This window comes from Pseudoalteromonas sp. UBA2102 (assembly GCF_002331165.1).
In the GTDB taxonomy this organism is placed as follows: Bacteria; Pseudomonadota; Gammaproteobacteria; order Enterobacterales; family Alteromonadaceae; genus Pseudoalteromonas; species Pseudoalteromonas atlantica.
Genome location: NZ_DCYU01000091.1, coordinates 1 through 57,671, shown reverse-complemented (window position 1 = coordinate 57,671; position 57,671 = coordinate 1). Strand labels below are relative to the sequence as shown.

Below are 57,671 nucleotides of genomic sequence, written 5' to 3'. Positions count from 1 at the left end.
TTTCGCTTCACTATTTGACATCCTGGTCGTTGCTTAGCGCTTTTAAGCGAGCTTAATACTTTCATTACTCACCTTTTTTGGCAGTAGATAAGTTTTTAAAGCGACGGTTAAACTGCGCGACACGGCCGTCACTAGCCACTGTTTTTTGCTTACCAGTATAAAATGGGTGCGAGTCGCTAGACACATCAATAGGCACATACGGATACGTTTTCCCTTCAAGCTCAATAGTGCGGTCTGTTTTAATGGTTGAGCCAATAATGAAGTAGCTATCGGCAGCTGTATCGTGAAAAGCAACCACGTTGTAATCTGGATGGATATTAGGTTTCATAATACGCCTTAAGTTGTTATGTGATAATATAACTATAGGTTATCGCGTTTACGGCATGTGTGCAAATGATTTTTACTCTCATTTACTGGCATTTTTGCTGGCTAATTGCGCAAACAATTCAAAAAATAACCACTTAAACCAAAAATACTGGCTATTAGTTTTTAGGCTGTTATAACTATATAAAAAGTGTTAACAAGAAAATTTTTACGGTTTAGAGGTAAGCTATGAGCGACGCAGCACAACAAGAACAAATAGACCAAGGGGTGATGGAAACCCTTAGAGAGCGCGATCACACAGTCTTATCTGAGCAAATTAATCCAATAGACTGTACACACAACGATATTATTGAGCTATTAGCACAATATATGGCGTTAAGTGAGCAAGATAACGACGAACTATTTGACGATTGGTTTGATAATCTAAATAAAGAACAGCACACTGTTTTAAAAGTGTTTGAGGTATACCGCGGCCAATACGAGCACCAAAATTAATACTTAGGCGCAGCTGAAACGCTCACTTAGCTGCGCCTTATTAATTAACCACCAACCTGAGCTTTGGATAATAAAATTATCTCAAGCTGCTAATTTGTTTTGTTTTCACTTAAAATTTTTAGCTAGCGAAAGCAAACTTAAATATTTTAACGCCAGCTCAGATTAATGAATGCAATTATAATCAGAGTGTTAAGGCGTTTTCATACAGTTTTTGTCTGCATAGGGAGGGGCTAAACTGACATCAGGGTTCCAAATTCTACCCCACACTTTACTTAGGCTACTTAAATTTGAGCGCTGATTTAGTTTTTCAAAGTTGCTTACCTGCACTCCTTTGTTGGTTTTTTCACCAACTGCAAAATTAAATACGTAATAACACTCCATGCCCATACGTAAGTCAGATAAAACAATTTTATTTTGCTGCTCTTTCACGCTATAAAAACCTTTAGTAAACCACTGCAAACGTTTTATGCCCCATTCATTTTTAATATCGTTTAGCAAAGCGGGGCTTGTGTTATAGCTGTTTATTGTAACCTCTTCAGGGGAGTCAAATACCGAGGCATAACTTATGTAATATTGCCCATCAGACATCGCAACAACTCGCCATAGCAAGGTTGTAAGCGGGGCGGGGGTGCTTACATAGTTATTAATGTGTATGTGTTTATGTGCAAACGCGGCGTCTATTTTATTGTTAATTATTACTTTTAAAATAAGAGAGCTACATAAATAAAGGCTACTGAGCACAAGCATAGCGGCGTTAATTTTATAAATGCGCGGTGTGTGTATTTTAGGTATTAAAGTGCACAGAAAGGCCAAGAATAACGGCAGGGTGTACAGGGGATCGATTATAAATATATTTGAAATAGCAAAAGGGTGCTCGCTAAGCGGCCAGATTAATTGCGTACCATATACTGTAAAGCTATCAAGTAATGCATGGGTCGATAAACATAAAAATACCAGCCAAAACCAGCGTGCTTTATGTATTTGCATACCGGAGTGTATTTTTAAAATAAGCCAAACAATAAGTGGGCTAATTAATAAATGCACTATAAACGAATGGCTGAAACCTCGATGATAAGTAAATGCCTCCACTGGCCCGCCATAAGGAATAAAAACATCTAAGTCGGGTAAAGTACCTAAAGCAGCACCCCATAAAGCGGCTTTTCGGCCAATTTTATTACCTAATACGGCGTAACCTACTGCGCTACCTAAAACTACCTGCGTTAACGAGTCCATTTTATTCCTTCTTATTTAGGGTGTTAGTTATGCTGCCCTTGGGCTTAAAACCAATCCACAATAATACTTAATCATATTGCGGGGCTAAACGTGTCGCTACCTGCGTTAAAAAATTTTAATTTACGACTGCATGGATGCAGAAGGTAGAGCAATGCAGGAGCAATTGCTGAGAACAACGAAATAGCAAATTTTTTGCTTAGCTATCCACACGTTTTTCCAGTCACAATATAGATTACTTAATTAAGCGTTTGGTATAAAAACGTCACTTACAATTTCAGCAGTGGTTTTATAAAATCTAAAAAAGCCATTATACGCGACGATACAGCACTGTTTTTGTAATACACCGCTTGCACAATTTCGCGGTTGTTTGGCGTGCTGATACTCCCTGGCAGTATTTCTATTAGCTTGCCTGATTTTAAATCATCACCAATCATAAAGTGCGAAAGCAGCGCCACCCCTTGGTTTGCTAAGCATAGCTGGCGTACAGTTTCGCCGCTACTGGCAGATAAGCCAAAATTTAAAGCTGTGGGCGATTTTAGCGGCCAGTTATTAAGTTTGGGCGAGTCGGTAAAACCAATGAGTTTATGCTGGGTTAAGTCGCTGGTGTGCGAAATAGTCGGTGTATGTTTAAGGTAACTAGGGCTTGCAACTAAATGCAATTTACTTACGCCGAGCTTTTTTGCATGTAGGTTAGAGTCTTTTAACTCACCTATACGAATTGCTAAGTCGGTTTTATGTTCGAGCAAGTCAATAATGCTGTCGTGGGAGGTTATATCAAGCGTAATGTGAGGATATTGCGCATTAAATTCAGCAATTAAAGGTACCAATTGGTGCAGTACAAAGGGGCTTGCTGCGTCAATACGTAATTTTCCACTAGGGGCTTGTTTTAAAAGCTTTATGGCTTCTTCGCCGGTTTGTAAGGTGTTTAAGCCATCGCGAGCATATTTAATAAAGGTATGGCCCTCTTCGGTTAGTTCTAATCGGCGAGTGGTCCTATTTAGTAATGTACATTGTAACGTGTTTTCAAGGCGAGACACGGCCCGCGACACTTTTGCTACTTGCTGATCAAGCAAATTAGCTGCTGCTGAAAAGCTTCCGCTATCTACTACCGTTAAAAACATTTCTAAGTCTTCGGTTTTTGCATGCTGAGCCATACGTGAGCACCTTACTTTTGCATTAATTACAAAAGTATTTTGTCACTAATGCTATTTTTTGCAAACACATTTTTAGTCAAACTGTAAGTCTTAACTAATAATGAGGATTTAATTATGCCATTGGCTTTGTGGGCGCTCACCTTAAGCGCATTTGCAATAGGAACAACCGAGTTCGTAATAGTGGGATTAGTGCCTACTATTGCAAACGACTTAGGCGTAAGCCTACCTTCAGCGGGTTTGCTAGTTAGTTTATATGCAGTAGGGGTTGCCATTGGTGCACCAGTACTGACCGCACTAACTGGGCGTTGGAACCGTAAAATTGTACTAATAAGCTTAATGGGCTTATTTGTTTTAGGTAACTTACTTGCATGGCAAGCGCCTAGTTACGAAACATTAATACTAGCGCGTATTTTAACAGGCTTGGCTCACGGGGTGTTTTTCTCAATTGGCTCAATGATTGCCACAAGCTTAGTAAGTAAAGATAAAGAAGCCAGTGCTATTGCTATTATGTTTACCGGACTTACTGTAGCGCTAGTGACGGGTGTGCCACTAGGCACTTGGATTGGCCAACACTTTGGCTGGCGAGCAACGTTTTTAGTGGTGTCGGTACTGGGTTTAATCGCTTTAATTGGCAGCGCTATTTTAGTACCAAAAAACTTAAAACAGTCTATTCCGGCAACGTTTAAAGAGCAGCTTCAGGTTATTGTTAAGCCGCGCTTATTACTCGTATATTTAATGACAATTTTAGGTTACGGCGGCACGTTCACTGCGTTTACTTACTTAGCACCTATTTTAGAGCAAGAAACAGGTTTTGCTCCTTCAGCGATTGGTTTAATTATGCTGGTTTACGGTGTATCGGTAGCCATTGGTAATATTTGGGGCGGAAAACTGGCTGATAAACGCGGCCCAATTAGCGCACTGAGTATTATATTTAGCGCGCTGACAATTATTTTATTGGCTTTTACTTTTACGATGGAGTCAAAAGTAGCGGCCGTACTGACTATTTTAGTATGGGGTGCATTTGCGTTTGGTAACGTACCGGGCTTACAGCTTTATGTCGTAAAACAGGCGCAAAAGCATACTCCTAATGCGGTAGATGTCGCATCGGGCTTAAACATAGCAGCGTTTAATATTGGTATCGCACTGGGCTCAATTATTGGTGGCAGTGTAGTAGAGGGCATGTCACTTCAAGATACCGCTTGGATTGGCGCAGCAATTTGTGCTCTAGCATTAGTAGTAACTCGTTACAGTGGCATGCTTGATAAGCGAGAAGTGAAACAAGCATAAAGTATTCTGTTAAGGTTGAAACTTAAATTTATGACCTCATTACCTGTATTGAGGTCATAAATTTTTAGGTGACAACACAAAAGAAGTAAAAGGTGTATTTCGTAAAACTTTAAACAGTTTGTATTTTTAACCGATTATTTTATAAGGATAGAGCCATGACACAACGTGTAATAGAAATGCCAGATTTAGGCATGGGAACATTCCGTTTAGAAGGCGATACCGCCTACAATTCAGTAAAAATGGCGTTAGAAGTGGGGTTTCGTCATATTGATACTGCGCAAATTTATGGTAACGAAGAGCAAGTAGGCCAAGCCATAAAAGATAGTAACATTCCGCGCAGCGAAATATTTTTAACCACCAAAGTGTGGAACAACAAACTTAATAAAACTGACTTTATTGCCAGCGTTGAAAAGTCACTTGAGAAATTACAAGTAGACTCTGTCGATCTACTGCTTATTCATTGGCCTGCGCCTTCAAATGATGAGCCAATGAGTGAGTACTTAACGGAGCTTTTAAAAGCTAAGCAGCTTGGTTTAACAAAACATATTGGCGTATCTAATTTTACTATTGCCAACTTAAACGAAGCAATGCAAACACTTGATTCGCGTGAAATATTTACTAACCAAGTTGAGGTGCATCCGTATTTAACCAATACTAAGCTACGCGCTTTTTGTGCCCAGCACGACATTCACGTTACAGCGTATATGCCATTTGTAGTTGGTAAAGTACTAAAAGATCAAACTATTATCGATATTGCTAATAAGCATGAGGCATCGCCAGCGCAAGTAGTTATTGCATGGGTTAATGCCAACGGCATGACCACTATTCCATCGTCAACTAAGCGTAAAAACTTAGAAGATAACTTTAATGACCATGTTAAATTAGACGCTGAAGACATTGCTCGTATTGACGGACTTGATTGTGGCGACCGCCAAGCAACGCCTGATTTTGCGCCGCAGTGGGATCAGTAATAAAATACGCAAAACAACATTAGGTGTAGCAAAGCTGCACCTTTATTTTTTTAAAAGGACTCCGTATGTTAACGGTAATTGCCACTATAGCGAGCAAAAATATCGACGCAGAGGTTGTTTTAACTGCGCTCGAAAATCTGCAAAAGTATTCACGTCAAGAAGTGGGTTGTTTGCGTTACGAGTTGTCGGTTAAACGAGACTCAGACAATACCGAGTACCTTGTAAGTGAGCAGTGGGCGTCGCAAGAACACTTTGAAGCTCATAAACAAGAGCCTCACTACAAAGCATTTGGTACCCAAGTTACCGGGCTTGTAACAAGCAGTAATATTGATGTGTACAACACCATCGGCTAGTAAAAGCACTCTTAATATTAGTTAATGAGTAAAATACAGTGGCGGCGTAAGCATACATCGCCATTTGCGTTACTTAGTCTTTTAAATACCCACCTCGTATTAAAACCTCAGCCATTTTATTTAATCGATAAATCGTACTTTAAAATAAGTGCATCTATGTAACGGGCACGTAATGTGTGTTGTTTTTCGTGATCGGCGCCGTGGCCTAATGCTTTATTGAGTAATTTCATCGCGGGGTGAAGCTGCGTACGCTCTTGTTGATTTAAACTTCCTTTAGTGCGCAATTCAGTAATATCGTCTACCAGCAAGCGGCCTATATCCACACATACTATTTCGTCAATTAAACCGTTTTGTGTCAGTACGCCGTATTTGCTGCATAAAAACTGTTGCCACACTTGCTGTAAATGCTCGTCTATTTCGCAGCCAAATAATTCTTCATTAAAACTAAAACCTTGCTGGGCAAGTTTACTCAGGCTTGCCGTGTACTGCTGCGCAAAGTAATTAAAGGCATTGCTTGAGGATTCAATTTTTTGTTTTATTAGCCCTTGCCCCCAATTTACACAGCCGCGCGGGTAATAGTCATCGTACTCTTCACATTCATACAAACCAGAGTACGAGCTGCAACTTAATTGGCTTTTTATACAATAACTTGGTTTAGGAAAAATACTTTGCTGCTGCCATGTATCTAGTTGCTCGGCATCAATATTTAAAGCATGGCAAAGCTCATCGGTGTTATAAAAATGAGTGGCTAAGTAGTCAGATAAACGCATAATGGCTCGCTTAAAGTTAAAAATACAAACACTGTTTAAATGTACAGTATTTGTATTTTGTATTATCAAACTAAATAACACAAGCCATTTTACGTTTATTATTCGCTTAGGCCTGCAAAAATGCGTGCAAGTATGTTACAAATAGCGCAAGTTTTATAAATAATGAATTTTTATGCGCACCCTAGAACAAATTAAACAAGCAAGCTTAATTACCGCCATTAAAACCCCATACTTAGCGAATGGTGAAATAGATTTAGCAAAGTACGATGAACTCGTTGAAATACAAATTGCAGCGGGTGTAGATGGCATTGTGGTTGGTGGTACAACCGGCGAAGGCCAGCTAATGAACTGGGAAGAGCATTTAATGCTTATCGCGCACAGTGCAAATAAATATGGCGATAAGCTGGTGATTGTAGGGAATACGGGGAGCAATAATACTCGCGAAGCTATTAAAGCCACTAAGTATGGCTTTGCAAGTGGTATGCATGCCGCGCTGCAAATTAACCCATATTATGGCCGCACCTCTATTGCCGGTGTTAACGAGCACTTTAAACGTGTACTGGATATTGGCCCTGCGTTTATTTACAACGTAGCAGGGCGCACAGGGCAAGATTTAACCCCTGATATTATTGAGCCATTAGCAAAACACCCTAATTTAATTGGTGTAAAAGAATGTGGTGGTAACGAGCGTATTGCCCATTACGAACAGCAAGGCATTGCGTGTTGGTCAGGTAACGATGACGAAGCACACGATGCACGCCACACACACAATGCACACGGTGTTATATCGGTCACATCTAATCTTATACCAGGGTTGTTCCGCCAATTAATGGATACTAAAAATGATGCGTTAAATACCTCATTACAACCTTTAATGAACTGGCTATTCTGCGAGCCAAACCCGATTGCAATAAACACCGCAATGATGATGACAGGCGCGGTAAATCCCGTATTTAGATTACCGTATGTTCCACTGAGCGATGAGCAACAAGCACAAGGCGAGGCCTTAATAAACGCGCTTAACGTTGATGATATTGTGGGCAATAAAGCTAAGTGTATAAAACAAAGTGATATTGCTTTGCTTTCTTAGGTTATATGAGCCAGCGCTGAACAGTTAGTAAGTGCTGGCATTTATTTAATGAATATTTTACTTTTATTGCTAATATCGGTAAAATTCTCGCCCCCTTACTTACTAAATAACGTTTATTTGTGAAATTTGTTGTTGAACAACTCGCTACATGGATTAAGCCTGAACAGCGACAAAGCCCCTCTGAAAATTGGTACGACTCATCACCAATTACATTAAGTTGGGTACCTGCAATGCAGCGCAGAAGAATGACACCATTTGTAAAAATGGTTTTACATACTGCGCACCAGGTTACAAATGATAAAGGGTATGAAAACATGCCTGTTATTTTTTCATCACGCCATGGCGATTTCCATAAAACAGCTAATTTATTAGGAGAGCTTGGTGAGAAACAACCTCTATCTCCGACAGGCTTTGGTTTAAGTGTGCACAACGCTGCGATTGGTATGTATAGCATTATTAGCGGTAACACCCAACCTATGAACGCTATCGCAGCGGGTAAGGATAGCTTTGCTTGCGCTTTGATTGAAGCATATATAAAGTTGGTTGAGTATAAACAACCACATATATTACTTGTGCATACAGATGAGTCACTCCCAGAGCCGTACACAACATTTGTTGATGAGGCACAAATAACACATTCTATTGCGTTAGTTATACGTTTAGCTACAGAAAAAGAAGCTCATTTTAGTTTAACTAAACAAGCCACTAACAATAGCGAACAAACAACTACTCCTTTAAGTTTAGAGCTTGCTAAAGCAATGTTTAACAAACAAAGCGCCAGTGCTAATGGTTGGTTGTTAACACACTATGCTTAATACAATAATAAGAGTAATAGGCCTTGTTTGGCGCATTATAGCCACTGGCCTTTGTTTTAGTGTATTTGGTTTAGGTGGGCTATTTTTAGCCTTACTACTATTCCCCGTGCAACGTTTATTTCAACGCTGTCCTGTAAAGCAAAAAGAAAATGCGCGTACGGTAGTGCATTATAGCTTTAAATTTTTTGTCGCTTTAATGCATTATACTGGCGCTATCCGTTTTCATATTAAAGATAAAGCCCATTTAGCTAATTTGAAAGGCGAGCTTGTTTTGGCTAATCACCCATCACTTATTGATGTTGTGGTACTTATATCGGTTATTAAAAATGTTGATTGCGTTGTAAAAGCACACCTTTTTAAAAACCCTTTTATGCGTGGTGTGATAAAAAGTACAGGTTATATAAGCAATGAAGACCCGCAAGAATTATTAAAAGAATGCGAGCAAACACTAAAAAGAGGGAATAACTTAATTGTTTTTCCTGAGGGAACACGTTCAGTACCTCATAATTCGCTTAAATTTAAAAGAGGGGCTGCAAATATAGCCCTTAGATGTCATGCCCCTATAACCACCGTATTGATTAAAATGAAACCTAATACGTTAACTAAAGGGACGCCTTGGTACAAAGTAGCCCCATACCAAGCGCATTTTTCTATGCAACTAGCACCACATTCTTTCAAAAGCGATATTATTTATACAAGCGACGTACCTGCAATACAGTCCCGCCAGCTTACGAAAGGCTTACAACAATACTTTACAAAAGAGCTTAGCTATATATGAGTGAATTAAAACAACAAATTAAACAATTGATTATTTCGAGCCTAGATCTTGAAGATATGACCACTGCCGATATAAAAGACGACGAGCCTTTATTTGTAGATGGTTTAGGGCTAGATAGCATTGATGCGCTAGAGCTCGGGCTTGCTATCAAAAAAGAATTTGACGTAAAAATTGATGCAAATTCAGAACAAACTAAAGCGCATTTTGCGAGTGTTAACTCTTTAGCGCAATTTATAGAACAATCACGTACTTAATTAACACACACTAGGAATAATAATGAAAACCGCTGCTGAAATTTATGATGTATTACACGGCATTTTAGAAAATGAATTTGAAATAGATGCTGAAGATATCTCTTTAGAAGCTAACCTGTACGAAGATTTAGACTTAGACAGTATTGACGCTGTAGATTTAGTTGTTAAGTTACGTGAAATTACAGGTAAGAAAATTGAGCCTGACGCATTTAAACAAGTTCGCACTGTGCAAGATGTTGTATCTGAAATAGAAAAGCTCGTTAAATAAGCATGTTTAAGGCATTTTTAACAGCGTTAATAATGATTTTTTTAACCTGTTACCCTTTCATTGTTTATATAGGGCTGACACGTTTCAACAGTTATTTACTCACTGTGATTTTATTAACACTGTTAATAATAAGGCTTTGGTTAAGCAAGCCTTTATTAGCTAAAATGCCATGGATAAAGCCAGCCTCATTACTTGGAATTTTAGCTATTGGCTTATCAAAAACGATGGGCAGTGATTTTGGTATTCGGCTTTATCCGGTTATTGTAAATACTGTTATGTTTTTTGTTTTTGCTTACTCGCTTTATAAAGGTCCAAGTATCATAGAAACGTTTGCGCGTATCACTGAGCCAAAGCTTGATAAAAGAGCCATTTCGTACACTAAAAATGTAACTAAAATATGGTGCGTTTTTTTTGTTTTTAACGCCAGTATAGCGTTATACACTAGTGTGTTTACAAGTCTTGATGTGTGGGCATTTTATAACGGTTTTATTGCATACATTATTATGGGTGTTTTATTTGCAATAGAGTGGTTAGTAAGGAAAAAAGTAAAAAGGAATGCAGGTGTTTAATACTTTAGATAACGCAAGCATAAATATTCGATTTAATCATAATGGCTCAGCGTTATCTGAGCGTCAATTTGTTAATGATATTAATCAAGTTTTGGCTAAAATTCCGCAATCGCCTACTAAAGCATCGGCAGTGCTTTTCAACAGTAGTAGCTATGATTTTGCTGTAAACCTTTTTGCATTGGCGCATAAAGGCTGGACTATAATTTTACCGCCTAATGGTCAAAGCGAAACACTCAATGCGCTTTTAGAGCAAACCCCTTACTATTTGGGCGATAGTGATTTAGTCGAACATGCGACTACGCCATTTGAAAATATTGGTAATTTAACAACGACACCTAACTACACACCGTTCAATAAAATTGCTTGGCCGAGTGAAGGTAACCTTGTTTTTTATACTTCTGGCTCTTCAGGTCAAGCTAAGCCTATTTTTAAATCGTGGCGTGTGCTTAATAAAGAGATAAAAACGCTCAACAGTACGTTTGCTTTAAAACGTAACCCTGTATTTATTGCCAGTGTTTCGCATCAGCATATTTACGGTTTGTTATTTAGAGTGTTATGGCCGCTTAGCAATAACCACATAATTGATACAGACTTGCTTAACTACCCCGAGCATATTGCTACTAAACTTAAAACAATTACACAGGCCGTGTTTATATCCAGTCCGGCACAGCTAAAGCGGCTGCATCAAGATAACGTTTTAATAGAAGAAAAGTCACATTTACAGTGGGTTTTCTCATCCGGTGGGCCGCTTCAAAATGAAGACGCTGTCACTTTAAATAAACAGCTAAATAAACCCATTACTCAAGTATTTGGCAGCACCGAAACTGGCGGAATTGCATATCGTCAGGTTGTGTCTTTAGAGAACGTTAGTCATTGGCAGCCATTTTTAGGGATCACATTACACAGTACCTCTGAACAACGATTAGTGTTGAATTCGCCTTTAGTTGAGCAAACAAACTATTTATTAGATGACCGAGGTACATTATTTCAAAATGGCCAATTTGAATTACTAGGTCGTTTTGACCGTATTATAAAGCTTGAAGAAAAACGCTTAAGCCTTGACGAACTAGAGCTACATTTATGCAAAAGTGAGTGGGTACAGGAAGCTAAAGTAATAACACTAAATGGGAAACGTTTAGTATTAGGCGCTGTTATAGTGCTTACACAGAAAGGACAAGCATATTTAAACGCCAATGGAAAGTTAGCGACTAATACGCTTTTAAAAGCACATACATTGAATCGTTTTGAAGGGATCTGTACGCCTAAAAAATGGCGTTTTCTAAATCAATTACCCTACAACACGCAAGCTAAAATAAATTTAAAAGTATTGGAGTCTCTTTTTGTCAAAGCTGATTAACACAAAGCCTGAACTTGTTAACTGTGTATCGTCAACGCAGAGTCATTGCCTAACGCTTTTTATACCGCCAAGTTTAGATTATTTTAAAGGTCACTTTAGTCAAGGGCCTATTTTAGCAGGTGTAGTGCAGCTCGATTGGGCCGTAGATGCCGTGCGAAAATACTTTAATGTTAAACGTGAAGTAAAAGATATTGAAGTGCTTAAGTTTCAGGTTGTTATTACCCCTGGTCTAACAATTAAATTAACTGTTGAAGAAAAGCCTGGCGGTAAGTATGGCTTTTCGTATCAATCAGATAAAGGCCAACACGCCTCAGGGCGTATAGTGTTTAAAAGTGATACAGATGAATAATTTTTGTATTGTTATACCTAATTTTAATCATGTAAGTGTTATAGATGAAGTACTTGCAACGTTATCTGAGTATACGCTGCCAATAATAATGGTTGATGATGCCAGTAGTGTGCAGGCTAAATCTCTTTTTGCTACTCTTGAGAAAAAATATGCCCACCTCACTCTTATATCGCATGAGCAAAATGAAGGCAAAGGCGGTGCGGTACAAACAGGATTGCGCTGCGCGTATGAGCAAGGTTATAGCCATGCAATACAAGTAGATGCAGATGGGCAACATAATTTATCAGATATCAAAAAGTTGATTGAGCTTTCAAACACACACCCACAGGCATTAATTAGTTGTTGCCCAGTGTATGATGAATCGGTTCCCAAGCACCGTTACTTAGCACGTTATTTAACCCATGTGTGGGTATGGATAGAAACGCTCAGCTTTAAAATTGTGGACTCAATGTGTGGTTTTAGAGTCTACCCTTTAAATGTGACTAATAAGCTTATGAGTGAGGTTAATCTCGGTAAGCGTATGGACTTTGATCCAGAAATACTGGTTAGGTTATATTGGCGCAACGTTCCATTTGTTTTTTTACCAAGCCAGGTTATTTACCCAGAAAATGGCTTGTCACACTTCCAGCCACTCCAAGATAATGTGCGTATTTCGTGGTTACATACGCGTTTATTTTTTGGCATGCTGCTTCGTTCACCTGTTTTACTATGGCATAAATATAAGAGACGTTATGGCCGTTAAACATTGGTCTAAAATGCAAGAGCGAGGTAACTTTTTAGGTATACAAATATTACTATTTGCCCATAAAGTACTTGGTCGTAAAGGGCTGTGGGTTATTTTGTTCCCGGTTGTTTGCTATTTGTTTATTACCGGTAAAGTTGCACGCGCGGCTTCTAAGCAGTTTTTAGTCCAAGTTAATAATTACAATAATGTTGAGCGTAAAGTAACTTTTAAACAACAGCTTATGCATTTTTGTAGTTTTGCCGATAGCGCCCTTGATAAAATTGATGGTTGGCTCGGTCGGATTTCAAAAAAGGATATCCAATATACTAATGAACAGCTGTTTATTGATTTAAATGAGCAACAGCAAGGGGCCATTTTTATTGGCTCTCACTTGGGTAACCTTGAGGTATGTAGAGCACTGAGCCAGCATCGCAGCAGTAAAAAAATTAATGTGCTTGTATTTACTCATCACGCTGTTGAATTTAATAAAATGCTTAAAAAAATTAACCCCGCGGTGTCGGTTAACTTAATTCAAGTGAGCGATATGGGGCCTGATCTAGCTATTTTATTAAAAGATAAAGTAGAGCAGGGTGAAATAGTCGTTATTGTTGGTGATAGAACAAGCGCTACAACGGGTGAGCGATCAACACGTGTTGAGTTTTTAGGTAAGCCAGCATCTTTTTCTCAAGGGCCTTTTATATTAGCTGCATTATTAGATTGCCCCGTTTACTTTTTATTTTGCTTAAAAGATAAAAAAACAAAAAAGTATCATGTGATTTTTGAACATTATAGCCAAACATTAAAAATACCCCGCTCACAAAGGCAAGGTCTATTAACCACTGTAATTACAGATTTTTCTGCACGTTTAGGCTTTTATGCCGCGCGGTATCCTTATCAGTGGTTTAATTTTTATGATTTTTGGCAAAACGATCAGCAAGTAGAACGCAGCAATGCAAAGGAGAAGTAGAGTGTCAGCTCAGGAAGTACAGCTTTTTGGAAACCAACAACTTTCTATTGAAGATATTGTTAATATTGCACATCAAAATACTCAGGTGCAATTAAGTGGCTGCGAGCAATTTAGCGCAAAAATTGATAGCGCGCTTAGCTTTTTAGACTCTCTACTCAAAGAAGATGGTGTGATTTATGGGGTAACTACAGGCTATGGTGACTCAGTCACGGTTCCTGTACCACTTAACTTAGTTGATGAGCTACCATTACATTTAACGCGCTTTCATGGTTGTGGACTAGGCGATGTGTTTAATAAAGTACAAGGGCGTGCAATTTTAGCTACTCGCTTAGCATCACTTTCACAAGGCTATTCTGGCGTAAGCTGGGAAATGCTTAATCTTCTCAAAGACTATTTAAACCTTGATATAGTACCTGTTATTCCTCAAGAAGGTTCGGTAGGCGCTAGCGGTGATTTAACCCCACTGTCGTATGTAGCAGGTGCTATGGTTGGTGAACGTGATGTTTTTTACAAAGATAAAATACTTAACAGCGCGCAGGTAATGCAAGCGGCTGGTTTAAAGCCTTTAACGCTTCGCCCAAAAGAGGGGCTTGCAGTTATGAATGGTACAGCTGTGATGACCGCACTGGCTTGTTTAGCGTTTGATAGAGCTAATTATTTAGCAAAACTTGCAAGTAGGATTACTGCATTGTCTAGCCTTGCTCTTAAAGGTAATAGTCATCATTTTGATGAAATTTTATTCTCTGTTAAGCCTCATCCTGGGCAGCAACAAGTTGCTAAATGGATACGAGATGATTTAAACCATCATGACCATCCTCGTAACGCTGATAGACTGCAAGATAGGTACTCTATTCGCTGTGCACCGCATGTTATTGGTGTATTGCAAGATAGTTTGCCATTTTTCAGGCAGATGATAGAAAACGAGCTTAACTCTGCAAACGATAACCCCATTATTGATGGCGAGGGTGAACATGTACTTCATGGTGGCCATTTTTATGGCGGCCACATTGCAATGGCAATGGATAGTATGAAAACGGCGATTGCAAATCTGGCAGATTTAGCCGACAGGCAAATCGCTTCATTGGTCGATACTAAATTTAATAATGGATTACCATCAAATTTATCAGATAGTGAGGCTGAACGTCGTTACATAAATCATGGCTTTAAAGCCGTGCAAATAGGCGCCAGTGCCTATACTGCTGAAGCGCTTAAGTTAACGATGCCTGCAAGTGTATTTTCTCGCTCTACTGAGTGCCATAATCAAGATAAAGTAAGTATGGGGACTATTGCCTCACGTGATTGTTTGCGTATTTTACAGCTTACAGAGCAGGTTATTGCAAGTACGTTACTAGCAAGTATTCAAGGGGTGAGGCTGCGTATTAAACAAGGCGAACTTGAATTTTCAAGTTTAACTGCAGATATGCAAGCGATGTATACTGACATAACTCATTATTTCGAAAACCTAACTGAAGATAGGCCAATGGAAGCGGTACTTAGACAAACCATTAGTTATATTCAAGAAAAACGTTGGGCTTTATATGAATAGTAAAGGCGCTTTGCTAACTCATGAAGTGGAAATTGAAATTCCATTTCATGACTGCGATCCGATGAATGTTGTATGGCATGGTAATTACCCTCGCTACTTAGAGGTGGCTCGCTGTGAGTTACTGCGATTATTTGATTACGACTATCCTCAAATGATGGAGTCGGGTTATGCGTGGCCAATAGTGGATATGCAAATTAAGTACGTGGCATCCGCCATATTTACCCAAAAAATTAAAGTGACCGCGCATTTAAAAGAGTTCGAAAACCGATTAAAAATTGATTATGTAATTACAGATGCCATAACGAATAAGCGTATTACTAAAGCGACTACCACTCAAGTTGCTGTTGAGATATCGACTAAAGAAATGCAGTTTGCCTCACCAGCGGTGATAGTTGATAAGCTTGCAAAAATACTTAGCTAATATTGGATGATGCTATGAATTATTTAAAAAATTGTGTGTTTGTTAGTTGTCTTTATTTTGTTTTTTTTAGTGCCAGCTTATTAGCTGCTACGACAGTTTCGGGTGAATTTAAGCAATTAAAACATTTTGCCGGCTTCTCTAAACCATTCATCTCTAAAGGGGAGTTTACACTTGAAGGGGAAAAGCTGCTTTGGTATGTAAAAACACCAGTGCAAAGTACATTACTAATCGAGAATGGCCAAGTATTTGTGAAAAATAAAGAGGGTGAGCTTACTCCTCAGCCTGGCAGCGAGCAGTTTGTAGGCTTATTAACTGACTTACTCGGATTAGATATGAGAGCCTTATATGCGCGGTTTGATGTAACAAATCAAACAGGCTGTTTATTATTAAAGCCAAAAGATACGCTATTAAAACAGCTGTTTAGCCATTTTATTCTTTGTGAAAATAACCAGCGTGTACAAAGTATAACCTTAAATGAGCACTCGGGTAGCAACACAGTAATAGAGTTTTCTTATGCAAATACACCTAATAATTAATAAGTGTAAGTAACCTTCGGGAAAGTGATGTGATTAAACGTATTAGTGTACTTATTACATGGTTTGGTTTTTTAGCTGTTTTACTTTGTGCTGCTTTGTATATCACTAAGCCTGTATTAAATGCTGATATGTTTAGTTTATTACCAAAATCACATTCTCAATTGGCGTACGGCGAAGAGGTCTTTTTTAAAAAAAATGCAAACCGTATTATGTTTTCATTTACTGGTGATGGTAAAAACTTAGCACATGACGAGCTTAAATCATGGCTGTTAAAACGTGATATAAAAAATAGCTTTGAACTGCCAAGCATTGAGCAGTTATCTTCAGTGTTCTCTGCGTATCAACATGCGCTGCTCAGCGACAATTATAAAAATAGTATGGTTGATAAAGCACAGTTTGAGTCATTTTACCTTACTCAATTAAATCAATTAGGAAACCCTTTTGTAAGTGCCACCCTAAAAGCCGATATTAGTTTAAGTCTTGCTGCATTTATAGGCGATAATTTAAAACAAAGTCAGTTATTCTCTTTAAAAAATGAGCGGTTAACGCGCCGTCTAAATCATACTGATTATGCTGTTATATTGGCTACCATTCCTAACAATAGCCTCCCAATTGATGAGTCTATTAAGCTTGCGAGCAGCATTAAAAATAAGCTTGAAAGTTTAAATGATACGTACCCACAGACCACTATTCGCTATTCAGGTGCTCTTTTTCATACAGCTGAAAACGCTCAGCAAGCTAAGTATGAAATGAGCTTACTTGGTGGCCTTAGTGTAATCGCATTACTTTTAATGGTGTTTTGGGTATTTAGGCAAGTCAGTAGCATTTTGCTTGCAAGCTTAACCGTACTTAGTGCACTGGCTGGTGGTGCTACGGCCATGGTATTTGTGTTTAATTCGATTCATTTATTAACACTAGTTTTTGCTGTAACCCTAATTGGTATAGCTATTGATTATGCATTTCATGCGATGACTGATTTAGCGTATGGCAACAGTTTTTACCAAAGTAGTGGGTTAAGTAAAGGCACAAAAACAGCTTTGCTTTTATCTTTTATTACAACAGGCCTCGGCTATAGCTGTTTATTAGGTGCGCCAATTTCACTTTTATCGCAAGTAGCAGTGTTTGTAATTGCTGGGCTTGCGAGCGCCTGGTTATTCACATTAATTATATTACCTATCTGGCAATCTAAGCTTGTACTCTCTGAGCGAAGTTTGATTAAAAGTCAGCAGTTATTAGGTTTAATGGTGCGCTTTAACCGTTGTAAGCAATCGGTTTTACTCGTATTGGGGCTGGTGTTAATGTTTTTGTTTTACCTTAAACCGGTTTCATTTAACAACGATGTACGTTTACTAAATGCAAGCCCACAGCAACTAATACTTAATGAGCAAAAGCATTTAACTTTATTGGGACAGTTAGATGCCCACATTGTATTTTTATTTGCATCAAATGCTGAACAACTACTGCAAAAGCAAGAGCAACTAATAGATGATTTAAAGCGTATTAACCCACATCTTAAACACAATGCTATTAAGCGTTGGTTACCTAGTAAGCGCACGCAAAAAAATAATTTAGCGCTCTTTAACGGGGCTGTTAAAAGCGATGTGTTAATTATCACTGAAAAATATACAGGGATAAAAGTTGAGTCAGCTAACACAGAACTTTTGAGTTACGACGCTTTAGCAAATAGTCATTTTTCAGCACTTTTAAATGCACAAATGTTTGTTGAGCCTAATAAGGCTGTTACTTGGTTTTCTGTATCGGGAATATCCACGCAAGCGCTAACTTCTAACGTTAATGCTTATGAAGATGCGTTTATATATAACAAGCCTGAGCAAATCAGTAGCCTACTTAAAAACTACAGCCAGTATTTATTGCTTACATTGGGCGTGGCCATTGTTATTTGCTTTGTTTTATTTAGCTATAAATTTGGCCTTCGGATTGGCACTGTGCAGGTGATAACATTAAGTGCCAGCCTATTGACTATGCTTTGGGTATGTAATGCAGCGCAAGGAAGTATCTCAATTTTTAATCTGCTAGGTGGCTTACTCATTATTGGCCTAGCCATAGATTATTTAGTGTTTTACCAAATTAACAACTTAACGGCGGTAAATGTATTGGCCATTAGCTTGTCGGCCGCCTCTTCGATGTGTGTGTTTGGTATGCTCGCCTTTTCAGATACCCCCGCCATTTTTAGTTTTGGCCTTACTGTTATGGTAGGGATTTTAGCCGTATATATTTTATCTCCATTAAGTGTATTAAAGTCTCAAAAGGAATAATAATTTGAACAACCTTGAGCAGTATGATGTTGTGGTTATAGGGGCAGGACCTTCAGGTGCACTTGTAAGTAGCTTATTAGTACAAAAAGGCTGGAAAGTGCTGGTGCTAGAGCAACAAGTATTTCCTCGTTTTTCAATTGGCGAAAGCTTATTACCTCAATGTATGGAGTATTTAGCTGATGCTGGGCTAGTTAACACAATACATGAACATGCAGATGAGCTTGGCTTTCAATTTAAAGATGGTGCTGCGTTTCATCGTAATGGCCAAAATACAGCTATAAATTTTACTGAAAAATTTAGCCTAGGCCCGGGTACTACTTTTCAAGTTAAACGGGCTGATTTTGATAAGCTGATTGCTGATAGAGCGCAGCATCAAGGCGTTGAAATTCGCTATCAGCATAGTGTTATTGGTTTTACTGATGAAGCTGCTAGTGCGACGCTGCAAGTGCAAAATAATAAAAAACAAACGTATGATGTAAGGGCTAAGTTTGTACTTGATGCGAGTGGTTTCGGCCGAGTTTTACCAAAACTTTTAAATTTAGAAAAACCTTCTACTTTTCCTGTGCGTAGTGCTTATTTCAGTCACTTTAATGATGGCATTACTGACGAGCTGTTTGATAGAAATAAAATTTTAATAACCGTTCACCCTAAATTTAATGATGTTTGGTATTGGCTCATCCCCTTTAGTGATGGCACGTCCAGCATTGGGGTTGTTGCAAAGCAAACACGCTTTAATGAGAGTAGTGAAGCTGACACCTTAAAACAGTTTATAGAGCAAGACCCTTACTTAAAAAAACTTTTAGCTAATCGCGTACCTATAACACAGGCGCGTAGCATTAGTGGTTACTCTGCTAATGTATGTACGCTACATGGAAAACATTTTGCTTTACTAGGCAATGCGGGTGAATTTTTAGATCCGGTGTTTTCATCTGGGGTGACTATTGCTTTAAAGTCTGCACACTTAATTGCCCCCCTTATTGATGATTATTTAAATGGAGAAGTGATTGATTTTGAGGAATGTTACGCCGAGCCATTGCAGGCAGGAGTTGATTGTTTTAAAACCTTTGTTAAAGGTTGGTACGATACCCGATTTCAAGACGTTATTTTTTATTCAGAACAAAACTCGCAGGTTCGTGAAATGATCAGTGCTATTTTAGCGGGTTACGCATGGGATAAAAATAATCCATTTGTTGCTCAAAGTGAGCGTCGTTTAAATGTATTAGCGCAGCTATGTCAAAATTAATCCCAGTTATTGAGGCTCATACCAGACACTTTTTAAGATGTACTTTTATAGCTTTAGTGTGTGTTTGCATAACAGCATGTAGTAGCACATATAAAAGCAGTGAGCGTGTTGATATTTCTGCAGCCACTACACTTGATATTTCGCATGTGCCTGTACAAATGTTTGATCAAAATTGGCAGCATGTTTTATATATTCAAAACAATGAGAAAGAGCATACATTATTAGCACAATTAGAAATAAACAAGCAGGGTACTATCAACTTATTGTTAATGACTACACAAGGCTTACCTATTTTAAAGCTTGAGAAACTAAATAACCAACCATCTAATGTTACTAAAATGATACTCGGTGTTGATTTAGACCCAGCTTATATATTGGCAGATATTGCCTTAGTGCATTGGCCTGTATTATTTCTTAATGAGAAAATATCTGGGGCGATTATAAAGCAGATAGCCACACAAAGGCGTGTAGTAAAAAATAACCGCTCGATTATTACAATAAATTATAGCGATAATAAAACAGTACTAAATAATAGTGAGCGACATTATCAAATTACATTTGAGAAGGTAAACTAGTGACTTTTTGGTTAAATGATTTAGGCATTGTAAGTGCAATGGGCAAAGGCGTTGAAGATACAATTATTAGCCTAAATAACTTACAAAATAATGAAGCCCCACAGCTTTTAAAGACAAAAGATTTAAGCACAGAGGGTTTGCCATTTTATGTTGGGCACGTGGACTGCGTTCCTCTAAATCAAAAGCACCGTATTGATACGCTAATTGATATAGCCCTTGAGCAAATATCCCCAACACTTAAGCGTTTTTCACATATTGATAAATCACGAATTGCTGTTGTGGTAGGTACAAGTACATCTGGGGTGCATGATGGCGAACAAGCTCGAGCTGAACACGACAGTTCAGGTGTGTGGCCAAGTGACTTTTTATATGCTGATCAAGAACTTGCTACTCCTTCGCATTACATAGCCGAAAAAGTAGGGGCGTTAGGTCCTTGTTATAGTATTTCAACGGCATGTACCTCAAGTGCTAAAGCTCTCATTAGCGCAAAAGCTTTAATAACTGCTGACTTAGCAGACGTTGTAATTTGTGGTGGCGTAGACAGCCTTTGCAAACTTACCATTAATGGATTTAATGCCTTGGCATCAATGAGCACTGGAATGTGTAAGCCTTTTTGCGATGACAGAGATGGTATTAATATTGGTGAGGGTGCTGCGTTATTTGTCATGAGTAAAGAAGCACCGTTAGAAAATGGCGTCATGTTTTTAGGTGGTGGTGAAAGCTCTGATGCTCATCACATTTCGGCGCCAGACCCTAGCGGTAATGGTGCAAAATCGGCAATGAAAGCAGCTCTGGCCGTTGCTGACTTATTACCTAGTGATATTGACTATATAAATGCACACGGCACAGCGACAATTAAAAATGACGAAATGGAAGCCCTTGCAATTAATAGTGTGTTTGGCAACAATACACCGCTGAGCTCCAGTAAGTACTTAACTGGGCACACTTTAGGTGCAGCTGGTGCAATTGAAGCAGGTATTTGTTGGCTGTTGCTCAGAGGGAGAGGAAATATTACTTTGCCTTTTAATAAATGCACACACAGAAATAAGCTCGCAGATGTTAACGTTATTGAGCAAGCTAGCACGGTTAAATTAAATTACTGTCTATCTAATTCATTTGCGTTTGGTGGTAATAATGCCAGTTTGATTTTAGGTACTCATAATGAATAATTATTCTATAGAGCAGGTTGTACCCCACGATGCTCCTATGATCTTAATAGATCAGTTAGTTGAATACAGCGATGAAAGTGCAACCTGCTCTGTGACTATTACACCCCAAAGCCCTTTTTATAATGAGCAAATTGAGGGAGTGCCAAGTTATATAGGTGTTGAATATATGGCCCAGTCTATAGCTGCCTATGCTGGAGCATTAGCTAACGATATTAATGAAGCGGTTAAAATTGGCTTTTTGATCGGCACGCGAAAATATAAAACACATCAGGCCATGTTTTGTAAAAACAGCACCTTAACTATTTATGTTCACAAGCTTTACCAAGAAGAATCTGGTTTAAGTGTGTTTGAATGCCAAATAAGCGAAAATAAAAAAATACTGTGTGATGCAAAAATAAATGTATTTCAGCCAGAAGATCCGCTGGAATTTATAAGAGAAAACCAATGAATAAAAGAATTTTAGTGACCGGCTCTAGCCGGGGTATAGGTAAGGCTATTGCACTTAAACTTGCAGCTCAAGGCTATGACATTACTGTTCATTGCAGAACTGGTTTAGAGCAAGCTCAGCAAACATGTGCAGAAATACACGCACTTGGACAAAGCACTACACTACTACAATTTGACGTATGCGATAGAGCAGCGGCAAAGCAACAAATTGAGCAAGATATTACAAACAATGGTGCTTACTATGGTGTGGTGTGTAATGCGGGCATTACCAACGATATGGCTTTTCCGGCAATGCAGGGTGATGATTGGGATAGCGTAATTAGAACTGGGTTAGATGGCTTTTATAATGTTGTGCACCCAACAGTTATGCCCATGGTACAAACTCGTAAAGGTGGGCGCATTATTACTATGGCTTCAGTGTCGGGTATTGCGGGCAACAGAGGGCAAGTAAATTACAGCGCAGCGAAAGCAGGTATTATTGGCGCTACCAAAGCCCTATCGCTGGAACTAGCTAAGCGAAAAATTACTGTAAATTGTGTAGCGCCTGGTTTAATTGAAACAGCAATGACGGATGAGCTTCCGGTTGCTGAAATGATGAAAATGATTCCACTTAAACGTATGGGAACAGTGAACGAAGTGGCTGGTACAGTTGCATTTTTAATGTCTGATGATGCTTCTTACATCACTCGCCAAGTTATTTCGGTTAACGGCGGGATGGTTTAATGAAACGTGTTGTTGTTACAGGGATGTCGGTTATAACCGCATTGGGCGATGATTGGGATGAATTTAAAAGCGCCTTGATTAAAGGTGAAAATGCAGTTGTAACAATGCGTGAATGGGATAAAGCTGATGGGCTTAATACGCGCTTAGCTGCCCCTGTCACCCATTTTGAAAAACCTAACCATTATAAACGTAAGCAAATACGCTCAATGGGGCGAGTGGCGCTTATGTCCACACGTGCAACTGAGCGTGCGCTTGAGCAAGCTGATTTACTTGAACATAAAAGTCTTACAGATGGCTCTACCGGTGTAGCATATGGCTCATCCACCGGCTCAACACCGCCGCTTCTCGCATTTGCAAATATGTTGGAAAGTGGCTCAATGTCTGGAGTCACAGCTACAAGCTATATTCAAATGATGGCACATACAGCGCCAGTAAATGTAGGCGTATTTTTTGGCTTAAAAGGACGAGTGATCACCACAAGTTCGGCATGTACGTCTGGCTCGCAGGGTATTGGCTACGCCTATGAGGCAATTAAATTTGGTCGTCAAAAAATAATGGTAGCAGGGGGGGCAGAAGAACTTTGTATTACCGAAGCAGCTGTATTTGATACGCTGTATGCTACAAGTATTAAAAATGACACCCCTAAAAATACGCCTCGCCCATTTGATAAAAACCGTGATGGCTTGGTTATAGGAGAAGGTGCCGGTACTTTAATACTTGAAGAGTATGAGCATGCTAAAGCTAGAGGGGCAAATATATTAGCTGAGGTTGTCGGTTTTGGCTGTAACTCTGATGGACAACATGTTACTCAACCATCTTCAGATACCATGCAAATAGCTATTGAAATGGCATTGCAAGATGCCAATTTATCATCTGATAAAGTAGGTTATGTCAATGCGCATGGTACCTCAACCGATAGAGGTGATATTGCTGAGTCTCATGCTACTTTTAATGCGCTGGGAGTTAAACCTATTAGTTCTTTAAAAAGCTATTTAGGGCATACTTTAGGGGCGTGTGGTGCAATAGAAGCATGGGCTACTATTAATATGATGAGCGATAATTGGTTTGCACCTACAATAAATTTAACCGATATAGATAATGATTGCGCTGAGCTTGATTATATTAAGACACAAGGGCGAGAAATTAACACCGATTATGTCATGAGTAATAACTTTGCATTTGGTGGGATTAATACATCTCTTATTTTTAAACGGTATAAGCAAGATTAATCAAGTTTATAAACACTAATCACTAACTGTTGACTCATTTTTGCTGTATAATTTGCGACCCTTGATAAATGTGGCCGCAGGTTATACAGCATGAATTTTAAATCTTTTAGTTTTTCCCCTGAACTTATTCAGGCGTTAGACGAACTTAATTACCACACCCTTACGCCCATTCAGCGTTCAGCTATTCCGGCTGTTCGTAAAGGTAAAGACGTTTTAGCAAGTGCCCAAACAGGCACGGGTAAAACGGCTGCGTTTGCTTTACCTATCATCCAAAAATTAACTGAATCTGAGCTAAGCACAAGCAATGCTCCGCACGCGTTAGTGCTTGCGCCTACTCGTGAGCTGGCAGAGCAAATAGCAAATAACTTTAAAGCCTATGCAAAACATACCGCTTTAAAAGTAGTGAGCCTATTTGGCGGTGTTAATACCGCAGGCCAAGCAAATGCACTTAAAGACGGCGTAGATGTTGTAGTTGCAACCCCAGGGCGTTTACTAGATCATATTCGTTTAGGTAATTTAAGCCTAGCAAGCGTTAAACACTTAGTACTTGATGAAGCTGACCGTATGCTTGATATGGGCTTTATTGAAGATATGCAAAGTGTTATTAAAAGTTGTGACGAGCAGCGCCAAATTTTACTTTTCTCAGCCACTTTTCCAGCGGCTATTAAGCAGTTTGCAGCAAAAGTATTAAAACAGCCTGAAATTGTTCGCGTAGATCAAACTAATAGTACTGCAAGTACAGTACAGCATGTTGTGTACCCAGTTGAAGAGCGCCGTAAACAAGAGCTGCTTTCTGAGCTTATTGGTAAAAAGAACTGGCAACAGGTACTTGTGTTTGTAAACATGAAAGAAACGGCGGATGAGCTAGTTAAAGAGCTTAACCTTGATGGTATTCCTGCCACTGTATGTCATGGTGACAAATCGCAAGGTAACCGCCGACGTGCACTTCGTGAATTTAAAGAAGGCAAAGTACGTGTTTTAGTGGCTACCGAAGTTGCAGCGCGTGGTATTGATATTGAAGGCCTACCACGAGTAATTAATATTGATTTACCATGGCTTGCAGAAGATTACGTACACCGCATTGGCCGTACAGGTCGTGCTGGTAATCTAGGCCAAGCTATTTCGTTTGTAAGCCGCGAAGAAGAAAACACCTTGTTTGAAATAGAGTCGTTAATTGGCCAAAAAATCAAACGTGTTTACTTAGAGGGTTATGAAGTAAGTAGCCGTGAAGTACTTATTGATAAAATAGGTAAAAAACCAGCGCATTTACGTCGTAGCCGTACGAATAAGCCAACAGGCCAAGCAACAGGCGAAGCACGTGCGGTAAATCGCTCACGTATTTCAAATGTGCGTAAAAGCTTAAAAGGCGCCAAGCTTACCCTTAAAAAGTAAGCTTACAAAGTGTAGCGCTTTTAAAAACCTGAGGTTTACTCGGGTTTTTTTGTGCCTCAATTTAGCTCAAGGTTTAAACAAAAAAACCTCACTAAGTGAGGTTTTTGATTAATAACTTAAAAGGGTTAAGCGTTTTCTAACATTGAGAGTGCAACGGCTTCAGCCGCTTTAATACCATCAATACCTGCAGATAAAATACCACCTGCGTAACCGGCGCCTTCACCCGCTGGGTATAAACCTTTAGTATTTATGCTTTGGAAGCTTTTATCGCGCTTGATACTAATAGGTGATGATGTACGGGTTTCTACCCCTGTTAATAAACCGTCGTTTGTAGAAAAGCCACGAATCTGCTTATTAAAGGCTGGAATGGCTTCGCGTATTGCATCGATAGCAAACTGCGGGAGTACATTTGCTAAATCGGTGAGTTTTATTCCTGGTGTAAACGATGGTTGTACATCACCTAAATCGCCCGATGCTTTTCCTTTTAAAAAGTCGCCAATTAACTGTGCTGGTGCATCGTAGTTGCTACCGCCTAATGCATAGGCTTGCTCTTCTAGTTTACGCTGTAAATCAATGCCGGCAAGTGGGTGACCAGGGAAGTCTTTTTCAGGTGTAATACCTACTACAATGGCACTATTTGCATTGCGCTCACTACGAGAGTATTGGCTCATACCGTTTGTTACTACGCGGCCTTCTTCAGAGGTGGCGGCTACAACAGTCCCTCCTGGGCACATACAAAAGCTGTAAACTGTGCGGCCATTATCACAATGGTGAACGAGTTTATAATCAGCAGAGCCTAAAATGGGGTTACCCGCGTTAGGCCCAAAACGACACTCATCAATCATCGATTGTTTGTGCTCGATTCTAAAGCCCACAGAAAACGGTTTTGCTTCTACGTAAATGCCTTTATCGTGAATCATTTTAAAGGTATCACGGGCGCTATGTCCCACAGCAAGTACTACATGGCGAGTATTGAGCTTTTCACCGTTTGAAAGCGTTAAGCCTGTTACTTGTCCATCATCTATATGAATGTCGTCTACGCGGGTACTAAAGCGGATTTCGCCGCCAAGTTCAATAATACGTGCGCGCATTTTTTCAATCATGGTAACAAGTTTAAACGTACCAATGTGTGGCTTACTTACATATAAAATTTCATCTGGTGCGCCGGCTTCTACAAATTCGGTGATAACTTTACGCCCGTAATGTTTTGGATCTTTTACTTGGCTGTATAGTTTACCGTCTGAAAATGTACCTGCGCCACCCTCGCCAAACTGCACATTAGACTCTGTATTAAGGGTACGTTTACGCCAAAAGCCAAAGGTGTCTTTGGTACGTTCGCGTACTTCTTTACCGCGCTCTAAAATAATAGGGTTAAAACCCATTTGAGCCAGCACTAAGCCCGCAAATAATCCACACGGGCCAAAGCCAATTACTACAGGGCGCTCAGTAAGGTTAGCGGGGGCGTGGGCAACAAATTTGTATGAGGTATCAGGGGCAGGTTTTACGTGCTGATCTTTAGCAAATGCGTTTAACAGCGCTTCTTCGTTATCTACTTCAATATCGAGGGTATAAATAAGTAAAATAGCCGTTTTTTTACGTGCATCGTACCCACGTTTAAACACATTGTAGCTGTGTAGCTGCGCTGGCTGTATTTTTAGTTTATCAACTATGGCTTGGCCTATAGCGTCTTCGTTATGATCAAGCGGCAGCTTTATTTCGGTTAAACGTATCATTGTTATCTCTTTTAGGTGTCTTAGCGGTCATAGTATCCGCTCACAATAAGAAGTGTAGGGCACGTAATGGCTATACATTAAGGGCGCATATATTACGTTAAATTGACCGCAGATGGCACATATTTATTGTGTTTTTAATGGGGTTGGGTATGATCCTAGCTTTAGATAATTAATTACTAGGTTTAAACTATTATGGCGTTTGTGGTCACCGAAAACTGTATTAAGTGTAAATACACAGATTGTGTGGCAGTGTGCCCTGCAGATGCCTTTTACGAAGGCCCTAACTTTTTAGCAATAAGCCCTATTGATTGCATAGATTGTGGATTATGCGTACCAGAGTGCCCAGCTGAAGCAATTTACCAAGAAGACGAGCTGCCGGAAGACCAAAAAGAGTTTACCGAGCTTAATGCTGAGCTTGCATTGGTGTGGCCACGCATTGTTGAGGTAAAACCAGCGCCTGCTGATGCCGATAGTTGGAATGGCGTGGCTAATAAGCTTAAATTAATTGAAACCTAGCTTTTAAATTAAGCCTTTAATATTAATTAGTTAAAAAAGCTATTGTTTTTAGTATCAAACTATTAACAAATGTACTGACTTAAATTACACTGCATAAATAAGTTTACCTTTTAAGGGTAAACACGTCTAAATGGATGTTTATGCAGTACTTAATAATTATAAAAAAACAATGCAGTGCTTTATTCCCCTTCTTATTAGCACTTTTATTTTCTAACCACCTTTACGCCAGTGAAAAACAGCAGCATTCTCTTGTACATATAAATGCAGATATTACTGTAGATGGCGTACTTGATGAGCCCCACTGGCAAAATGCCACTTTAGTTCCTATAGCATTTCAAGATGAGCCTAACGAAAAGGGCACCCCACCGGTTAAAACCGATGCTTACATGTATGAAGATGGCAGCAACTTATATGTTGCATTTGTAGCCGAAGATCCACAGCCGAGCGAAATAACAGCTTCTCTTCGCGACAGAGATACGCTTTGGCAAGATGATACGGTTATTTTAATTATTGACACTTTTAACGACGAACGTTCAGCTTACGAATTTTATGTAAATCCATTGGGTGCGCAAGGTGATACGCGAATGAGTGACAACGATGGCTGGCAATCAGACCCGTCTTGGGATGCAATATGGGATAGCGCAGGGCAAATTACCGACCAAGGGTTTGTGGTTGAAATGCGTATACCTTTTAAAGCGCTAAGATTTCCTGAAAATAAAACAGATTTAACGTGGGGCTTTGCCCTTATGCGAAATTACCAACGTGATGTACTGTATCAGCTTTCAAATATGGGGTTTGACCGAGATATAAAATGCAGTTTATGTCAGTTTGATAAATTAAATGGTTTTAAAAATATAAAAGCCAGTAAAAATCTGCAACTAACGCCTACACTTACGGCGCTCAGAAATGATTCAAAACCTATCTTGCCAGGGCAGTGGGATAATGGCGATATAGACACCGAAGCTGGCCTTGATTTACGCTGGGGGGTTACACAAGATGCGGTAATTAATGCCACTATAAACCCAGATTTTTCGCAAATAGAAAGTGATGCGTTAGCCCTTGATGTCAATACCACGTACTCAATTTATTATGCAGAAAAACGACCATTTTTTTTAGACGGCGCATCCTACTTTAAAAGCAGTTTATTTGAACTATTGTATACCCGCACTATTGCAGAGCCTGAAGTAGGGGCAAAATTAACAGGTAAAACAGGGCAACATAGCTATGCATTTATGTATGCCGATGACAATAATAGCAATATTTTATTGCCAACAAATCAAGGCTCTGGTTTTGCAATTTTAGAGGATAAAACCCATGCAGCAGCGGCGCGTTATCAATACGATATTGGCAAACAAGGCACTATAGGGCTAAGTACGACTCACCGCGAAAGCGATGATTACTACAATACAGTGCTTTCTGTCGATGGCAGCTATTGGTTTAATCAATCAGATCTACTGACCTACCAGGTAGCTACAACAGATTCTAAAAACTCTGATTTTTTAACAAGTAACTATAACTTATCTAAAACTCAATCTGATGAAGCGTACGCTATAGAGTTTACCCGTGATAAACGTGACTACAATTTGTTTGCCAGCTACGAAAACATAGGTAAAGACTATCGCACTGACTTAGGTTATCAAGAAAAAGTAGATTATGAGAACGTAGGCTTTGGGGGCGGACAAACCTGGTATGCAGATGAGTCTGGCTTATTAACGTCATGGTCTTATGAGGCTGATTGGGATAAAACATGGGCGCAAAATGGCGACCTACTTGAAGAAGAATACCAAGGGTTTATAACATTAAAAGGGCAAAAGCAGTCTATTTTTGAAATTGGCTTACTGCATCGTTATGAAAACTATAATGATGCTTTTTATAACCAAAATATTGGCTTTGTTTATACGGGCTTTAAACCTAAAAATAATATATGGCTTTCGTTTTATGGCGAGTATGGCAGCCGCATTGATTACGCCAATGAGCAAATTGGCGATTCGTATGCAACGCAAACACAAGTTACGTGGGATATAAACGATCATTGGCAAGTAGACGCTACACATAACTACAGCGTTTTAGATAACCCTCAAGGGGAGCGAGTTTATACTGCTAACTTATTAGATTTTAGGCTTTATTATAAATTTAGCATGCGCGCTATGCTCAAGCTTATATTGCAATTTGAAGACATTGATAGAAATAAAGACGCCTACTACTACCAAGTTAGCCACATTAATAAAGACTACGGCAGCCAATTAGTTTACTCGTACAAAATTAATGCTCAAACATTATTTTACTTAGGCTACTCAGATAAAAGCTATCAAGACGATTCCCTAAAACACGTTGAAAGAGATCAACGCACATTTTTTACAAAAGTTAGCTATGCATGGCAACTTTAAATAACCATTAAAAGGATGAATATGAAAACAATAAAAATAACTATCGCAGCTGCAATGGTAGCAACCCTAGCGGGTTGTGCTGCTAAGCAAGATATAACTCGCTTTGACACTGTGAAACCAGAAGTAGTATGTATAGCTGAACATAAGGCAGTTAAAGAAGGCGTTGTAACAGCAATGGAAGAAGGGTTTGCAAAACATAACGTCAAAACACGTGTAATTGCTGCTAACTATGTATTGAAACATCAGGAGTATCAAACTGAATTACCTAATGCTGACATCGCAGGGTGTAATGCCGTTGCTTATTACGTGGCTAACTGGCATTGGGATTTAGCGTTGTACATGTCATACGCGAATATTTGGGTTACAGACGCTCAAACCAATAAAAAAATTGCGCAAGCATCTTATCGCACCGGCGGTGGTTTGGATAAGTTTATAGACGCGAAAGAAAAGATTATCGAACTAATCGATGGTATGTATTAAATACTTGTAATATTAGTTTTTTCAAACATTTTAAGCTTAAGGTTTATTTTTATTCATCACACTCTATAATTAGTTAATTATTAAGCATTAATTTATTCTTTTTGAGTACAGTTCTAAAAATTTTAATGAATAAGGACTGTGCTATGGCTTGCTTAGTACTAAAAACAGGCGATATAATCGTCTTTTAGTAACGGGTTTATAGGATAAGTAATTTAGATGGATTTTGTTGATGAATAAATTTAAACCCTTAGGCGGCATTTTTTTTGTATTTATCTTGTTTTGCTTTTGTTTAAACATCGAACTAACAAACCAGATTAACCGCATTAATTTATTCAACCCTGATATAGATTTACGCCACTTTGATATTGTAGATACAACGCTCGAAATGGCGCCTTGGTATAACCCTATGCTCAATGGGCACTATTTAATACACCAGCCTTCTGCCGATTTCTTGTTAGTTAAAACTACCGACACGGAATTTATCGCTGCAAACGCAACAAAGCTTATTTTAATGACGTTAACGTCGCCAATAAACTTTATATTGGTGTGTATGGTATTGTTTGTTGGCTTTACAATTATTCGTAAAGAGCGTAAAAAAATCTCTTATCAGCATCAAATTGCACAGCTGAATAACAACGCTAATCAATTGCTTGTTGCCTTTAACCTACAACCCCAACACGACAACCCGTCAGGGCTGGGCAATTTAAGCCAGTCAATAAACAATTTAAATACCCATGTCGCTAATTATTTAAAGCAAACACAAACAAGTATCTGCCAAGATAAACTAACCTTGCTCATTGACCGCCATGCTTATATTGAGCATATAGATAGGCAAATAAATTTTACTGATGAAGAGCAGCTTAAATGCGCCTTATTGTTTATTGACCTAGATGGGTTTAAGCAGGTAAATGACTCGTTTGGCCACAGCTTTGGTGATGAAATTTTGGTGCAGGTTGCTACGCGCCTAGCTAACGTATTACGCCATCATAAATTAAGTAATATTAATGAGGCGAATCAGTTAGAGCAAAATTTATCACGTTTAGGCGGTGACGAATTTTCAATTTTTATTGAGTCGGTAGATACCGATAATAAAGTGGTCGATATTGCTAAGCACGTACTCAGTGAACTTGAAAAAGACTTTGTACTAGGTAATAAAATAATAAAAATTAGCGCCAGTATTGGTATAGCGGCTTACCCAGAGAGCGCATCAACCCCACAAGCATTATTGCAATTGGCCGATGTGGCAATGTACCGTGCAAAAAGCGATGGTAAAGGCATTTTTAAAGTGTACTCCCCAGAGATGGGTAATAAAATGCGCCGCTATCACTATTTATTAGAAGAGTTGCGTTTAGCGGTTGCATGTAAAGACTTTTACTTATCTTTTCAACCTATCGTGCATGTAGAAGATTGCATGATAGATTATTTTGAAGCGCTTACACGCTGGGATCACCCTATAGAAGGGATGATTTCACCGGCGGAGTTTATACCTATTGCCGAAGAGTCTAACCTTATTTTAGAGCTCGGCGATTGGATTATGCATGAGTCGTGTAGGCAAATGGCGGCATGGCATAATGCCGGTATGCGCAAAGTAAAAATTTCGGTTAATGTATCGGGTGTGCAACTAAAACACCGCTCAGTGTACGATTGGATAATGAAAAACCTAAAAAACACAGGGCTGCCATCGCATTCTTTAATGCTAGAAATAACAGAGTCTACGTTTATTAAAGCCAGTAAAAGTATGATTGAAGAGCTTGAGCGGCTTCGTGCAGAAGGTGTGACAATTGCTATTGACGATTTTGGTACCGGCTTTAGTTCATTAAGTACATTGGCTGATTTGCCCATTGATGTAATAAAAATAGATCGCTCGTTTATCTCTCAAGCCGATAAAAGTCCAAAGTACAATGACATCCTTAATACGATTAGCGAATTAGGTCAAAAGTTAGGACTTAAAATAGTGGCAGAGGGCGTAGAAGAAATCGAGCAGTTTGAACTTGTAAAACGCATGGGAGTAAGCTCTGTGCAAGGTTATTTGGTTAGTCGCCCAGAATCCTCTATCAATGTGGGTAACAAAGTTTTGCGTAAAAATACGGCTAACTTATCTGCAGCGGGCACCAGCGCGTGGGAAATAGAAAGTTAGAGCCTGTTTATTATAGGTAATTTAATAGCTTATGTAGGGTTTTAGGCTCAGGCTATTTTATGAAATTGCCCCACCGATAGCGATTAACTTAAGCATTCACTGGCCCAGCTATTTAGCCCACAAAACGTTAAACCCTGTATTGTGCTTAATTGCCCCTAAATAAAACTAAGTTCTTTAGGGCTACAGCCTTAAAATTTAGTAAAAAAAATGCCACTTTTAAAAGTGGCATTTTTGTTTGTAGATTCTAACAACTACAATTTTATAAATCGAATGTGCGTGATATAGCAAGTACTATACGCTCATCAGCGTAATCGTAATCTAGGCTTGTGTCTTCAGCAGCAATCTCAATACCAAAGCCTTCGTAGCTAGTTTGGTACGCTAGGCGGTAATGTTTGTATGATTTCTTTTGGTTTACATCCCATGCCCATTTTTCGCCATCAAGCGAATTAGAAATATCAAAGCTTGCACGAATGGCATGATTTGGGGCAATTTCAAAGGTGTGGGCAATCATAGAAATAACATGGCCAGCACCTGTACCAAAGTAATCCCAGCTATACCAAAAGTTTAGCTCTGTTTGACCATACTCACTTGCATAGCCAAATTTTGTGTAGGCTTCGGCGTAGTTACCATCGCTGTTATTACCTTGGTATGTGTAATAAGCAATACCGTAATCAGCGCTAACCGTGTCAGTTAAGTGCACGTATTTACCTAGGTAGGCATCAAGTTCAAAATCAGTGTCATCACCAAAATCTACATTAGATGCCCATGCACCTGCGTACACACCGCTGTCGAACGCGTAATCAAGGCTTGCTTGAATTGCAGGGTCGTTATCAGTTTGTGTTACACCGTTAAAAGTATAGTCAGATGCTGCTGTAATGGTTGTTGACCAGTTAGCTGACACCGTAGTTGATAAAAGTGCGAAAGGTAGCGCTACTGCTAGTTGTTTTAGTTTGTTATTCATTGTTGATCCCTAATGTACAGTTTCTATTTTTGTGTAATCTATTTTGTTTGCTTTTGGCGAACTGTCTATATTGTTAACCGTTTTAAATTTGCTGTAGCCAATAAACGCAGCACAACCAAAAAACAGTGCAATTACTAACGCGCCAACCCATTGAATTTGTAAAAACTCAAGCTTAAACAATAGGGTTAGTAACGAAAGGGCAACAATATTGAGTATCATATAGTTCATTTTACCTAAACGTTTAACCGTTAAGTTAAGGTTATCTGTGTATAAGCGTATTAATGAATCAAGCGAATTAATAACAAACACTATCCCAACAAATACCATGGCAAAGTTTTTAATACCCGCTGTTGAAATACCCATTTCGTGGTAGTGATAAAGTACGCTAAACCAAATCGCAATCGGAATAGATGGAAATATCAACATTGCACCTAATACTTGGTATGTTTTAAGGCCGCCTACAAAACGAGACGTAAATTGGCCAATCATAATGCTCCACGCAAACCACCAAAATAGATAAAATTCATGGTAGTCATTAAGCGGTAAAACAAACTGATTTATATTGGCAAAGTAAGTACCAATTTCAGCAAGGTTATTGGTAAATGCCGACATTTCGCTATCACCAACGACAAAGGCACCTGCCCACATAAAGGCAATTAATGCGATAAATAACCACGTTGTAGAAATACTTAAAAAGCGCACGTATTTAATATCTGTACTTGAGTACACAGCAAAGCAAATAGCTGCAAATACAATAAAGTAGAAGGTAGGTATAACGCTCGAACCATCGCCTAGCTCTGGTAAGTACCACGGCAAGTTAGAAAGCAGTAGGTAAGCTGTAAAGGCACATGTGCCAATAATAACTACGTTATTAATGAACTTAACCCATGAAATTTCGAAAAATTTAACTTTGGGCTCTATTACACAGAAATAAAAGCACGTAAGAAAGTAAAATCCCCAGATCAAGAATCCCCAATAGCCAAACTCAATAGCCAGTGGGTTTGCAAACGCGTATTCTGGGCTTGCTTTTATGTCTGCATAACCTGCAAATTCGGTTAATGGAAACATGATTAGGCCAACGTCTAGGCCTGAGGTAAATAAGATTGCGATAAAGGTAAAAGTTCTCACTGGTGTTATGCCTACTACGCGTACGTTACCCCATTTAAATAAAATAGTAATAACAGCAAGTAGCGTAAATATAATGCCAGCACTAAGCCATATAGTCATTATCGCCCTCCCAAAATGAATAAAAGTAACTCATAAGTTCTCCGTTTTTGTTTTATTACTTGCACAAACACCGCGTAACCAATTTACGCCGTGAGCCACTGCAAGTTGAACGTGCCCTACATAGTGTTAGGCACGTTATGGCTTAATTAAATCTCGCTATTACGTTGCGTTGTTTGCCAGTTACTGCTCATGGCAACGTTTACCGATGCCTGTGTAAGTGGGGTTTTACCTAAAATTAGATCAGCTGCTTTTTCTGCAACCATAATTGTAGGGGCATTTAAGTTGCCATTTGGCACCGTAGGGAAGATTGACGAGTCAACAACACGCAGCCCTTCAATACCGTGAACTTGGGTATTAGAATTAACCACGGCCATGTCATCTTCGCCCATTTTGCAAGAACAAGACGGGTGATAGGCACTTTCTACTGCTTGGCGTACAAAGGCATCTATTTCTTCGTCGCTTTGAATGTGCTTACCTGGTTGAATTTCTTCATCGCGGTAGTCATCAAATGCGCTTTGCTCAATAATGTCGCGAGTTAGGCGCACACACGCTCTAAAGCCTTCAATATCGTCTTTATGCTGCAAGTAGTTAAATAAAATTTTCGGCGGTTGCTCAGGATTAGCTGATTGAATAGTGACACTACCACGGCTTTTAGGTTTGTTATGACCTACATGCACCTGAAAACCATGACCCGCAAATGCACTGCGCCCATCGTAGCGCATCGCCGCTGGTAAAAAGTGGTACTGAATATCTGGCCATTCAACGTCTGGTTTTGAGCGAATAAACGCACACGACTCAAAGTGGTTTGTTGCACCTAAGCCTTTTCGGGTCAGTAGCCATTTAGCGCCAATTAAGCCTTTTGAAATAAGACCTAATTTACCGTTTAAGGTAATAGGTTGTTTACACTTATACTGAAAGTAAAACTCAAGGTGATCTTGTAAGTTTTGACCTACGCCTGGTAAATGATGCTTTACCTCAACACCAGCTTCTTCAAGTATGGCTTTATCGCCAATACCCGAAAGCTGTAAAATATGAGGTGAGCCAATTGGACCTGCACTTAATACAACGTCTTTAGTCGCATGCGCCGTTTTAAGAGTGCCATTTACTGTGTATTCAATGCCTGTGGCTTTTTTGCCTTCTAAAATCACTTTTTGTGCTAAAGCACCTGTAATAACTGTTAGGTTACTGCGTGATTTTACTGGGTCTAAATACTCGCGCGAGGCCGAACTGCGAACACCGTCTTTAACAGTCATGTGCATCGGGCCAAAGCCTTCTTGCTGAGCTGCGTTGTAGTCGTCTGTGTGTGCATACCCTGCTTCTACACCTGCTTTAATAAAGGTGGTGTAAAGCGGGTTTTGCATTTCGTTACCGTTATTAACGCCAAGCGGGCCTGTGCCACCACGGTGAGCATTTTCACCTAAATAAAAGCTTTCTGCTTTTTTAAAGTAAGGTAAGCACGACTGATAATCCCAGCCGTTAGCACCGTGTTGCTGCCACTCGTCAAAATCTTTCGCGTGGCCACGTACATATACCATGCCATTAATTGATGACGAACCGCCTAACACTTTACCGCGTGGGCAATGCATTTCTCGGTTATCTAAATACGGCTCTGGCTGAGTGTGAAATTGCCATGCGTATTTATCTGTATTCATAGGAATAGAGAGCGCAGTTGGCATTTTTATAAATATACTTTTATCGCTACCACCGGTTTCTAGCAATAGCACTTTATTGTTTGTATCTTCAGATAAGCGATTTGCAAGTACACAACCTGCAGAACCGGCGCCAACAATAATATAGTCGTAAGTGTTACTCATAGTTGCCACCTTAAAACGGACTTTCTATGTCGGCCATGCCCACATAAATAGACTTAGTTTGCGTGTAATGATCAAGCGTTTCTATGCCATTTTCACGGCCAATACCTGATTGCTTGTAACCACCAACAGGCATTTCAGCAGGTGAATTACCGTAAGCATTAATCCAACAAATACCGGCTTCTAATTGGTGAATAACACGGTGCGCACGTTTAATATTGCTAGTAAATACGCCTGCAGCTAAGCCAAGGTGTGTACCATTTGCACGGGCGATAACATCGTCTTCGTCTTCAAAAACAAGCACGCTCATAACTGGGCCAAAAATTTCTTCTTTAACAATAGTCATGTCATCGTTGCAATCGGTAAATACCGTAGGCGCTACAAAGTAGCCATTAGGCGCTGATTCAGGAGAAAGAGTTGTACCGCCAGTAAGTAGCGTTGCACCTTCGGCCAAGCCACTTTCTATGTAGCTCATTACCAATTCTTGATGCTTTTTAGAAATTAGTGCCCCAAAGTTAGTATTTAAATCTTGTGGGTCGCCGGCAATAATATTTTGCTCAGTACGTGTTTTAAGCTCATCAATAAATTGTTGATATACATTTTTATGAACATAAATACGGGTACAGTTAGTACAAATTTCGCCTTGCGTATAAAAGTTACCTAACATGGCAGCACTGACTGCTTGCTCAATATTGGCATCTTCAAACACTAATAAAGGTGATTTACCACCTAACTCCATTGTTACGTCTTTTAATGTACCGGCAGCGCTTGCCACTACTTTTTTACCTGTGCCTACTTCACCAGTGAACGACACTTTGTCTATTTCACTGTGAGAGGTTAACCACTGACCTACATCACCGGCTCCTTGCACAACGTTAAATACGCCGGCAGGTACGCCTGCTTCAACAAAAATTTCAGCTAGTTTAATAGCACCTAAAGGGGTTTCTTCTGAAGGTTTAAAAATAAACGCATTACCTGCGGCAAGGGCAGGGCCCGATTTCCAACATGCAATTTGCAGCGGGTAGTTCCATGCACCAATACCAGCACAAATGCCTAGTGGCTCTTTGCGGGTATAGTAAAAGTCTTCGCCAACCATTTGCTGCTGGCCAACTTGCGCTGGTGCTAGGCCTGCAAAGTATTCAATTACATCTGCGCCTGTTTCTATATCAACGCAGTTAGCTTCTTGCATTGGTTTACCTGTATCAAGCACTTCAACTAAGGCAAGCTCATCATTACGCTCACGCAATAAAGCAACCGCTTTTAATAAAATACGGCTACGTTCTATTGGGCTCATTTTTGACCATTGAGCAAAGCCTTGTTTTGCACTTTCGATAGCCGCGTTTTGAATAAATTCGTCGGCTACTTCTACCGAGTAAATAACTTCATCTGTGGCTGGGTTTTTTACATCAAAAGTTTCACCACTTTGGTTTGCAAGGAAGTGGCCGTTAATAAAGTTTTGATAGACAGGTGTAGTCACGCTAGGCTCCATATTGCTTGATGAGTGAATGTACATAGCTTTTTGCTAATGTTTCACTGTGTTTAAATTGGTTTTCGTCAGATTGACTTAATACTGCTCTTAACCATAGGCCATCAATCATGGCGGCGCTAAGTTCTGCAGCTTGTTTTGCTTGCTTTACGGGCATTAGTTGCTTAAAAGAAAATGCTAAATTACTTTGCAAGCGATTACTGTTTACATTTTGCAGCCTGTGCAGCTCTTGATCGTGCATTGACTGCGCCCAAAAACTTAACCACGTACGCGTGGTGTCATTGCGCTGTTGAACAAGTGCAAAGTTGGCCTCAACAATAAACATCAAACGCTCAATTGCGCTGGTGGTTGGCTCAACTTTTTCAATTAATTCATTTTTTAAATTCGATAACAAATACCTAACGGTTGCCTCTATTAACCCCTGCTTACCACCAAAGTAATGGCTAATAATGCCAGATGATAAACCCGCATTTTTACTGATGGTGTTAATGGTTGTTCCTTGCAAACCGCGCTGTGCAACTGACTCAATGGTCGCGTCAATTAGCTGCTGACGCCTGACAGGTTCCATTCCGACTTTAGGCATAATTTTTATTAATTGAACGTTCAATAAAGATAAGCTTAATGTAATAGCTCTAACAATTCAAGGCGCAAGTAAACAACCAGATACCAAGATGTAGATGGATTATTAATAAAAACGGGTTAATTTGTAGTAGTACCATATGTAGGTCTTTATTAATAAAGTCAACTATATTCAATGGGTTACACTTTTATTTTTAAACGCTAAAAATAGTAAGGATTTGTTTACGGGGTATGAGTAATAAAAAAGATAAATATTCGTTAGAATGGTAATAGTTAGAGTACGAAGGGTATTTTAAATAAGCAAACGAAACCATTTCACATGTTTAATTAGTGTACTAATTAAAAAAGTAGCAGTGTGTAATGGCTATAAGAGGAGGGGTTAAGGTTAAAAAAGGCGTGTAAATTAGGCGCTATTAATAACGCCTTTAAATAATAGCGGGTAGCGTCTAAGGCGATTACCTATGTAATCATCGGCTAAGATTTGTTGGCATATAAAATTAACATCGTTACTGGCCTCAAACACCCAGTCAAAGCGTTCAATAGCCAGCAAAAAACCGCGTTTAAGGTGAGTCTGTTCGCGGTATTCATTTAGGTTTCGACGGATTATCTCCAGCTTTTCTGGGTGCGCTTGCAGCTCAGTAATGACCTGGTTTATAAACGAGGTGGTTTGCTTGCTTGTGGTGCGTTTACGAATGCGTCTTGGCTGCATTATTCCTCATTAGCAATGTTGTATAGTTTTTTTAAAAAGTCGTCTTTATGTTTGTCATGCTCATAATCTAGGTGATAAGCATTATGAAACCCAAAGCGCAATAATACGCCGCTACCTTCTAAGTAAATAGTGTAGCCGTCAATGTCAGAGTAAGCCGAAACACCTTGATAATGTTTACCAATATCATTTTGTTTACCGCGCTGCTGAATACGTTCGTACACAGAGAGGATCTGCTTGTTATCGAGTTCGTTTTTCATCATTAACCCTTTATTGTTTAAACCTATTACGTTTTATATATGAGGGTCGATCACCGTAAAAACAATGGCTAAAAAGCGCTAAAATAATCTTGCTATTAACTGGTTTTACCTTATGCTCAAGCCTCATTTTTTGTTGAGCTTACACCATGATAGACAAGGCTTTACTCCTTAAAACTCGCGAACTGTCAGAGCAATTAATTGCTTTACAAACACCCATTAGAATACTCGATGCCATTAACTGGGATAAACAAATCAAAGAGACGTTTTTCAGGCAAAAGTGCCAAAAAAATCCGCTAATCGATAGCGCCTATTACCAGCAACGAGATTTAGGATTTGTCCCCAGCGAATTACGCCAAGCGTTTTCTAACTTGCATCGCAATATTATTAACCAGTTAGGTCAGCTAAATCCTATTTCTCAATACATGGGTAAAATGTGTAGTGAGTATAAAACGGTGCTCAGTATGCTTGAGTATAGAGGAACGCCTGAGTTTCATGATTTGTCGGTAGAGCTTTTTGGTCACCCAAAGGATTTATTTCATGCGGGTGAACCTTCACTGTTCGAACTTGCCAATATGCTAGAAAAACCACTGCAAAACTTATTAATAGCCGATATTTTGCCAGATGATCCTAAAAATATTAATGCAAGTGATGCCGTGCGTATTTTATCTGAGCAAGTAAATAGCAGTATGGCGGGTATTAATGTAGAGGTTATGCTCAGCGATGGGATTGTCAGTGATGCTGCTGCAGGTGCAAATAACATTAAGCTAAATCAAGATGTTAAATTCTCCCAGCGTGAGCTCGATATTTTAGAAGTGCACGAAGGGTGGATACACGTAGGTACAACGCAAAACGGGCTAGCTCAGCCTTATTTAACCTGTTTAAGTAAAGGGACGCCAAGCTCAACAGTGACTCAAGAAGGCTTAGCTGTTTTAACGGAAATAATTACCCTTAAATCAACGCCTAGGCGTTTATCAAAGTTAGTAAATCGTATTCAAGCAGTTACTAAAGTGATTGATGGCGCAGAGTTTGTTGATATATACCGTGACTACTTAGCGCAAGGGCTTTCAAAAGATGAAAGCTATACGTTAGCACAACGTGTTTTTAGGGGCAGCACGGCAACAGGCTTACCTTTTACTAAGGATATTGCTTACATTAAAGGATTTGTGCTGGTATATAACTTAATTCGTGTTGCTATACAGCTTGGGCGCATTGATCAGCTGCCATTATTGTTGGTCGGAAAAATATCGATTGATGATTTTAGGCTTATATCGCAATTACATAGTTTAGGTGTAATAGAAAGCCCAAAATTTGTACCACCACATTTTAAAGATTTACGAGGTTTAGCAACATGGCTAAGCTTTGGCAGATTTATAGGTGACTTATCGTTTGAACAGTTAGAAAACGACTATAAACCATTATTTTTGTAATAAGTAGTGCAGGTTGCTTTTATTAGAGCCTGCTTTGCTGATCAAAAAGGTAAACAAGCCCCAGTTATTTAACGCAATAAAAAAACGCAGTTGGAATGAGCAACTGCGTTGAAATGTATAGGTACAAGCCAGCGTACCTATAGCGAGGAACTTATTTTCTTAACCTGTTAATACTTGGCTGTGCATTTGCTCGTTTAATACAACGACCTCAGCACGTTTAAAAAAGTTAAAGTCGGTTGCTGTAGCAAGTGTGTAGGCACCCATCATACGGCTAATAATTAAATCGCCATTGTTTAGTTTTGGCAGCATAATTGAATCACTTATTACATCTATACTGTCGCATGTTGGGCCTGCAAGTACCGACTCAAAACGCTCGCCATCTTGTTTTGCACTATCGATAGGGTAGGCTGCCTCATCAAACATTAAACCGCTAAAAGAGCCATAAACGCCATCATCTAAGTAGTACCATGTTTTACCTTCGCGCGTGGCTTGTCCCATTACAGAGGCAACACTGGTTACACTACTTGCTACAATAAAACGGCCGGGTTCAGCAATAATTTGCATTGTTTCTGGTAATTGTGCCAGCGCGATATTAATAGGCGCACAAAATACATCAATTGGTAGCACATCTGCGCTGTATGGCACAGGAAACCCACCACCAATATCGAGCGTACTAAGTGCTGGTAAGCCTAACTCAGCAACCTGTTTAACCACTTTTGCAGATGCATTTATCGCTTCAACGTATTTAGTTGGGTTAGGTGATTGCGAGCCAACATGAAACGATAACCCTTTAATACGAATACCAAGTTGCTGGGCAAGGCTAATAATGTCGATTGCCGCCTCTGGGCTGCAGCCAAACTTTTTAGATAAATCAGCAAATGCATCTTTATTACGAAAGCTTAAACGCACTAAAATTTCGGCTTGATCTTTATAGGCAATAAATTTTTCAAGCTCGTTAATGTTATCCACCACAAACACTGTACAGCCGTAGGCAAGTGCGGCGCGAATGTCACTGTCGCGCTTTATTGGGTGCGTGTGAATTGTACGCTCGCTTGGTACGCCTTGGCTTGCTACTAAGTCAACTTCGCCACTGGTTGCTAAATCAAAGCTTGCGCCTTCATCTAACAAAGTGCGCACAACAGCAGCATGCGGTAAAGGCTTTAAAGCAAAATGTAACACAACGCCAGGCAGTGCATGTTTAAGTGCACGGTATTGACGACGTATAGCGTCGCAGTCAAGCACCATTAGAGGTGCGCCAAATTGAGAAGCAAGTTGTTCAATGTGGGCAATACTCGGTTGCGCGCAATCAATTGCTTGATTTGCAGCAACCGCTGCTGCAGGTACTTTAGTTACGGTGTCTTGTTGTTGTGTTGATAAAGCCATTTTATTTTCCGAGTCAATTAAGCAACTGCTCGGGTATGGTGTATCCACGAGTCAGTTGAGTGAGATCAATAGTGCAAACGCACAGTCAAATTCACTCTTGGATAGTTGCTCTATCGCCTTGCTACAAACGGGGTTTGTAATGTACTCGGATTGGCTATCATCAAGAAGCGGCGAGATAATAATGTAGGTTTTTATTTAGCGCAATAAAAATTTTAAATAAATTTAAAATAATTTATTTGCTATTAAAATCAGTGGCTTATGTTGATTTGTGGAGTTTGTCTTGACGATTGATTTTACTCATCAGAGGTTAAGTATACGTGCTCTTGAGAGTAAGCAAGCATCATAGCGCTAGATGTATCAGCACTATAGGCTTGTTGTAAACTTTTTTGTAAGCGGTCGTAAATTTCGGGGGTGTTCATTAAAATATTGATGGTTTTTATTACTCTTTCGCCAAGCTCTGACTTACTACATGCAAAGTAGCCATTAACAAATTCTGGAAATTCAGCTATTTCACGGCTATCTATTTGTTTTAATTGCTCACTGGTGAGTGCACCAAGTACGTTAACCTCGTAATCGACAATCATGTCTATTCTATTATGGATGAGAAGTTGAGGCAGTTGAGAGCTGGTATCTTCTGAGCTTATCGCTGCAATTTGCTCATTATACTTTGTTAAAACAGGCTCAAGTTTTTGATAACTCGTTCCTGAGTCTACGGCAAGGATAAAATCTTTTTCTAGTAGTTGAGCAACAGAGACTCGTTCAGGAAAGTTTTGTAAGGTGCGTTTAAATGCGTATATTTTTCGTTGCTCGTAAATAGTAGTTGGTATATTTGAGAACAAAATATGTTTTTCACGCTCGGGCGTTTTTATTATATCGTAGCTGCATACTGCTTCATTACCCATAAGACGCTTGATTAAACGAGCTTGGTTGGTCCACTGCAATTTAGTATAAATTGTATGATTGAGCAGGCTTTCGAACGTTTTATCTGAGTTTAAAAAGCCATCAGTAGACGCATTCGCTCTAGAGAGTAATGTAAGTGGTTCATTTGCATGGCTCAATGATGATATAAGCAGTACATGCAAGATAATCAAAAATTTAGTAAATACAGGCATAAAACTTAGTGTAAATGTTCTAAATATTTTTGTCATAAAAAAAAGCCCAAACGGGCTTTTTTTAAGTTAAAACATTAAGGCATGTTTTATTTTTAACGCGCGTTAGTGCTTTCAAAGATTTTATCAGCAGAGGCTGCAACAAACCCTGTGTAAAGCTCGCCATCGGCTTTAGGATATCTAATGGCAAACTCATAAAAACAGCTAGGGATGCGCAGTTCGCCGTCGCTAAAGGTGACAGCATACTCATCTGCAAGGGTTGATGATTGCTCTAATAATACCTCTGGTGAGCCTTTTACTTCGCCGCCTGATGTATTTAGGGCGAAGCCTGCGTCTTTAAGTGCTTGGTTAACATCCTGAATATTATCAAACTTAGCAAGCATATTAATATTTACAGTAAAGTGGTTTGCACGGTAGCCCCATGCCGACATCCACGCTGCGTACTCACTTTCAGCAAGTAACTGCTTGTATGTGTCGCTACTTACTTGCCAATGGGTACCTGAGTATAAAAAGTTATCGGCAGTTACAGCACTTTCATCTATTTGCTCTACCATATCTGTCACAATAGCTTGTAACTCTGGCGAGCACTTTTCTACTAATAACTCAGAAATAAATACTTTAGGTTGCTTAGGGTCGCTATGCTCGTAGTGTTTAGCATAGAGCTTTTTAGCTTCAAAGTGGTATTCACCACACTCTGTATAACCAAGTGCTAAAAAGTGCGCAGCTAGTTTTTCTAGGCCTACTTTTTCAATATTAAAGGTCCGCAGCGCAATATGGTCGTTAATAATGTCATCTTTTTGCGTTGAGCCTAATAAATCATGAATTTTATCTGCCGAGGGGGTAACGGCTAAATAGTTATCCCATAGGTTTTCAAATAATGTATTTACGTTAGTGTGCATGTTAAATCCTTAAATTGGGTTATTCACTTATTCAATTACTAAGCCTGGCGCTAAAGTTTGTGGCAGGTTTACCTTATCGGCCTCAACTGATGCTACAGGGTAGGCACAATAATCAGCTGCATAATACGCACTTGCTCTGTGGTTTCCACTTGCGCCTATGCCACCAAACGGTGCTGCACTAGAGGCACCTGTAATAGGGCGGTTCCAATTGACGATGCCGGCACGAATGCGCTTTAAAAAGTGGCTGTAATCATCTTCGTTATCGCCAAGTAAGCCTGCTGATAGACCAAAGCTGGTGTTATTAGCCTCTGCTATTGCGCTGTCAAAGTCGTTGTAGCGATACACTTTAATGAGCGGGCCAAAGTGTTCTTCATCGGCCATGTTTGTAATGTTAGTTACATCAATAATACCTGGGCTTACAAACCCAGTGCCTGCTTTTAGCTGCTTAAGCTCAACAAGTATTTCGCCACCACTTGCAACTAATTCATTTTGCGCTGCAACCATGCCTAAGGCGGCTTTTTCGCTGATCATGGCACCCATAAATGGTTGATCGCCAGCAAAGCTGTCATCAACAACAATGTTTTTAGTGGCGCTAATCAGTTTTTCTAAAATAGCATCGCCATTGAGCGATTTCTCAATAAACACGCGGCGTGCACAGGTACAGCGCTGGCCAGAAGTAATAAAGCCCGATTGAATAATATCGTGCACTGCAGCGCTTACATCGGCTACATTTTTAACGATTAATGGGTTATTACCGCCCATTTCAAGCGCTAATATTTTACCTGGGTGGCCTGCAAACTGTTTATGTAATAAATGGCCGGTGTTTGAGCTGCCGGTAAAAAATAAGCCGTCTATGTTTTGATGCGAAGCAAGTGCTTTACCTGTTTCTACTTCACCTTGCACTAGGTTAATAACACCTGCTGGTAAGCCTGCTTTTAACCAAAGTGATAAAGTAAATTCAGCAACGTGAGGGGTTAGCTCAGACGGTTTAAATACCACGGTGTTACCCGCTAAAATAGCCGGTACAATATGGCCATTAGGTAAATGCCCAGGAAAGTTATACGGGCCGAATATAGCCACAACGCCGTGTGGTTTATGGCGTATAAAGGCTTTTGCACCCGGCATTGGGTTTTCAGTGGTGCCGGTACGCTCGTTGTACGCTTTAATCGAAATGGCCACTTTACCTGTCATAGCGCCTACTTCTGTGCGTGTTTCCCAAAGAGGCTTGCCGGTTTCGCGCGCTATAATGGCTGCAAATTCTTCGCTGTGCTCTTTTAATTGTGCTACAAAGTTTTCAAGTATGGTTATACGCGACTCAAATGTAGTATCTGCCCATTGTACTTGTGCGGCTCTAGCTGCATTGATTGCAGCATCTACTTGCTCGGCATTTGCGCCATTACCTTGCCATACAACTTCGCCGTTACTCGGATTAACAGAGCTAAAAGCGGGGCCTTGGCCTGTATGCCATTGGTTATTTATAAGGTGTGTGTTCATATTTGTTTTACAGGCGGAAAAAACGCGCTGCATCTCCTTGGGATAAATTAAGGGCATCAGCCACTTCTTGGCTTATTACTAATGTGTGCTTAGCGTGGTTATAGTGGGCGTGCTGGGTAAAGGTTGCTCTAAACCCACTTACACCTTGATTACAAACGGCTAAAGTATCTGAGCTGTGCTGGCTAATATGTTCCAGCTCGCCAATAGTAATAGGGCATACTTGAGATTCACGAATACTTCGAATATTACCAAGCTTGGCTTCTACCGTTGGGCCTGCATCAAACAAATCAACGTAGCCACGGTGCTCAAAACCTTCTTTTTCGAGCAGTTTAAGTGCCGGTTTAGTTTTTTCATGCACGTTGCCAATCACTGCTTGGGCTTTTTTACTGAGTAAGTTTACGTAAATAGGGTATTTAGGCATTAACTCACTAATAAACACTTTATCGCCAAGCCCCACTAAATGATCGGCCTTGGGAAACTCAATACTAAAAAAGTGCTCTTGCAGCCACTGCCAAAACGGTGAATGACCATCTTCGTCACTTACGCCGCGCATTTCAGCAATCACGGTATCGGCAAAGCGTTCGCTGTGCTGCGCCATAAATAAAAAGCGTGAGCGTGATAAAAAGCGCCCGGTTAAGCCTTTACGGCTGTTTTCGCGCAAAAACAAAGTACATATTTCAGAGCATCCGGTGTAATCGTTACACATGCTTAAAATATCAACGGTGTTATAAACATTAAGTGTAGGCGAGTGGTGTACTGTTTTACCTAAATGGTAATGGTACAAAGGCACAGATAAACCAACAGCGGCTTCTATGGCGGTTGTGCCAATGACCTCACCTGTTTCACTGTCTTCTAAAACAAATAGGTAGCTTTCATCTAACGGCTGATTGATATTTTTAGCAAAGCTTTTTTCGGCGCGGTCTATTTTGTCTTTTAATTGCTGATCGTCAACCGGAAGTGAGGTAAACCCATGGCCCGATTCAATCGCAATTTGCTTAAGTGCAGCAAAGTCTTCAGTGGTAATAGGACGTAATACTTGCATTTATTACTTGCTCCAACAGCGCGCCCTAAGGCGCGCTTAATTAAATTAGCCGTTTACTACGTCGCTTACTGCTTTTTCAAAGCGTGCTAGGCCTTCTTTAATATCTTCAAATGGAATAACTAAAGAAGGGGTAAAACGAATAACATTCATGCCTGCAACAAGGTTCATTAAACCATTGTTAGCACTGGCAACTAAAAAGTCACGTGCACGGCCTTCAAATTTATCGTTTAATACCGCACCAATAAGTAAACCTTTACCACGTACTTCACTAAATACGTTGTATTTTTCGTTTATTGCATTTAAACCATCGCGAAATAGTTGTTCACGCTCTTTAACGCCGTTGAGTACATCCGGTGTGTTTACGGTGTCAAATGCAGCTTCTGCTACTGCACAAGCTAGTGGGTTACCACCGTACGTAGAGCCGTGCGTACCAACTTTTAAGTGCTCGGCGATATGAGTACGAGTGATCATAGCGCCAATAGGAAAACCACCGCCTAAAGCTTTAGCTGTCGTTAAAATATCGGGCACTACACCTAAACCTTCGTAAGCGTATAAATCGCCAGTGCGGCCAACGCCTGTTTGTACTTCATCAAAAATTAGCAGTGCATTGTGTTTAGTACATAACTCGCGTACTTTTTTAGCAAATTCGTCGGTAGGTGAAATAATGCCGCCTTCACCTTGTAGTGGCTCCATCATTACGGCACATGTTTTATCGCTAATAAGTGCTTCAAATGCTGCAATGTCGTTGTAATCACAATGCATAATGTCGCCAGGTTTAGGGCCAAAGCCATCAGAGTAAGCAGCTTGTCCGCCCACCGTTACTGTAAAAAATGTACGGCCGTGAAATCCTTTGTTAAAGGCAATAATTTGTGATTTTTCTTCGCCGTGTTCGTCAAGTGCAAAACGACGAGCAAGCTTAAGAGCCGCTTCGTTGGCTTCTGCGCCTGAGTTTGCAAAATACACTTTATCTGCAAATGTCGCTTCAACCATTTTTTGTGCTAAACGCAGGGCTGGCTCATTAGTCATCACATTTGATAAGTGCCAAATTTTCTCGCCTTGCTCTTTTAAAGCAGATACAAGCGCTGGGTGACAGTGGCCTAAACAATTAACGGCAATACCGCCTGCAAAATCAATAAACTCATTGTTATTTTGATCCCACACACGTGAGCCTTCGCCGCGTACAGGAATAACTGCCGACGGATTGTAGTTTGGCACCATTACATCGTTAAATAAGTCTCTTGTTACTTGCATTATGTACACCTAAAAATTGTGAATATTGAATAAAGATTAGCAAAATAAAAACGTTAGCGTTTTCTCAGCTAGGTAATTTTTGTTATTAAGCACTATTATCGAAGGTTGTAGGTTAAATTTGCAGTGCTATTTTGTGAAAAATGATTACAATAAAAGTCAAAATAACGAAATTAATAAGCAATATGATAACTCCACAAGACGAAAAGCTACTTTCAATTTTAAAAACCAATGCAAGAGCCAGTATTTCTGACTTGGCACGCATGCTTAATTTATCGCGCTCTACCGTGCAAAGCCGTATGTTAAAACTTGAAGAAACAGGAGTTATAAAAGGCTATAGCGTAGATTACGGTGAAGACTATTTGACCAGTATGGTCTCGGCTCATGTATCTATAAAGGTGATGCAAAAACTCACCACTAAAACCAATTTAGAACTTAAACAGATTGATGCTATTTCCCAGCTTTATGCCATAAGTGGGGAGTTTGATTTAATTGCCGTAGTGCAAGCGCAAAACTTAGAAAAGCTAAGCCATTTACTTGATGATATAGGTAATTTAGATGGGGTAGAGCGCACAACGTCGTCAGTGATTTTAGAAACAAAATTTAAGCGTTAAAGTTAAGTGTTACTAAAGCGAAAGGTTACCTATTGATTTAACTTAATATTTAATTTTATCGAAGTTAGGTATTTTGGTAAAGCCTTACTATACTTATTGTAATTAACACAATTATTTAGCAATGGATTATGCCCACAACGTTATTTTTTGCACTTTTAACTTTAACTGAACCCTTAAAATTAGGTACCAATGTATCGCTTACAACACCAGATAATGCGGTTAACCAAGTGCAATGTATTTTACACAATATGGACATGACATTTGAGTTGCAATCGTTACCTTGGCTGAGGGCTCGTCGCGAGGTAAAACAAGATAGGTTGGATGGGTATTTTACAACGCATTTAACCTCTGAGATGAGCCAGTATGGTAAGTTGTCATCACCTATTTACCTAGAAAATTGGTACTGGTTTACTCATCCCGATAGCGTTAATAAAGACCCCAAAAAATTACGTTATGGCGTGGTCCATGGCAGTTATCAGGCTAATTGGTTTAAAACGCAAAATATTACCTCGCTGCTTGAAGTAAACTCGCTGGAAGAAATAGTAAACGTACTTCACCATCATAGAGTAGACAAAGTATTACTTGATTTAGATGACTTTAATAATGCTGCCAATCGCTTAGGTATTGACGCTTCATCCTACCCGCGCTCATTTTATCGTTATGTGCCTTTAGGTGTTTTTGCTGCTAATAAGCTTATTAATTCGCACCCTTCTTTTTTAGAAAAATTCAACGAAACGATTCCTCAATGTGCCCCTGCACCGTTTTATTTATCACAGGGTGAACAAGTACAAATACTAAATACATTGTTAGAGCCAATAAAGGCGTTAATTTCACAGCCAATAATTACCGATGCCGCGGCGCAAAGTAACCATATAAAGCTGAAAAACAAAGCGCTTAAACTCGCTGACGAGCATTGGATAAAAGAAGTCAAAACACATCAACATGATTTAGCTAAAAAAATGTTACTTACTGATGCTTCATTATATTTAAAACAATGGCAAAGGCAGTTCAAAGGCATAATTACCGAAATTATAGTGACAGATAAGCAAGGTAAAAATGTGGCTATAAGCAAAATCACCAGTGATTATTGGCAAGGGGATGAGAATAAATTTAGCCTCGTATACCAGCAGTCTTTAGCGTATCGCTTTGACAGTGTTGAATATGATGCTTCAACACATCATTTTCAGGTGCAATTAAGTCTTCCGATAAAAAATGCCAAGGGCGATCATATTGGCGTTATTATTTTGGGAGTTGATGTAGAAAAAGCGCTGCACTCATTTAATAACAACGCATTAAATTAATAGCGTGTGCAGCGTCTTATTAAAGCCCGCGTGTATAGCAAAATTTTGTGTAGCTATTTATTTACGGCAGTCTTTGGCGCTTGTCTGATAACGGTTTTTTGTGCTTCATTTAATTTAATTACGTAAGCATTTCCTCCTACCAGCCCTTTAAATTCTTCATCGGTAAAAATAAGCGTATTATCATCATAAAAGGTGATCGCTTCTTTTTGCGTAACAATACCTAAATCGATTCGAGACACATCACCAGAAAAAAACTTGTCGCCTTTAAAGTTTTCGAACAGCCAAATACTTGTAGAATCAAGTAACACAAGTTTAGTCCTGTCAGGGCTAAGAGCAGCGGATGTGATCCAACAGAGTTTTTCTAAAGTTGTGCAAGTTTTAAATGAATCAATTAACTGAGCATCAAAATTGGCTGCATGATCGCCCACTTTATAAACATTGGTTATGCCATCGAAAGGTTCGGTTCTATTTTTGGTAAATAAATATAAATGGCGTTTGTATTCTACAAAGGCTTCTAAATCAAAGTTGCGTTTGTTAGGAGTAATGGGAGTGCCATCCATTTCAGGATAGGTAAACTTAATAATTTCGGCTTCGGTGGTCTCTGTTTTTATATCTATTGGGTTTTCTATTTTATAGATAGTTAACCACTTTCGATCGTTTTTATTATTGCCAAAATCACCTAAGAAAAAATGACCAAATTTATTTTGCGTCATGTCTTCCCAGTCTATATTTTTAGCATTTGTAACAAGGATTTCTTTTTCAATAGCGCCATCTTCGCCTAGGCGATAAAGTTTTGGGTCGTCACCGCCATCATTAATCGCCCACAAACGCTTTTTTTTATCAAACTCAATGCCTGAAATTTCTTTTAATTTAGGGTCTACTGATAATTGCTTTTTACTATAAAGGGTATATACAGAAAGGCTTACAAAGGAGGCAAGTGCAATAAATACAATTACCGTAGTAAATAAAATGCTTTTTTTCAACATGAAATTTTTGGTATTTCAGAGACGTAAGATGCTGTGTATTATTACTTAAGCACACTGATAACGAAAGAATTTTATAGGCTAGTGTGAACCTTTATACGATTTTTTGCTCAATATATTAATAATGAAAAATGATTAAGTTGGTTTAATACTTGCTGTACATTAGTTTGTCATTAATAAGCGAAAATTTTTATCGTAATCGCACCTTATATGTGCAGCTAAAAACTTTTTTGCACTGTAATAATGCGTAAATAAAAATTTGTTTAAATTACCCGCGTTTAATGATGTTTAAATGCACCCACATCGCCCTTTAAAGTGTTGTATCGGCCCTGTGGCAAAGATTAAGTACCCATTTTGGTTTAGTTGGAGCCTACTATGTTGAATAAACGTTTTTTCAAAACAAAAAATGAAGCTGAAGTTACCTTTGAGTTTACCCACCCTGATGCAGAGCAAGTAAGTTTACTTGGCGAATTTACCGATTGGCAGCCGGTGCCTATGAAGCTTAATAAAAAAGAAGGGGTCTTTAAATGTAAGCAACGCTTGCCAGTTGATCAGCAGTTTCATTTTCGTTATTTAATTAATGGTGATATTTGGGATAACGACCACCAAGCAGATGACTACCTACCTAATACATTTGGCACAGAAAATAGCATAGTGAACACTCAACGCATAAATTAAGGCGAGTAAATGGACGCACTTTCGCAGTTGTTTTATCTGCACGGTATCGGTTATGAGTTTACTAAATACACGGGCGAGCAGGTTATATTTAGCGAAGGCACGCGCAAACGTGCCTTACAATGTTGTGGTGTAAATACCGAAGATGAACACCAAATAGCACAGCTTAATTATCAATTAGATGTTGCGCCTTGGTTAGAGTTAGCACCCGATACCAGCTTAGTTAATTTAACTGATAACCTTTTTTATATTCGCATAGATGAGCGTCAACGTGATTTACCTGTTGCGATAACGTTGCCAAAGTTAAACGTAACCTATGAGCGTGCTAACTTACATAATTTGGCTATTACGGGCGATTACTATGTACATGGCGTGCGTTATATTGAAGTAGCAGTGCCGTTAGGGGCTATTCCGGTAGGTTATCATCAGGCGCTGGTTAGTGTAGGGGAGCAAAGCAAAGAGATTCAATTGTGGGCCACCCCAGAAAAAGTTTTTCAAGTAGATGATACTAAGCGCACTGGGCTTTCGCTGCAGTTGTACACAGTTAAAAACAAAGCAGGCCTAGGTGTAGGGGATTTTAATGATTTACTAGAGCTATGTGACTTATGTGCACAGCAACACATGGACTACATATTACTCAACCCATTACATTTGCTGTTTGCACAGCAAAGTGAGCGAGCCAGTCCCTATAGCCCTAATAGCCGTGCGTTATTAAATCCTTTGTACATTTGTGTTGAACTATCAGCTGATGCTAAAAACAATCCACAATTAGATGCTTTGTTACACAGTGATGAGGTAAAAGCGCTTTTTAACAGCAATGAACAGTTTATAAATTATGAAAAAGTAAGCGCCGTTAAATATACATTATTTAAAGCGCTATTTAGTCATTTTGAAGCACATGCCAGCGCTTCACGACGCGATGAGTTTGCCCAGTTTTGTAAACAAAACGCCCAGACCCTAACTACGCTAAATTCAGCCAATCCTACCTTTGATTACTACTTACAATGGCAGGCTAAATTACAATTAAGCCATTGTCAGCAGCACTGTTTAAATAAAGGCATGGCAATAGGTTTAATTAATGACCTTGCTGTTGGTTGTGCAGGTGATGGCGTTGAGTATCAATCTCAGCAATCACTTTTTAGTGATAATGCCAATGTTGGCGCACCGCCAGACCCTTGGGCGCAAGCAGGGCAAAATTGGGGGCTGCCTGCGCTTAATCCGCAACAATTAAAAAATGATCACTTTGCCTTTTATCGCTCACTTATTAGCGCAAACATGCAAGGCGTTGGCGGTTTGCGCATTGATCACGTTATGGCACTAAGGCGCTTATGGTGGTGCTTTGAAAATAACCATACACAAGATGGCTGTTATGTTTATTACCCTTTCGAGCACTTATTGGCTATTTTAAAAATAGAGTCTCACCTTAATCAGTGCATAGTAATAGGTGAAGACTTAGGCATAGTCCCGCCCGAGGTAAAACACGCACTTGCTGTAAGTGGTATTTATTCAAATAGCTTATTTTATTTTGAAAAACAACATGATGGTGAGTTTTTACCGTTACAAGAATTACCTAAGCATTGTTTAATTATGATAGCGAATCATGACGTACCGCCATTTTGCGGCTGGTGGCAAACAGATGATTTAGATATTAAACGCCAGTATCAGCTTATGGATGATCAGCAGTACCAACAGCAATTGCACGAACGACAACAAGAAAAACAACGATTACTGCGTTTTATACAGTTACATAGCGCAGAGCAACTTAGCGAAACTAGCGATGCTATGTGCGTTTACGGTGAACTTGCCAAAGCACTTGCACACAGTGAGACCCGTTTATTTGCACTTCAGCTTGATGATTTAGATAAACAAACATATCCGGTGAATATACCCGGTACTAATACCGAATACCCAAATTGGCGCCGTGTTTTAACTCATTCAAGCAACGCTATTTTTAAAAATAATGCCAGTACCTTGGCTGCAGTTAATTCAATAAGGAAAGGATATGAGTAGTACCGCACCAAAGGATTCATTACAGACCCATTACGACGCACAGGTAACTGCACTTCAAGGCGGCAGATTTAAAGACCCTTTTAGCTTTTTAGGGGCACATGCTTATAAAAATGGCTACGAAATACGCGTGTATTTACCCGCGGCTAAAAATGTAAATATTATTATTAATGATAAAAAAGTTATTGCTAAGCGTTATAACAGTAGCGATTTATTTATTGCAACAAGCAACGAAATGCCCTCCCAGCCTTATAAGTGCAACGTTGAATATGCAAACTCAGCATTATGTTTTTACGATGAATATAGCTTTGCAAGCAGCCTAGATACAGATGCAATGTATTTATTTAACGAAGGCAGTTTAGAGCATGCATATAAACATTTAGGCGCTCACTTTATTAATCAACAAGGGGTTGATGGAGTGCGTTTTTGTGTGTGGGCGCCTAATGCAGCCAGTGTATCTGTTATTGGCGAATTTAACCTTTGGCAAGCTAATCGTCATTATATGCGTTTTCATCCTGCGTGTGGTGTATGGGAGCTTTTTATCGCAGGGCTTCAGCCCGATACCTGTTATAAATTTTCTATTGTGACACAGCAAGGCGATGTGCTTGAAAAAGCAGATCCGTTTGCCTTTAAAATGCAGCAAGCTCCGGGTACGGCCAGTGTGTTACAACAGCAAGCAACGCCTATTTCGCTCAGTGATAGCGAGCTTAAAAATCGTCAAAAGCGTAACCATATAGACGCGCCCATAAGTATTTACGAAGTGCACTTGGGTTCATGGCAAAGGGCTGAAGAAAACCGCTATTTAAGCTATAGCGAACTTGCCGACAAACTTGTTAATTACACGCTTGAAATGGGCTTTACGCATATTCAATTAATGCCAATAAGTGAATACCCGTTTGATGGCTCTTGGGGTTACCAGCCGGTGGGTTTATTTGCACCAACTAGTCGCTTTGGTGATTACAGCAGTTTTAAATACTTTGTTCAGCAGTGTCACAAAGCAAATTTAGGCGTGCTACTTGATTGGGTGCCTGGGCATTTTCCTAGTGATCCGCATGGTTTACACCACTTTGACGGCACGCACTTATTTGAACATGCCGATATTCGACAAGGCTTTCATCCTGATTGGAATACCTATATTTATAATTACGACCGCCCGGAGGTTAAAAGCTTTTTAATCTCTAATGCGATGTATTGGCTAGAGCAATTTGGCCTTGATGGACTGCGCGTAGATGCGGTGGCTTCAATGCTTTATTTAGATTACAGCCGCAAAGAAGGTGAATGGGTTGCCAATTGTTATGGTGGGCGAGAAAACCTAGGCGCTATTGAGTGCTTAAAGCAGGTAAATTTGCGTAGTTATAAAAATAATCCGGGCATTATGATGGTGGCTGAAGAGTCGACCGCGTGGCCGGGGGTCACTCAAAGTGTTGATCACAATGGCTTAGGTTTTGGCTACAAATGGAATATGGGGTGGATGAACGACAGCCTTCATTACATGCAACATGATCCGCTTTATAGGCAGCATCATCATCACGAAATGACGTTTTCTATGGTGTACGCATTTAGCGAAAATTACATTTTACCGCTAAGTCATGACGAAGTTGTACATGGTAAAGGTTCGCTAATTGAAAAAATGCCCGGTGATGATTGGCAAAAATTTGCCAATCTACGTGCGTATTACGCATTTATGTGGGCGCACCCAGGCAAAAAGCTGCTGTTTATGGGCGGCGAAATAGCACAGCGAAAAGAGTGGGATCACAACCATTCTATTGATTGGCATTTGCTAGAGCATAAAAGCCACCGCGGTATACAAAACACTGTACAAGCGCTTAATACTGTTTATAAGCAATCGCCTGCACTGTATGAACTCGACTCAAGCCCTGCGGGTTTTGAATGGATAGATAACAACAATAACGAGCAAAGTATATTTAGTTTTGTACGTTATGCTAAAAATGCCCACGACTTTATTGTAGTAGTAGCAAACTTTACGCCTGTTTCTTATCAAGAGTATGAAATTGGGGTACCCGCAGCGGGTAAGTATAAGGTTATTTTAAACACCGATGATGACGCTTTTTTTGGCTCAGGTATTAAAGTAACAGCAAACAAAAACGCCACGGTTAGTAGCGTTAAGGCAAGCGCTCATGGCTTTTCGCATAGCATTAAAATTGCAATGGGCGGGTTAACGACTATTTATTTACAAAAGGTTGAAGATGAGTAATCGATTTGAGGTTTCACATGGGCAACCACATCCACTTGGCGCAACTATTAGCAGTGGCGGCGTTAACTTTAGCTTGTACGCACCTAAAGCAACACAAGCTTATGTATGCTTATTTGATAAAAGTGGGCACTCTGAAATATTAAAAGTAACCATGCATATCAACGAAGGCGGTATATGGACAGCCCATGTAGCGCCATTAGCCGAAGGCGCATTATATGGGTATCGCGTAGAAGGGGAGTACAGTCCTGAAAAAGGCCTGCTGTTTAACGAGCACAAGTTGCTGATTGACCCTTATGCAAAAGACTTGTTTGGCGAATTTACATGGAGTGAGCGCCACTATGGGCAAATGCCTATTGGCACGAAAAGCACCGTTAATAATGCCATTGATATACCTAAATCACGGGTTGTTAATAGCCAGCCTTATAAACACAAAAAGCCAAACCATAGCTGGTCTAATACCGTTGTTTATGAGTGCCATGTAAAAGGCGCCACGTGCCGACACCCTAATATCCCTAAAAATTTACAAGGTAAGTTTTTAGGTTTAAGCCACCCTAGCTTTATTGAGCATTTGCATAATTTAGGGGTCACCGCACTAGAGCTGCTCCCTGTACATGCTTTTATAAGTGAGCAGTTTTTAACAGCAAAAGGGCTGCAAAATTATTGGGGCTACAACACACTCAACTTTTTTACCCCCCATAAAGATTATTTAGTTGATGATGACATTAACGAATTTAAGCGCATGGTTAGTGAGCTTCATAAAGCGGATATAGAGGTTATTTTAGATGTGGTTTATAACCACACCGCAGAAGCGGGCGCCGATGGGCCGATTTTATCGCTCAGAGGGCTAGATAACCTAGCTTATTACCGGACGGTGGCTGATAAGCCTCAGGTGTATATAAACGATACAGGTTGCGGTAACACCATTAATATTGATCATCCTAAAACCTTAAAGCTGGTACTTGATAGCTTACGTTATTGGGTGCAAGTAATGGGAGTAGACGGATTTAGATTTGATTTAGCCACCATTTTAGGCCGAAATGCCCATGGTTTTAATAGCGCCCATGCGTTTTTTCAAGCCATTGAACAAGACCCTGTATTAAGCCGTGTAAAGCTTATTAGTGAGCCCTGGGATATAGGGCCAGGAGGTTATCAGCTAGGGGCTTTTGCTGCACCTTGGCGAGAGTGGAATGACCAATACAGAGATGTAATACGCCGATTTTGGCAAAGCGAAGAAGGCGTTATTGCAAATGTGGCAAAACGCATTCATGGCTCATTTGATATTTTTGAGCACAGCCAGCGCGGGCCGCTAAACAGCATTAATTTTATTACCAGCCATGATGGTTTTACGCTTGCCGATTTAGTGAGTTATGAGCACAAACATAACGAAGCTAATGGCGAGCAAAATCGCGATGGCCACAGCGCTAATCATTCCACCAATTGTGGTGTTGAAGGATTTACTAATGATGCCAAAATTATTGCCCTAAGGCTGCAGCAACAAAAGAACTTTTTACTTACGCTAATACTCTCAAAAGGGGTGCCTATGATTGCCTCAGGCAGTGAAATGGGTCACTCGCAAGGGGGCAATAATAATGCGTATTGTCAAAATAACCGCACCAGTTGGTTGGCATGGAAAGACTCACAGCTAAATCATTCACTAACCCGATTTATTGACGATG

Annotated in this window: 56 protein-coding genes (1 of these 56 running past the window's edge); 36 read left to right on the top strand and 20 right to left on the bottom strand. The window is 39.7% G+C overall.

Annotation, left to right across the window (positions count from 1 at the left end; all coding sequences use genetic code 11):
• Together ykgO and B2R65_RS12725 are read right to left on the bottom strand one after the other, a co-directional pair.
• A protein-coding gene (gene ykgO / locus B2R65_RS12730; protein WP_004586489.1) for a type B 50S ribosomal protein L36 crosses the window boundary here: on the bottom strand, window positions 1-65 show its 5' portion. Its footprint begins 70 nt before the window's first position; only the first 65 of its 135 coding nucleotides appear in the window; the start codon lies at window positions 63-65; its stop codon lies beyond the left edge, outside the window.
• Window positions 65-328 carry a type B 50S ribosomal protein L31 gene (locus B2R65_RS12725; RefSeq protein ID WP_004586488.1) on the bottom strand — a complete coding sequence of 88 codons (264 nt, stop codon included), beginning with the start codon at window positions 326-328 and terminating at the stop codon, window positions 65-67. The genes ykgO and B2R65_RS12725 overlap by 1 nt, the downstream gene beginning before the upstream one ends.
• 224 nt (window positions 329-552) lie before the next feature.
• Between B2R65_RS12725 and B2R65_RS12720 the strand changes: the two genes are divergently transcribed.
• Window positions 553-819, top strand: a complete 267-nt coding sequence (locus tag B2R65_RS12720; protein WP_024031803.1) for a hypothetical protein — start codon at window positions 553-555, stop codon at window positions 817-819.
• A gap of 189 nt (window positions 820-1,008) precedes the next feature.
• Here B2R65_RS12720 and B2R65_RS12715 read toward each other — a convergent pair whose 3' ends face one another.
• Together B2R65_RS12715 and B2R65_RS12710 are read right to left on the bottom strand one after the other, a co-directional pair.
• The gene (locus B2R65_RS12715; RefSeq protein ID WP_286743183.1) at window positions 1,009-2,052 is read right to left on the bottom strand and encodes a metal-dependent hydrolase; all 1,044 of its coding nucleotides are present in this window, start codon (window positions 2,050-2,052) and stop codon (window positions 1,009-1,011) included.
• Window positions 2,053-2,318: 266 nt separating this feature from the next.
• The gene (locus B2R65_RS12710; protein ID WP_286743181.1) at window positions 2,319-3,206 is read right to left on the bottom strand and encodes a LysR family transcriptional regulator; all 888 of its coding nucleotides are present in this window, start codon (window positions 3,204-3,206) and stop codon (window positions 2,319-2,321) included.
• A gap of 114 nt (window positions 3,207-3,320) precedes the next feature.
• Between B2R65_RS12710 and B2R65_RS12705 the strand changes: the two genes are divergently transcribed.
• The 3 genes from B2R65_RS12705 (at window position 3,321) to B2R65_RS12695 (ending at window position 5,817) form a co-directional block, all read left to right on the top strand.
• Window positions 3,321-4,493: an MFS transporter gene (locus B2R65_RS12705; protein ID WP_004586485.1), complete on the top strand. Its 1,173-nt coding sequence runs from the start codon at window positions 3,321-3,323 to the stop codon at window positions 4,491-4,493.
• 155 nt (window positions 4,494-4,648) lie between these two features.
• Entirely contained in the window at window positions 4,649-5,464 is an 816-nt protein-coding gene (gene dkgB / locus B2R65_RS12700; RefSeq protein WP_121638473.1) for a 2,5-didehydrogluconate reductase DkgB, read from the top strand.
• Between the two features lie 65 nt (window positions 5,465-5,529).
• Window positions 5,530-5,817: a putative quinol monooxygenase gene (locus tag B2R65_RS12695; protein WP_004586483.1), complete on the top strand. Its 288-nt coding sequence runs from the start codon at window positions 5,530-5,532 to the stop codon at window positions 5,815-5,817.
• 116 nt (window positions 5,818-5,933) lie between these two features.
• On the opposite strand, the gene B2R65_RS12690 is transcribed toward B2R65_RS12695, so the two are convergent.
• Complete coding sequence (locus B2R65_RS12690; RefSeq protein ID WP_064387197.1) at window positions 5,934-6,587, bottom strand: DUF6058 family natural product biosynthesis protein; 654 nt, start codon at window positions 6,585-6,587, stop codon at window positions 5,934-5,936.
• 172 nt (window positions 6,588-6,759) lie between these two features.
• On the opposite strand from B2R65_RS12690, the gene dapA reads away from it, so the two are divergent.
• From dapA to B2R65_RS12585, 21 genes are all read left to right on the top strand, one after another.
• The gene (gene dapA, locus B2R65_RS12685; RefSeq protein ID WP_029771987.1) at window positions 6,760-7,677 is read left to right on the top strand and encodes a 4-hydroxy-tetrahydrodipicolinate synthase; all 918 of its coding nucleotides are present in this window, start codon (window positions 6,760-6,762) and stop codon (window positions 7,675-7,677) included.
• A 119-nt stretch (window positions 7,678-7,796) separates the two neighbouring features.
• Window positions 7,797-8,492, top strand: a complete 696-nt coding sequence (locus B2R65_RS12680) for a beta-ketoacyl synthase chain length factor (RefSeq protein ID WP_095206597.1) — start codon at window positions 7,797-7,799, stop codon at window positions 8,490-8,492.
• Entirely contained in the window at window positions 8,485-9,270 is a 786-nt protein-coding gene (locus B2R65_RS12675) for a lysophospholipid acyltransferase family protein (protein ID WP_054981881.1), read from the top strand. Before B2R65_RS12680 ends, B2R65_RS12675 begins: the two co-directional genes overlap by 8 nt.
• Window positions 9,267-9,524 (top strand): phosphopantetheine-binding protein, encoded by a 258-nt coding sequence (locus tag B2R65_RS12670; RefSeq protein ID WP_004586478.1) that lies wholly within the window; start codon window positions 9,267-9,269, stop codon window positions 9,522-9,524. The genes B2R65_RS12675 and B2R65_RS12670 overlap by 4 nt, the downstream gene beginning before the upstream one ends.
• A 22-nt stretch (window positions 9,525-9,546) precedes the next feature.
• Window positions 9,547-9,792, top strand: a complete 246-nt coding sequence (locus B2R65_RS12665; RefSeq protein WP_004586477.1) for an acyl carrier protein — start codon at window positions 9,547-9,549, stop codon at window positions 9,790-9,792.
• Between the two features lie 104 nt (window positions 9,793-9,896).
• Window positions 9,897-10,361: a COG4648 family protein gene (locus B2R65_RS12660; RefSeq protein ID WP_286743162.1), complete on the top strand. Its 465-nt coding sequence runs from the start codon at window positions 9,897-9,899 to the stop codon at window positions 10,359-10,361.
• On the top strand, window positions 10,354-11,718 hold the full coding sequence (locus tag B2R65_RS12655; RefSeq protein ID WP_286743161.1) for an AMP-binding protein: 1,365 nt from the start codon (window positions 10,354-10,356) through the stop codon (window positions 11,716-11,718). Before B2R65_RS12660 ends, B2R65_RS12655 begins: the two co-directional genes overlap by 8 nt.
• Complete coding sequence (locus tag B2R65_RS12650; RefSeq protein WP_029771994.1) at window positions 11,702-12,067, top strand: ApeI family dehydratase; 366 nt, start codon at window positions 11,702-11,704, stop codon at window positions 12,065-12,067. Before B2R65_RS12655 ends, B2R65_RS12650 begins: the two co-directional genes overlap by 17 nt.
• The gene (locus B2R65_RS12645) at window positions 12,060-12,809 is read left to right on the top strand and encodes a glycosyltransferase family 2 protein (protein ID WP_286743159.1); all 750 of its coding nucleotides are present in this window, start codon (window positions 12,060-12,062) and stop codon (window positions 12,807-12,809) included. The genes B2R65_RS12650 and B2R65_RS12645 overlap by 8 nt, the downstream gene beginning before the upstream one ends.
• Window positions 12,799-13,758, top strand: coding sequence for an LpxL/LpxP family acyltransferase (locus B2R65_RS12640; protein WP_029771996.1), 960 nt, complete (start codon window positions 12,799-12,801; stop codon window positions 13,756-13,758). Before B2R65_RS12645 ends, B2R65_RS12640 begins: the two co-directional genes overlap by 11 nt.
• Window position 13,759: 1 nt before the next feature.
• The gene (locus B2R65_RS12635) at window positions 13,760-15,304 is read left to right on the top strand and encodes an HAL/PAL/TAL family ammonia-lyase (RefSeq protein WP_039037438.1); all 1,545 of its coding nucleotides are present in this window, start codon (window positions 13,760-13,762) and stop codon (window positions 15,302-15,304) included.
• Entirely contained in the window at window positions 15,297-15,725 is a 429-nt protein-coding gene (locus tag B2R65_RS12630) for an acyl-CoA thioesterase (RefSeq protein ID WP_096042938.1), read from the top strand. The genes B2R65_RS12635 and B2R65_RS12630 overlap by 8 nt, the downstream gene beginning before the upstream one ends.
• 14 nt (window positions 15,726-15,739) lie before the next feature.
• Entirely contained in the window at window positions 15,740-16,261 is a 522-nt protein-coding gene (locus tag B2R65_RS12625; RefSeq protein WP_138577296.1) for an outer membrane lipoprotein carrier protein LolA, read from the top strand.
• A 29-nt stretch (window positions 16,262-16,290) separates the two neighbouring features.
• Window positions 16,291-18,537 (top strand): MMPL family transporter, encoded by a 2,247-nt coding sequence (locus tag B2R65_RS12620; protein ID WP_286743149.1) that lies wholly within the window; start codon window positions 16,291-16,293, stop codon window positions 18,535-18,537.
• 4 nt (window positions 18,538-18,541) lie between these two features.
• A complete protein-coding gene (locus B2R65_RS12615; protein WP_286743147.1) occupies window positions 18,542-19,780 on the top strand; it encodes an NAD(P)/FAD-dependent oxidoreductase in 1,239 nt (412 codons plus the stop codon).
• A complete protein-coding gene (locus B2R65_RS12610) occupies window positions 19,768-20,355 on the top strand; it encodes a DUF3261 domain-containing protein (RefSeq protein ID WP_286743145.1) in 588 nt (195 codons plus the stop codon). Before B2R65_RS12615 ends, B2R65_RS12610 begins: the two co-directional genes overlap by 13 nt.
• The gene (locus B2R65_RS12605) at window positions 20,355-21,524 is read left to right on the top strand and encodes a beta-ketoacyl-ACP synthase (RefSeq protein ID WP_138577290.1); all 1,170 of its coding nucleotides are present in this window, start codon (window positions 20,355-20,357) and stop codon (window positions 21,522-21,524) included. The genes B2R65_RS12610 and B2R65_RS12605 overlap by 1 nt, the downstream gene beginning before the upstream one ends.
• Window positions 21,517-21,972, top strand: a complete 456-nt coding sequence (locus tag B2R65_RS12600) for a hotdog family protein (protein WP_004586464.1) — start codon at window positions 21,517-21,519, stop codon at window positions 21,970-21,972. The genes B2R65_RS12605 and B2R65_RS12600 overlap by 8 nt, the downstream gene beginning before the upstream one ends.
• A complete protein-coding gene (gene fabG / locus B2R65_RS12595) occupies window positions 21,969-22,694 on the top strand; it encodes a 3-oxoacyl-ACP reductase FabG (RefSeq protein WP_121638480.1) in 726 nt (241 codons plus the stop codon). Before B2R65_RS12600 ends, fabG begins: the two co-directional genes overlap by 4 nt.
• Window positions 22,694-23,923, top strand: coding sequence for a beta-ketoacyl-ACP synthase (locus B2R65_RS12590; protein ID WP_286743141.1), 1,230 nt, complete (start codon window positions 22,694-22,696; stop codon window positions 23,921-23,923). Before fabG ends, B2R65_RS12590 begins: the two co-directional genes overlap by 1 nt.
• A gap of 90 nt (window positions 23,924-24,013) precedes the next feature.
• Window positions 24,014-25,315 (top strand): DEAD/DEAH box helicase, encoded by a 1,302-nt coding sequence (locus B2R65_RS12585; RefSeq protein ID WP_121638481.1) that lies wholly within the window; start codon window positions 24,014-24,016, stop codon window positions 25,313-25,315.
• A 125-nt stretch (window positions 25,316-25,440) separates the two neighbouring features.
• Here the strand turns inward: B2R65_RS12585 and B2R65_RS12580 are convergent, their stop codons facing one another.
• Window positions 25,441-27,048, bottom strand: a complete 1,608-nt coding sequence (locus B2R65_RS12580) for an NAD(P)/FAD-dependent oxidoreductase (RefSeq protein ID WP_024031796.1) — start codon at window positions 27,046-27,048, stop codon at window positions 25,441-25,443.
• Window positions 27,049-27,240: 192 nt separating this feature from the next.
• On the opposite strand from B2R65_RS12580, the gene fdxA reads away from it, so the two are divergent.
• The 4 genes from fdxA to B2R65_RS12560 all read left to right on the top strand — a co-directional run bounded on the left by fdxA (window position 27,241) and on the right by B2R65_RS12560 (window position 32,568).
• A complete protein-coding gene (gene fdxA, locus B2R65_RS12575; RefSeq protein WP_029774458.1) occupies window positions 27,241-27,564 on the top strand; it encodes a ferredoxin FdxA in 324 nt (107 codons plus the stop codon).
• A 140-nt stretch (window positions 27,565-27,704) separates the two neighbouring features.
• Window positions 27,705-29,951, top strand: a complete 2,247-nt coding sequence (locus B2R65_RS12570) for a carbohydrate binding family 9 domain-containing protein (protein WP_286743134.1) — start codon at window positions 27,705-27,707, stop codon at window positions 29,949-29,951.
• Window positions 29,952-29,972: 21 nt separating this feature from the next.
• On the top strand, window positions 29,973-30,431 hold the full coding sequence (locus B2R65_RS12565) for an Sbal_3080 family lipoprotein (protein WP_004586456.1): 459 nt from the start codon (window positions 29,973-29,975) through the stop codon (window positions 30,429-30,431).
• A 229-nt stretch (window positions 30,432-30,660) separates the two neighbouring features.
• The gene (locus B2R65_RS12560) at window positions 30,661-32,568 is read left to right on the top strand and encodes a putative bifunctional diguanylate cyclase/phosphodiesterase (protein ID WP_273608745.1); all 1,908 of its coding nucleotides are present in this window, start codon (window positions 30,661-30,663) and stop codon (window positions 32,566-32,568) included.
• A gap of 259 nt (window positions 32,569-32,827) precedes the next feature.
• Here the strand turns inward: B2R65_RS12560 and B2R65_RS12555 are convergent, their stop codons facing one another.
• From B2R65_RS12555 to B2R65_RS12525, 7 genes are all read right to left on the bottom strand, one after another.
• Window positions 32,828-33,529: a TorF family putative porin gene (locus tag B2R65_RS12555; protein WP_286743131.1), complete on the bottom strand. Its 702-nt coding sequence runs from the start codon at window positions 33,527-33,529 to the stop codon at window positions 32,828-32,830.
• Between the two features lie 9 nt (window positions 33,530-33,538).
• The gene (locus B2R65_RS12550) at window positions 33,539-34,756 is read right to left on the bottom strand and encodes a BCCT family transporter (RefSeq protein WP_286743128.1); all 1,218 of its coding nucleotides are present in this window, start codon (window positions 34,754-34,756) and stop codon (window positions 33,539-33,541) included.
• A 146-nt stretch (window positions 34,757-34,902) separates the two neighbouring features.
• The gene (betA, locus tag B2R65_RS12545; protein ID WP_029774462.1) at window positions 34,903-36,570 is read right to left on the bottom strand and encodes a choline dehydrogenase; all 1,668 of its coding nucleotides are present in this window, start codon (window positions 36,568-36,570) and stop codon (window positions 34,903-34,905) included.
• Between the two features lie 10 nt (window positions 36,571-36,580).
• Entirely contained in the window at window positions 36,581-38,044 is a 1,464-nt protein-coding gene (gene betB, locus B2R65_RS12540) for a betaine-aldehyde dehydrogenase (RefSeq protein ID WP_286743123.1), read from the bottom strand.
• A gap of 1 nt (window position 38,045) precedes the next feature.
• The gene (gene betI, locus B2R65_RS12535) at window positions 38,046-38,621 is read right to left on the bottom strand and encodes a transcriptional regulator BetI (protein WP_024031790.1); all 576 of its coding nucleotides are present in this window, start codon (window positions 38,619-38,621) and stop codon (window positions 38,046-38,048) included.
• 414 nt (window positions 38,622-39,035) lie between these two features.
• Complete coding sequence (locus B2R65_RS12530) at window positions 39,036-39,341, bottom strand: hypothetical protein (protein WP_286743120.1); 306 nt, start codon at window positions 39,339-39,341, stop codon at window positions 39,036-39,038.
• A complete protein-coding gene (locus B2R65_RS12525; protein WP_286743253.1) occupies window positions 39,341-39,598 on the bottom strand; it encodes a DUF3081 domain-containing protein in 258 nt (85 codons plus the stop codon). Before B2R65_RS12525 ends, B2R65_RS12530 begins: the two co-directional genes overlap by 1 nt.
• A 146-nt stretch (window positions 39,599-39,744) precedes the next feature.
• Here B2R65_RS12525 and B2R65_RS12520 point away from each other — a divergent pair, with 146 nt between their 5' ends.
• Complete coding sequence (locus B2R65_RS12520; RefSeq protein WP_054981898.1) at window positions 39,745-41,025, top strand: flavohemoglobin expression-modulating QEGLA motif protein; 1,281 nt, start codon at window positions 39,745-39,747, stop codon at window positions 41,023-41,025.
• 159 nt (window positions 41,026-41,184) lie between these two features.
• On the opposite strand, the gene B2R65_RS12515 is transcribed toward B2R65_RS12520, so the two are convergent.
• The 6 genes from B2R65_RS12515 to B2R65_RS12490 form a co-directional block, all read right to left on the bottom strand.
• Window positions 41,185-42,408 carry a type III PLP-dependent enzyme gene (locus B2R65_RS12515; protein WP_286743116.1) on the bottom strand — a complete coding sequence of 408 codons (1,224 nt, stop codon included), beginning with the start codon at window positions 42,406-42,408 and terminating at the stop codon, window positions 41,185-41,187.
• Window positions 42,409-42,701: 293 nt separating this feature from the next.
• Window positions 42,702-43,556, bottom strand: a complete 855-nt coding sequence (locus B2R65_RS12510; protein ID WP_286743113.1) for a transporter substrate-binding domain-containing protein — start codon at window positions 43,554-43,556, stop codon at window positions 42,702-42,704.
• Between the two features lie 56 nt (window positions 43,557-43,612).
• A complete protein-coding gene (locus B2R65_RS12505; RefSeq protein ID WP_286743110.1) occupies window positions 43,613-44,416 on the bottom strand; it encodes a DUF1338 domain-containing protein in 804 nt (267 codons plus the stop codon).
• Between the two features lie 27 nt (window positions 44,417-44,443).
• A complete protein-coding gene (gene astD / locus B2R65_RS12500) occupies window positions 44,444-45,910 on the bottom strand; it encodes a succinylglutamate-semialdehyde dehydrogenase (RefSeq protein ID WP_286743107.1) in 1,467 nt (488 codons plus the stop codon).
• Between the two features lie 7 nt (window positions 45,911-45,917).
• Window positions 45,918-46,952, bottom strand: a complete 1,035-nt coding sequence (astA, locus tag B2R65_RS12495; RefSeq protein WP_154944711.1) for an arginine N-succinyltransferase — start codon at window positions 46,950-46,952, stop codon at window positions 45,918-45,920.
• A gap of 45 nt (window positions 46,953-46,997) precedes the next feature.
• A complete protein-coding gene (locus tag B2R65_RS12490) occupies window positions 46,998-48,203 on the bottom strand; it encodes an aspartate aminotransferase family protein (protein WP_029774471.1) in 1,206 nt (401 codons plus the stop codon).
• A gap of 182 nt (window positions 48,204-48,385) precedes the next feature.
• Between B2R65_RS12490 and B2R65_RS12485 the strand changes: the two genes are divergently transcribed.
• Window positions 48,386-48,814: an Lrp/AsnC family transcriptional regulator gene (locus B2R65_RS12485; protein ID WP_004586440.1), complete on the top strand. Its 429-nt coding sequence runs from the start codon at window positions 48,386-48,388 to the stop codon at window positions 48,812-48,814.
• Between the two features lie 128 nt (window positions 48,815-48,942).
• Window positions 48,943-50,115 carry a cellulose-binding family II protein gene (locus B2R65_RS12480; protein WP_286743103.1) on the top strand — a complete coding sequence of 391 codons (1,173 nt, stop codon included), beginning with the start codon at window positions 48,943-48,945 and terminating at the stop codon, window positions 50,113-50,115.
• A gap of 53 nt (window positions 50,116-50,168) precedes the next feature.
• Here the strand turns inward: B2R65_RS12480 and B2R65_RS12475 are convergent, their stop codons facing one another.
• Window positions 50,169-51,101: a hypothetical protein gene (locus B2R65_RS12475; protein WP_029774473.1), complete on the bottom strand. Its 933-nt coding sequence runs from the start codon at window positions 51,099-51,101 to the stop codon at window positions 50,169-50,171.
• Window positions 51,102-51,473: 372 nt separating this feature from the next.
• Here B2R65_RS12475 and B2R65_RS12470 point away from each other — a divergent pair, with 372 nt between their 5' ends.
• The 4 genes from B2R65_RS12470 to glgX all read left to right on the top strand — a co-directional run.
• Entirely contained in the window at window positions 51,474-51,776 is a 303-nt protein-coding gene (locus tag B2R65_RS12470) for an isoamylase early set domain-containing protein (RefSeq protein ID WP_004586437.1), read from the top strand.
• 9 nt (window positions 51,777-51,785) lie between these two features.
• A complete protein-coding gene (gene malQ, locus B2R65_RS12465; RefSeq protein ID WP_286743099.1) occupies window positions 51,786-53,783 on the top strand; it encodes a 4-alpha-glucanotransferase in 1,998 nt (665 codons plus the stop codon).
• Window positions 53,776-55,995: a 1,4-alpha-glucan branching protein GlgB gene (gene glgB / locus B2R65_RS12460; RefSeq protein WP_286743096.1), complete on the top strand. Its 2,220-nt coding sequence runs from the start codon at window positions 53,776-53,778 to the stop codon at window positions 55,993-55,995. Before malQ ends, glgB begins: the two co-directional genes overlap by 8 nt.
• On the top strand, window positions 55,988-57,671 hold a 1,684-nt coding region (gene glgX, locus B2R65_RS12455; RefSeq protein WP_286743094.1), incomplete at its 3' end, for a glycogen debranching protein GlgX. The genes glgB and glgX, both read left to right, overlap by 8 nt.

What these genes read in the sequence shown, in the direction of transcription:
- B2R65_RS12695 (WP_004586483.1), top strand. Translation starts at nt 5,530, where the DNA reads ATGTTAACGGTAATTGCCACTATAGCGAGCAAAAATATCGACGCAGAG.
- B2R65_RS12580 (WP_024031796.1), bottom strand. Translation starts at nt 27,048, where the DNA reads ATGATACGTTTAACCGAAATAAAGCTGCCGCTTGATCATAACGAAGAC.
- B2R65_RS12600 (WP_004586464.1), top strand. Translation starts at nt 21,517, where the DNA reads ATGAATAATTATTCTATAGAGCAGGTTGTACCCCACGATGCTCCTATG.
- dkgB (WP_121638473.1), top strand. Translation starts at nt 4,649, where the DNA reads ATGACACAACGTGTAATAGAAATGCCAGATTTAGGCATGGGAACATTC.
- B2R65_RS12670 (WP_004586478.1), top strand. Translation starts at nt 9,267, where the DNA reads ATGAGTGAATTAAAACAACAAATTAAACAATTGATTATTTCGAGCCTA.
- B2R65_RS12480 (WP_286743103.1), top strand. Translation starts at nt 48,943, where the DNA reads ATGCCCACAACGTTATTTTTTGCACTTTTAACTTTAACTGAACCCTTA.
- B2R65_RS12590 (WP_286743141.1), top strand. Translation starts at nt 22,694, where the DNA reads ATGAAACGTGTTGTTGTTACAGGGATGTCGGTTATAACCGCATTGGGC.
- betA (WP_029774462.1), bottom strand. Translation starts at nt 36,570, where the DNA reads ATGAGTAACACTTACGACTATATTATTGTTGGCGCCGGTTCTGCAGGT.
- B2R65_RS12630 (WP_096042938.1), top strand. Translation starts at nt 15,297, where the DNA reads ATGAATAGTAAAGGCGCTTTGCTAACTCATGAAGTGGAAATTGAAATT.
- B2R65_RS12570 (WP_286743134.1), top strand. Translation starts at nt 27,705, where the DNA reads ATGCAGTACTTAATAATTATAAAAAAACAATGCAGTGCTTTATTCCCC.
- B2R65_RS12720 (WP_024031803.1), top strand. Translation starts at nt 553, where the DNA reads ATGAGCGACGCAGCACAACAAGAACAAATAGACCAAGGGGTGATGGAA.
- B2R65_RS12490 (WP_029774471.1), bottom strand. Translation starts at nt 48,203, where the DNA reads ATGCAAGTAACAAGAGACTTATTTAACGATGTAATGGTGCCAAACTAC.
- fabG (WP_121638480.1), top strand. Translation starts at nt 21,969, where the DNA reads ATGAATAAAAGAATTTTAGTGACCGGCTCTAGCCGGGGTATAGGTAAG.
- B2R65_RS12555 (WP_286743131.1), bottom strand. Translation starts at nt 33,529, where the DNA reads ATGAATAACAAACTAAAACAACTAGCAGTAGCGCTACCTTTCGCACTT.
- fdxA (WP_029774458.1), top strand. Translation starts at nt 27,241, where the DNA reads ATGGCGTTTGTGGTCACCGAAAACTGTATTAAGTGTAAATACACAGAT.
- B2R65_RS12675 (WP_054981881.1), top strand. Translation starts at nt 8,485, where the DNA reads ATGCTTAATACAATAATAAGAGTAATAGGCCTTGTTTGGCGCATTATA.
- malQ (WP_286743099.1), top strand. Translation starts at nt 51,786, where the DNA reads ATGGACGCACTTTCGCAGTTGTTTTATCTGCACGGTATCGGTTATGAG.
- B2R65_RS12625 (WP_138577296.1), top strand. Translation starts at nt 15,740, where the DNA reads ATGAATTATTTAAAAAATTGTGTGTTTGTTAGTTGTCTTTATTTTGTT.
- B2R65_RS12510 (WP_286743113.1), bottom strand. Translation starts at nt 43,556, where the DNA reads ATGACAAAAATATTTAGAACATTTACACTAAGTTTTATGCCTGTATTT.
- B2R65_RS12485 (WP_004586440.1), top strand. Translation starts at nt 48,386, where the DNA reads ATGATAACTCCACAAGACGAAAAGCTACTTTCAATTTTAAAAACCAAT.
- B2R65_RS12690 (WP_064387197.1), bottom strand. Translation starts at nt 6,587, where the DNA reads ATGCGTTTATCTGACTACTTAGCCACTCATTTTTATAACACCGATGAG.
- B2R65_RS12585 (WP_121638481.1), top strand. Translation starts at nt 24,014, where the DNA reads ATGAATTTTAAATCTTTTAGTTTTTCCCCTGAACTTATTCAGGCGTTA.
- astD (WP_286743107.1), bottom strand. Translation starts at nt 45,910, where the DNA reads ATGAACACACACCTTATAAATAACCAATGGCATACAGGCCAAGGCCCC.
- B2R65_RS12705 (WP_004586485.1), top strand. Translation starts at nt 3,321, where the DNA reads ATGCCATTGGCTTTGTGGGCGCTCACCTTAAGCGCATTTGCAATAGGA.
- B2R65_RS12565 (WP_004586456.1), top strand. Translation starts at nt 29,973, where the DNA reads ATGAAAACAATAAAAATAACTATCGCAGCTGCAATGGTAGCAACCCTA.
- B2R65_RS12515 (WP_286743116.1), bottom strand. Translation starts at nt 42,408, where the DNA reads ATGGCTTTATCAACACAACAACAAGACACCGTAACTAAAGTACCTGCA.
- B2R65_RS12640 (WP_029771996.1), top strand. Translation starts at nt 12,799, where the DNA reads ATGGCCGTTAAACATTGGTCTAAAATGCAAGAGCGAGGTAACTTTTTA.
- B2R65_RS12645 (WP_286743159.1), top strand. Translation starts at nt 12,060, where the DNA reads ATGAATAATTTTTGTATTGTTATACCTAATTTTAATCATGTAAGTGTT.
- B2R65_RS12470 (WP_004586437.1), top strand. Translation starts at nt 51,474, where the DNA reads ATGTTGAATAAACGTTTTTTCAAAACAAAAAATGAAGCTGAAGTTACC.
- astA (WP_154944711.1), bottom strand. Translation starts at nt 46,952, where the DNA reads ATGCAAGTATTACGTCCTATTACCACTGAAGACTTTGCTGCACTTAAG.
- betI (WP_024031790.1), bottom strand. Translation starts at nt 38,621, where the DNA reads ATGGAACCTGTCAGGCGTCAGCAGCTAATTGACGCGACCATTGAGTCA.
- B2R65_RS12505 (WP_286743110.1), bottom strand. Translation starts at nt 44,416, where the DNA reads ATGCACACTAACGTAAATACATTATTTGAAAACCTATGGGATAACTAT.
- B2R65_RS12520 (WP_054981898.1), top strand. Translation starts at nt 39,745, where the DNA reads ATGATAGACAAGGCTTTACTCCTTAAAACTCGCGAACTGTCAGAGCAA.
- glgB (WP_286743096.1), top strand. Translation starts at nt 53,776, where the DNA reads ATGAGTAGTACCGCACCAAAGGATTCATTACAGACCCATTACGACGCA.
- B2R65_RS12610 (WP_286743145.1), top strand. Translation starts at nt 19,768, where the DNA reads ATGTCAAAATTAATCCCAGTTATTGAGGCTCATACCAGACACTTTTTA.
- B2R65_RS12710 (WP_286743181.1), bottom strand. Translation starts at nt 3,206, where the DNA reads ATGGCTCAGCATGCAAAAACCGAAGACTTAGAAATGTTTTTAACGGTA.
- B2R65_RS12715 (WP_286743183.1), bottom strand. Translation starts at nt 2,052, where the DNA reads ATGGACTCGTTAACGCAGGTAGTTTTAGGTAGCGCAGTAGGTTACGCC.
- B2R65_RS12530 (WP_286743120.1), bottom strand. Translation starts at nt 39,341, where the DNA reads ATGCAGCCAAGACGCATTCGTAAACGCACCACAAGCAAGCAAACCACC.
- B2R65_RS12725 (WP_004586488.1), bottom strand. Translation starts at nt 328, where the DNA reads ATGAAACCTAATATCCATCCAGATTACAACGTGGTTGCTTTTCACGAT.
- B2R65_RS12525 (WP_286743253.1), bottom strand. Translation starts at nt 39,598, where the DNA reads ATGAAAAACGAACTCGATAACAAGCAGATCCTCTCTGTGTACGAACGT.
- B2R65_RS12560 (WP_273608745.1), top strand. Translation starts at nt 30,661, where the DNA reads ATGAATAAATTTAAACCCTTAGGCGGCATTTTTTTTGTATTTATCTTG.
- B2R65_RS12475 (WP_029774473.1), bottom strand. Translation starts at nt 51,101, where the DNA reads ATGTTGAAAAAAAGCATTTTATTTACTACGGTAATTGTATTTATTGCA.
- dapA (WP_029771987.1), top strand. Translation starts at nt 6,760, where the DNA reads ATGCGCACCCTAGAACAAATTAAACAAGCAAGCTTAATTACCGCCATT.
- B2R65_RS12550 (WP_286743128.1), bottom strand. Translation starts at nt 34,756, where the DNA reads ATGACTATATGGCTTAGTGCTGGCATTATATTTACGCTACTTGCTGTT.
- B2R65_RS12665 (WP_004586477.1), top strand. Translation starts at nt 9,547, where the DNA reads ATGAAAACCGCTGCTGAAATTTATGATGTATTACACGGCATTTTAGAA.